The 43,868-nt window shown below is 71.6% G+C and carries 50 protein-coding genes; 28 read left to right on the forward strand and 22 right to left on the reverse strand.

The annotated features are described in order from the left end of the window. Positions 1–386: 386 nt before the first annotated feature. Positions 387–1,385 carry an anion permease gene (locus ACWCPM_RS30600; protein ID WP_450979505.1) on the reverse strand — a complete coding sequence of 333 codons (999 nt, stop codon included), beginning with the start codon at positions 1,383–1,385 and terminating at the stop codon, positions 387–389. Between the two features lie 7 nt (positions 1,386–1,392). Further along, on the reverse strand, positions 1,393–2,013 hold the full coding sequence (locus ACWCPM_RS30605) for a DUF47 domain-containing protein (RefSeq protein ID WP_450979506.1): 621 nt from the start codon (positions 2,011–2,013) through the stop codon (positions 1,393–1,395). 214 nt (positions 2,014–2,227) lie between these two features. Between ACWCPM_RS30605 and ACWCPM_RS30610 the strand changes: the two genes are divergently transcribed. Continuing rightward, positions 2,228–2,560, forward strand: coding sequence for a metal-sensitive transcriptional regulator (locus ACWCPM_RS30610; protein ID WP_450979507.1), 333 nt, complete (start codon positions 2,228–2,230; stop codon positions 2,558–2,560). A gap of 8 nt (positions 2,561–2,568) precedes the next feature. Here ACWCPM_RS30610 and ACWCPM_RS30615 read toward each other — a convergent pair whose 3' ends face one another. The 9 genes from ACWCPM_RS30615 to mshD all read right to left on the reverse strand — a co-directional run bounded on the left by ACWCPM_RS30615 (position 2,569) and on the right by mshD (position 11,883). Further along, positions 2,569–2,751, reverse strand: coding sequence for a hypothetical protein (locus ACWCPM_RS30615; protein ID WP_450979508.1), 183 nt, complete (start codon positions 2,749–2,751; stop codon positions 2,569–2,571). An 85-nt stretch (positions 2,752–2,836) separates the two neighbouring features. Next, the gene (locus tag ACWCPM_RS30620) at positions 2,837–3,673 is read right to left on the reverse strand and encodes a hypothetical protein (RefSeq protein ID WP_450979509.1); all 837 of its coding nucleotides are present in this window, start codon (positions 3,671–3,673) and stop codon (positions 2,837–2,839) included. Between the two features lie 407 nt (positions 3,674–4,080). Continuing rightward, a complete protein-coding gene (locus tag ACWCPM_RS30625) occupies positions 4,081–4,506 on the reverse strand; it encodes an NUDIX hydrolase (RefSeq protein ID WP_450979510.1) in 426 nt (141 codons plus the stop codon). A gap of 26 nt (positions 4,507–4,532) precedes the next feature. Then, complete coding sequence (locus ACWCPM_RS30630; RefSeq protein WP_450979511.1) at positions 4,533–5,630, reverse strand: CHAD domain-containing protein; 1,098 nt, start codon at positions 5,628–5,630, stop codon at positions 4,533–4,535. Continuing rightward, on the reverse strand, positions 5,611–7,965 hold the full coding sequence (locus tag ACWCPM_RS30635; RefSeq protein WP_450979512.1) for an RNA degradosome polyphosphate kinase: 2,355 nt from the start codon (positions 7,963–7,965) through the stop codon (positions 5,611–5,613). Before ACWCPM_RS30635 ends, ACWCPM_RS30630 begins: the two co-directional genes overlap by 20 nt. A gap of 625 nt (positions 7,966–8,590) precedes the next feature. After that, positions 8,591–9,559 carry an ABC transporter permease gene (locus ACWCPM_RS30640; RefSeq protein ID WP_450979513.1) on the reverse strand — a complete coding sequence of 323 codons (969 nt, stop codon included), beginning with the start codon at positions 9,557–9,559 and terminating at the stop codon, positions 8,591–8,593. Continuing rightward, the gene (locus ACWCPM_RS30645; protein WP_450979514.1) at positions 9,556–10,443 is read right to left on the reverse strand and encodes an ATP-binding cassette domain-containing protein; all 888 of its coding nucleotides are present in this window, start codon (positions 10,441–10,443) and stop codon (positions 9,556–9,558) included. Before ACWCPM_RS30645 ends, ACWCPM_RS30640 begins: the two co-directional genes overlap by 4 nt. After that, entirely contained in the window at positions 10,440–10,847 is a 408-nt protein-coding gene (locus tag ACWCPM_RS30650; protein ID WP_450979515.1) for a GntR family transcriptional regulator, read from the reverse strand. The genes ACWCPM_RS30645 and ACWCPM_RS30650 overlap by 4 nt, the downstream gene beginning before the upstream one ends. Positions 10,848–10,950: 103 nt before the next feature. After that, entirely contained in the window at positions 10,951–11,883 is a 933-nt protein-coding gene (gene mshD / locus ACWCPM_RS30655) for a mycothiol synthase (protein ID WP_450979516.1), read from the reverse strand. A gap of 176 nt (positions 11,884–12,059) precedes the next feature. Between mshD and ACWCPM_RS30660 the strand changes: the two genes are divergently transcribed. Then, the gene (locus ACWCPM_RS30660) at positions 12,060–13,859 is read left to right on the forward strand and encodes a bifunctional metallophosphatase/5'-nucleotidase (protein ID WP_450979517.1); all 1,800 of its coding nucleotides are present in this window, start codon (positions 12,060–12,062) and stop codon (positions 13,857–13,859) included. A 275-nt stretch (positions 13,860–14,134) separates the two neighbouring features. Here ACWCPM_RS30660 and ACWCPM_RS30665 read toward each other — a convergent pair whose 3' ends face one another. The 5 genes from ACWCPM_RS30665 to ACWCPM_RS30685 form a co-directional block, all read right to left on the reverse strand. Beyond that, complete coding sequence (locus ACWCPM_RS30665; protein ID WP_450979518.1) at positions 14,135–15,577, reverse strand: HAMP domain-containing sensor histidine kinase; 1,443 nt, start codon at positions 15,575–15,577, stop codon at positions 14,135–14,137. Beyond that, positions 15,574–16,308: a response regulator transcription factor gene (locus ACWCPM_RS30670; protein WP_450979519.1), complete on the reverse strand. Its 735-nt coding sequence runs from the start codon at positions 16,306–16,308 to the stop codon at positions 15,574–15,576. Before ACWCPM_RS30670 ends, ACWCPM_RS30665 begins: the two co-directional genes overlap by 4 nt. Before the next feature lie 100 nt (positions 16,309–16,408). Next, positions 16,409–17,443, reverse strand: coding sequence for a S1C family serine protease (locus tag ACWCPM_RS30675; RefSeq protein WP_450979520.1), 1,035 nt, complete (start codon positions 17,441–17,443; stop codon positions 16,409–16,411). A 105-nt stretch (positions 17,444–17,548) separates the two neighbouring features. Next, positions 17,549–18,568, reverse strand: a complete 1,020-nt coding sequence (locus ACWCPM_RS30680) for a LacI family DNA-binding transcriptional regulator (protein ID WP_450979521.1) — start codon at positions 18,566–18,568, stop codon at positions 17,549–17,551. 105 nt (positions 18,569–18,673) lie between these two features. After that, positions 18,674–19,453: a winged helix-turn-helix transcriptional regulator gene (locus tag ACWCPM_RS30685; RefSeq protein ID WP_450979522.1), complete on the reverse strand. Its 780-nt coding sequence runs from the start codon at positions 19,451–19,453 to the stop codon at positions 18,674–18,676. Positions 19,454–19,633: 180 nt separating this feature from the next. Here ACWCPM_RS30685 and ACWCPM_RS30690 point away from each other — a divergent pair, with 180 nt between their 5' ends. From ACWCPM_RS30690 to ACWCPM_RS30730, 9 genes are all read left to right on the forward strand, one after another. Continuing rightward, the gene (locus tag ACWCPM_RS30690) at positions 19,634–20,485 is read left to right on the forward strand and encodes an alpha/beta hydrolase (protein WP_450979523.1); all 852 of its coding nucleotides are present in this window, start codon (positions 19,634–19,636) and stop codon (positions 20,483–20,485) included. Positions 20,486–20,532: 47 nt separating this feature from the next. Further along, entirely contained in the window at positions 20,533–20,787 is a 255-nt protein-coding gene (locus tag ACWCPM_RS30695; RefSeq protein WP_450979524.1) for a MoaD/ThiS family protein, read from the forward strand. 8 nt (positions 20,788–20,795) lie between these two features. Beyond that, entirely contained in the window at positions 20,796–22,019 is a 1,224-nt protein-coding gene (locus ACWCPM_RS30700; RefSeq protein ID WP_450979525.1) for a hypothetical protein, read from the forward strand. A 98-nt stretch (positions 22,020–22,117) separates the two neighbouring features. Then, positions 22,118–22,849, forward strand: a complete 732-nt coding sequence (locus ACWCPM_RS30705) for an LmeA family phospholipid-binding protein (RefSeq protein WP_450979526.1) — start codon at positions 22,118–22,120, stop codon at positions 22,847–22,849. Positions 22,850–23,047: 198 nt separating this feature from the next. Further along, positions 23,048–23,128: a putative leader peptide gene (locus tag ACWCPM_RS30710; RefSeq protein ID WP_350310325.1), complete on the forward strand. Its 81-nt coding sequence runs from the start codon at positions 23,048–23,050 to the stop codon at positions 23,126–23,128. Positions 23,129–23,256: 128 nt separating this feature from the next. Beyond that, on the forward strand, positions 23,257–24,096 hold the full coding sequence (locus tag ACWCPM_RS30715; RefSeq protein WP_450979527.1) for a sulfurtransferase: 840 nt from the start codon (positions 23,257–23,259) through the stop codon (positions 24,094–24,096). Between the two features lie 44 nt (positions 24,097–24,140). After that, entirely contained in the window at positions 24,141–24,431 is a 291-nt protein-coding gene (locus ACWCPM_RS30720) for a DUF1416 domain-containing protein (protein ID WP_450979528.1), read from the forward strand. Between the two features lie 96 nt (positions 24,432–24,527). After that, on the forward strand, positions 24,528–24,788 hold the full coding sequence (locus ACWCPM_RS30725) for a DUF3099 domain-containing protein (RefSeq protein ID WP_450979529.1): 261 nt from the start codon (positions 24,528–24,530) through the stop codon (positions 24,786–24,788). 10 nt (positions 24,789–24,798) lie between these two features. After that, positions 24,799–25,194, forward strand: coding sequence for a VOC family protein (locus tag ACWCPM_RS30730; protein WP_450979530.1), 396 nt, complete (start codon positions 24,799–24,801; stop codon positions 25,192–25,194). On the opposite strand, the gene ACWCPM_RS30735 is transcribed toward ACWCPM_RS30730, so the two are convergent. Continuing rightward, positions 25,188–25,550 carry a DsrE family protein gene (locus tag ACWCPM_RS30735; protein WP_450979531.1) on the reverse strand — a complete coding sequence of 121 codons (363 nt, stop codon included), beginning with the start codon at positions 25,548–25,550 and terminating at the stop codon, positions 25,188–25,190. The two genes, ACWCPM_RS30730 and ACWCPM_RS30735, sit on opposite strands and share 7 nt — an antisense overlap. Before the next feature lie 102 nt (positions 25,551–25,652). Between ACWCPM_RS30735 and ACWCPM_RS30740 the strand changes: the two genes are divergently transcribed. The 6 genes from ACWCPM_RS30740 (at position 25,653) to ygfZ (ending at position 30,701) form a co-directional block, all read left to right on the forward strand. After that, complete coding sequence (locus ACWCPM_RS30740; RefSeq protein WP_450979532.1) at positions 25,653–26,672, forward strand: hypothetical protein; 1,020 nt, start codon at positions 25,653–25,655, stop codon at positions 26,670–26,672. Beyond that, entirely contained in the window at positions 26,669–27,508 is an 840-nt protein-coding gene (locus ACWCPM_RS30745; RefSeq protein ID WP_450979533.1) for a hypothetical protein, read from the forward strand. The genes ACWCPM_RS30740 and ACWCPM_RS30745 overlap by 4 nt, the downstream gene beginning before the upstream one ends. Continuing rightward, the gene (locus tag ACWCPM_RS30750; RefSeq protein ID WP_450979534.1) at positions 27,505–28,407 is read left to right on the forward strand and encodes a hypothetical protein; all 903 of its coding nucleotides are present in this window, start codon (positions 27,505–27,507) and stop codon (positions 28,405–28,407) included. The genes ACWCPM_RS30745 and ACWCPM_RS30750 overlap by 4 nt, the downstream gene beginning before the upstream one ends. Positions 28,408–28,632: 225 nt before the next feature. Beyond that, positions 28,633–29,208 (forward strand): FABP family protein, encoded by a 576-nt coding sequence (locus ACWCPM_RS30755; protein WP_450979535.1) that lies wholly within the window; start codon positions 28,633–28,635, stop codon positions 29,206–29,208. 16 nt (positions 29,209–29,224) lie between these two features. Then, a complete protein-coding gene (locus ACWCPM_RS30760) occupies positions 29,225–29,725 on the forward strand; it encodes a Fur family transcriptional regulator (protein ID WP_450979536.1) in 501 nt (166 codons plus the stop codon). A 10-nt stretch (positions 29,726–29,735) separates the two neighbouring features. Next, entirely contained in the window at positions 29,736–30,701 is a 966-nt protein-coding gene (gene ygfZ / locus ACWCPM_RS30765) for a CAF17-like 4Fe-4S cluster assembly/insertion protein YgfZ (protein ID WP_450979537.1), read from the forward strand. A gap of 22 nt (positions 30,702–30,723) precedes the next feature. On the opposite strand, the gene dtd is transcribed toward ygfZ, so the two are convergent. Next, the gene (gene dtd / locus ACWCPM_RS30770; protein ID WP_450979538.1) at positions 30,724–31,149 is read right to left on the reverse strand and encodes a D-aminoacyl-tRNA deacylase; all 426 of its coding nucleotides are present in this window, start codon (positions 31,147–31,149) and stop codon (positions 30,724–30,726) included. A gap of 171 nt (positions 31,150–31,320) precedes the next feature. On the opposite strand from dtd, the gene ACWCPM_RS30775 reads away from it, so the two are divergent. Next, entirely contained in the window at positions 31,321–31,944 is a 624-nt protein-coding gene (locus ACWCPM_RS30775; protein ID WP_450979539.1) for an RsiG family protein, read from the forward strand. 190 nt (positions 31,945–32,134) lie between these two features. After that, positions 32,135–33,385, forward strand: a complete 1,251-nt coding sequence (locus ACWCPM_RS30780) for a GNAT family N-acetyltransferase (RefSeq protein ID WP_450979540.1) — start codon at positions 32,135–32,137, stop codon at positions 33,383–33,385. 201 nt (positions 33,386–33,586) lie between these two features. Here ACWCPM_RS30780 and ACWCPM_RS30785 read toward each other — a convergent pair whose 3' ends face one another. Further along, positions 33,587–33,772: a hypothetical protein gene (locus ACWCPM_RS30785; protein ID WP_450979541.1), complete on the reverse strand. Its 186-nt coding sequence runs from the start codon at positions 33,770–33,772 to the stop codon at positions 33,587–33,589. A 160-nt stretch (positions 33,773–33,932) separates the two neighbouring features. On the opposite strand from ACWCPM_RS30785, the gene ACWCPM_RS30790 reads away from it, so the two are divergent. Beyond that, a complete protein-coding gene (locus ACWCPM_RS30790) occupies positions 33,933–34,847 on the forward strand; it encodes a winged helix-turn-helix domain-containing protein (RefSeq protein ID WP_450979542.1) in 915 nt (304 codons plus the stop codon). 23 nt (positions 34,848–34,870) lie between these two features. Here ACWCPM_RS30790 and ACWCPM_RS30795 read toward each other — a convergent pair whose 3' ends face one another. After that, a complete protein-coding gene (locus ACWCPM_RS30795) occupies positions 34,871–35,059 on the reverse strand; it encodes a hypothetical protein (protein ID WP_450979543.1) in 189 nt (62 codons plus the stop codon). A gap of 160 nt (positions 35,060–35,219) precedes the next feature. On the opposite strand from ACWCPM_RS30795, the gene ACWCPM_RS30800 reads away from it, so the two are divergent. The 4 genes from ACWCPM_RS30800 to ACWCPM_RS30815 all read left to right on the forward strand — a co-directional run bounded on the left by ACWCPM_RS30800 (position 35,220) and on the right by ACWCPM_RS30815 (position 39,764). Beyond that, positions 35,220–36,101: a GntR family transcriptional regulator gene (locus ACWCPM_RS30800; protein ID WP_450979544.1), complete on the forward strand. Its 882-nt coding sequence runs from the start codon at positions 35,220–35,222 to the stop codon at positions 36,099–36,101. 26 nt (positions 36,102–36,127) lie between these two features. After that, positions 36,128–36,859 (forward strand): HAD family hydrolase, encoded by a 732-nt coding sequence (locus tag ACWCPM_RS30805; RefSeq protein ID WP_450979545.1) that lies wholly within the window; start codon positions 36,128–36,130, stop codon positions 36,857–36,859. 127 nt (positions 36,860–36,986) lie between these two features. Continuing rightward, a complete protein-coding gene (locus tag ACWCPM_RS30810; RefSeq protein ID WP_450979546.1) occupies positions 36,987–37,367 on the forward strand; it encodes a hypothetical protein in 381 nt (126 codons plus the stop codon). A 294-nt stretch (positions 37,368–37,661) separates the two neighbouring features. Then, positions 37,662–39,764, forward strand: a complete 2,103-nt coding sequence (locus ACWCPM_RS30815; RefSeq protein ID WP_450979547.1) for a phosphotransferase — start codon at positions 37,662–37,664, stop codon at positions 39,762–39,764. 75 nt (positions 39,765–39,839) lie between these two features. On the opposite strand, the gene ACWCPM_RS30820 is transcribed toward ACWCPM_RS30815, so the two are convergent. Next, positions 39,840–40,037 carry a hemerythrin domain-containing protein gene (locus ACWCPM_RS30820; RefSeq protein ID WP_450979548.1) on the reverse strand — a complete coding sequence of 66 codons (198 nt, stop codon included), beginning with the start codon at positions 40,035–40,037 and terminating at the stop codon, positions 39,840–39,842. A gap of 193 nt (positions 40,038–40,230) precedes the next feature. On the opposite strand from ACWCPM_RS30820, the gene ACWCPM_RS30825 reads away from it, so the two are divergent. After that, positions 40,231–40,704: an HAD domain-containing protein gene (locus ACWCPM_RS30825; RefSeq protein ID WP_450979549.1), complete on the forward strand. Its 474-nt coding sequence runs from the start codon at positions 40,231–40,233 to the stop codon at positions 40,702–40,704. 177 nt (positions 40,705–40,881) lie between these two features. On the opposite strand, the gene ACWCPM_RS30830 is transcribed toward ACWCPM_RS30825, so the two are convergent. After that, on the reverse strand, positions 40,882–41,475 hold the full coding sequence (locus ACWCPM_RS30830; protein ID WP_450979550.1) for a DinB family protein: 594 nt from the start codon (positions 41,473–41,475) through the stop codon (positions 40,882–40,884). Positions 41,476–41,593: 118 nt separating this feature from the next. On the opposite strand from ACWCPM_RS30830, the gene ACWCPM_RS30835 reads away from it, so the two are divergent. The 3 genes from ACWCPM_RS30835 (at position 41,594) to ACWCPM_RS30845 (ending at position 43,395) form a co-directional block, all read left to right on the forward strand. Next, positions 41,594–42,181 carry a helix-turn-helix domain-containing protein gene (locus tag ACWCPM_RS30835; protein ID WP_450979551.1) on the forward strand — a complete coding sequence of 196 codons (588 nt, stop codon included), beginning with the start codon at positions 41,594–41,596 and terminating at the stop codon, positions 42,179–42,181. A gap of 61 nt (positions 42,182–42,242) precedes the next feature. Then, positions 42,243–42,848: a hypothetical protein gene (locus ACWCPM_RS30840; protein WP_450979552.1), complete on the forward strand. Its 606-nt coding sequence runs from the start codon at positions 42,243–42,245 to the stop codon at positions 42,846–42,848. 214 nt (positions 42,849–43,062) lie between these two features. Continuing rightward, the gene (locus ACWCPM_RS30845; protein WP_450979553.1) at positions 43,063–43,395 is read left to right on the forward strand and encodes a DUF2516 family protein; all 333 of its coding nucleotides are present in this window, start codon (positions 43,063–43,065) and stop codon (positions 43,393–43,395) included. The last annotated feature ends 473 nt before the right edge of the window (positions 43,396–43,868 follow it).

Raw genomic sequence — 43,868 nt, forward strand, 5'->3', positions numbered from 1 at the left:
GTCGGGTGGGGGTGGCGGTCGCGCGTGGGGGGGGGGTTGCGGGGGGGGGGGCCCGGGGGGTGTCCGTCCTCGGAACGGCGCGGAATCGGTCACTCACCGACTCACCCGGGTTGACGCGCCAACCGCTGCGGGCGGACACCCCCCGGCCCGACCCCTTCCCGCCGTGGGCGGGTGCGGGTCCCGGGGAGGGAGGGGCGGACGCCGGAGTCCCATCGCGCCGTGTGCGGGTGCGCGTTCGGGGGTGGTTGTCGTCGGCCCCGCCTCTGTCCGTGGGTGCGGGTTCGTCGTCGTGCGCGGGTGTGGGGGTTGTCGTCGGCCTGGCCTCTGTCCGCCGGTGCGGGTGCGTGGGTGGTTGGCTTCGGACCTCGTGTGCGGGCTTGCGGGGGCTAGAGGAATGCCAGGTGGACGACGCCGTAGGCGCAGGCCGCGACCGCGGCGGCCGCGGGCATGGTGATGAACCAGCCCAGGATGATGTTCTTGGCGATGCCCCAGCGGACCGCGTTCACGCGCTTCGTCGCGCCGACGCCCATGATGGCCGAGGTGATGACGTGGGTCGTGGAGATGGGGGCCTTGAACAGGAAGGCCGTGGTGAACATGATCGACGCGCCCGTCGTCTCGGCGGCGAATCCCTGCGGGGGGTCGAGTTCGATGATCTTGCGGCCGAGGGTGCGCATGATGCGCCAGCCGCCGGCGTAGGTGCCGAGCGAGAGCATGAGGGCGCAGGCGATCTTGACCCAGAGGGGAATCGGGTCGCCGTAGTCCTGTACATCGGCGATGACCAGGGCCATCACGACGATGCCCATTGTTTTCTGCGCGTCCTGGAGACCGTGGCCCAGGGCCATACCGGCCGCCGAGACGGTCTGCGCTATGCGGAAGCCGCGCTTGGTCTTGTGCGGGCTCGCCCGGCGGAAGATCCACATGATCGCCGTCATCACCAGGTAGCCGACGATCAGGCCGACGACGGGGGAGACGAACATCGGGATGATGATCTTTTCCAGCACGCCGTCCCAGTAGACCCGCGTGCCGCCGGCCAGCGCCGCGCCGACCAGGCCGCCGAAAAGGGCGTGGGAGGAGGAGGACGGAAGGCCGAAGTACCAGGTGACGAGGTTCCAGGTGATGGCGCCGAGGAGAGCGGCGAAGAGGATGCCCATGCCCGAGGAGCCATGGGGCGTTTCGATCAGGCCCTCGCTGACCGTTTCCGCGATACCGCTGCCGAGGAAGGCGCCTGCCAGGTTCATGACCGCGGCCATGACGAGCGCGGCCTTCGGTGTCAGGGCGCGCGTGGACACGGACGTGGCGATCGCGTTGGCCGAGTCGTGGAAGCCGTTGGTGTAGGTGAAGAAGAGGGCGACCAGGATGGTCACGACCAGGGCGAACGTGTCCATGTACGGGTCAGGACTCCTTGACGGCGATGGTCTCCACCGTGTTCGCCACGTGTTCGAAAGCGTCGGCGGCCTCCTCGAGGACGTCGACGATCTGCTTGAGCTTCAGCACCTCGATCGCGTCGTACTTGCCGTTGAAGAGGTGGGCCAGCAGCTTGCGGTGGATCTGGTCGGCCTGGTTCTCCAGGCGGTTGACCTCGATCCAGTACTCGGTGAGGTTGTCCAGCGTGCGCAGGTGGGGCATCGCCTCGGCCGTCAGTTCGGCGGCGCGGGCGAGGACCTCGATCTGCTGGTCGACGCCCTTGGGGAGTTCCTCGATGTTGTAGAGGACGACCAGGTCGACGGCCTCCTCCATGAAGTCCATGATGTCGTCGAGGGAGGACGCGAGGGAGTAGATGTCCTCACGGTCGAAGGGCGTGATGAAGGAGGAGTTGAGCTGGTGGAAGATCGCGTGTGTGGCGTCGTCGCCGGCGTGTTCCGCTGCCCGCATGCGCTCCGCGATCTCGGCCCGGGCGGAAGCGTCCGCCCCGAGCAGTTCCATCAGGAGTTTCGAGCCCGTGACGATGTTGTCCGCGGACGCGGCGAACATGTCGTAGAAGCTCGTCTCCCTGGGGGTCAGACGAAAGCGCACGTGGGGTCCTCGGGGTGCTTCGGTTTCGGTCAGGGTGATGCTAGGCGCATCATCCGGCCACGGCTAATGGGCCGTCCCCCAGTGTCGCCCATGAATTCCGCGCATCAGTACGGGGGCGGTTCGGTGGCCGGCTCCGGGCAGTGGCCAAGGGGCCTATACCCAGCAAAGTTCGGTACGATATACCCAGTAGGGGTATGTGGATGGAGGGCACGCGATGACGACCGCCGAGGCCGGTGAGGGCGTGGTGACCGACCATGACCGGGGCATCCACGGGTACCACAAAGAGAAGGACGAGCATCTGAAGCGGCTCAGGAGGATCGAGGGGCAGATCCGTGGGCTGCAGCGGATGGTCGACGAGGACGTCTACTGCATCGACATACTCACGCAGGTCTCCGCGTCCACCAAGGCCCTGCAGTCCTTCGCCCTCCAGTTGCTGGAGGAGCATCTGCGGCACTGCGTCGCCGACGCCGCGCTGAAGGGCGGGGACGAGATCGACGCCAAGGTCGAGGAGGCCACGAAGGCCATCGGGCGCCTGCTGCGGACGTGAGCTTTCGCTCACTTCCCCCGGGAGTCGTCCCCGCGTTCCTCGGCGACCCTCAGGACCTCGTCGATGCTCTCCAGGCTCAGCCGGTCCTCGTCCGCCGCCGAGGCCGCGATGATCAGCTCTCCGCACAGCTCGATCTCGGCGAGGGCCACGTGGTCCTGAACTGCCGTACCGCCGACCGGAGCCACGTGCATCACCTCTTCTCTGCCGTCACCGGCTTCCTAGAGTAGGGAGTGGCCCACACGACGCGCATGGCACGGACGGGCTAGTTCACGCCGGTCACTCCTCGGCGATCCGGCCCGCGTAGATGTCCTTCTCGGGCGGAAGGGCCACGTCGACCGGGGCGCCGAAGTCGTAGAGCAGGGTCGTGGACGCCACCGCCACGGTGCCCTCCTGCCGGCCGTTGACGAAGCTGAAGCGGTGTCTGATCTTGCGGATCCGGCCCTCGTCGTCGAGGTACACGTCGAACGGGACCTCGGCCGTGGCGAACCCTTTCGCCGCCGCCGCGAGTGACGCCCGGCCCCCGGGCGAGGCGGTGCCGGCCGCCTTCATGAGATCGGCGGTGCCCCGGTAGTGGTGCACCTTCGTGCCCGCGACCTCGGTGCGGCCCACGTACTTCGCCGAGCGGGTGCCGCGCAGCACCTCGGCGGCGGCGTACGGGTCCGTGGCGCCGCCGGTGACCAGGTTGCCGTCGGAGAGGGTCGCGGTGTCCACCCGCACCCACTTGTCGGCGGGGACCCCGGCGCCCCGGTTCTTCATGTAGAGGGCGCCCGGGGCGAGGAGTTCGGTGATCGGACGGTGTTCCGTCTGGCCGGACGGGTCCTGGGGGAGCAGGACCTTCAGCCGGCCGCGCTTGCGGGCGAAGTCGTAGACGCCCTCTCCGCGGATGGTGACCCGGGTGCCGCCGGTCGCCATCTCCATCGACGTACGGGCCTTGGACGTGCCCGCGTCGACCAGGGCCTCGGCCGCGCGGTGCAGCGTGCCCACGGGGTCCGCGGGGCGGGCGTCGTCGGCGGCGGCGCCACTGCTCGAGCATCCGGAGCCTAGGAGGCACGCGCAGGCCGTCAGCCCCGCCGCCACGACCGTTCCGACCGTCCTGCCGTGCTGCTCCGCCATGGCCTGCCTACCCCCAGCCGTACGCTTCGTCTCGGGCTCCCCTGTTGTCCGGTTAACGACGGGTAGGTTGAGCCGTCACGCGGGGCGGGGGTGGTGGTGCGGTGCCGGCGGCGGCGGGGCGGGTCTCCGCACCACGCCCACGCCCGGCCCGTCGACCGTTCACCTGGTCTGGGTACGGTGGACGGTGTGAGAGAGCAGGATCCGTCCGGCCCAGGTGGGGACCGTCCGGAACATCGCACCAGCACGGTCGAGCAGGGGCCCTTCTGCGTCGCGCGCTGCGTCTGCGGCTGGCGTGGGCCGGCGCGCAGGGCGCGGAGCCTGGCCCGGACGGACGCGGCGGGCCATATGGCCGGATCTTGACGGTACCGGCGTCCGGGCCGCCCGGGGCGGCGCCGGAGGCGTCCTGGCTAGGCGTGGCGCATGGCCGCCAGGAGTTCGTCCACCAGTTCGCGGTCGCGGGGCTGGGTGAGACGCAGCCGGGCCGCCGCGGGCGGCAGCCACAGGATGCGGTCGACCTCGTCGTTCGGGGTGAAGTCTCCCGAGGTGGCCTCCGCCGCCCAGTAGCGGACCTCCTTGGGGCGGCCGTTGACCAGGTAGTGCACGGTCGGCAGTTCGGCGTCCGCTGCGGCGGTGTAGCCGCTCTCCTCCCTGACCTCGCGCAGCGCGCCCGCCAGCGCGTCCTCACCGGGCTTGAGCTTGCCCTTGGGGTGGGACCAGTCGTCGTACTTCGGGCGGTGGACCAGGCAGACCTCCAGGCCCTCGGCGACGGGGGAGCGGCGCCACAGCACGCATCCGGCCGCCTGGACCGGGATGTCGTCCTTCGTGCCGGTCACCGGCCGTTCACCGCCCCCTCGCCCGCTCAGGAAGTACCTACCGTGTGCTTCTGCCAGGACTGCTGGAACTCGAAGCGGGCCGCCTCCACCTCGTGCCGCTGGTCGGCGTGCAGCACGCCGAGCGCGTACGCCGTCGCCGGCGCGATGCGAGGGGTGCGGGCCGCCGCTGCCGCCGCGGCGGCCGCCTCGGAGGCGTCGCGGTGCCGGTTGAGGGACTGTCCGGCGCTCAGCAGGCGCACGTCGACCGGGGCGTTCGCACCCTCCAGGACCTCACGGGCGTAGCGGTGCAGCCGCAGCAGGAGGCGGACCTGATGCCAGGGGGCGTCCTGCGGGTGCGGGGCGGGGTCCGGGGAGAGGCCGTGGATCAGGGCCACCGCGTTGTACGGGTGGCCCGCCGTGACCAGGGGCAGCGCGGCCACCGCGTCGGTAAGGCGCTCCTCGGCCGCCGACGCCTGGGGACGCAGGTCGGCGGCGCCGGCGGCGGGTGTCAGCGGGACCTCGCTGGCCAGTACGGCGACCTTGTCGGCGACCGCGTGGAAGCGGGAGGAGCCGAGGGCCTGCAGGGCGCCGGAGTGGGCCCGGGTCCGGGCGAGGGTGAGCTGGCGTTCGAGCAGGGCACCCGCCTTGGCCGCGCCGACCGTGAGGTTGCCGCGTTCCGGGGCCGTCGCGGGACCGGCGGTGGGCGGTGCCCCCGCCGCCACCCGCGCGCCGGCGGCACGACCGGCCGCGGCCACTCCCGCGGTCGGCTGGGCGGGGAAGGTCGCGCCCGACAGCCGGTGCAGCGCCTGGAGCAGCCGCTCCAGCCGGGCCGCGTAGGAGTGTTCCAGGGCGAGGGTGCCCGAGAGCCAGGCCAGTTCCGGGCGCATGCCCTCCGACCAGTCGGTGTCCAGCAGCGGACGGAACGTGTGCAGGCTGCCGCTGATGCGGCGGGCCGAGCGGCGCAGGGCCCGCGCGGCGTCGACGGTCTCCTCCGTGCCGTTGCTGCCGGAACCCGTGCCGGTCTCCCGGTGCTGCCGCAGCGCGCGGAGGAACTCCGTGGCCTGGGCGCGCAGGTAGACCGCGAGGGCGTCCCCTGTCACGGGCCCGGCCACCGGGTCCGTCGGGTCAAGGTGTTGCTGTGCCACGCCGGCGCCTCCGGGCGTCTATGAGCATCTCCTGGATGTTCCTCAGGGGCCCGCCGTCCGCGTCCACCGCGTGCCGGTTCCACTCGCCGTCCGGGCCCAGGTGCCAGGAGGCGGTGGAGTCGGACATACCGGTTTCGAGGAGCCGGTTGAGGGCGGCGCGGTGCGCCGGGTCGACGACCCGCACCAGGGCTTCGATACGGCGGTCGAGGTTGCGGTGCATCATGTCGGCGCTGCCGATCCACACCTCGGGCTCGCCGCCGTTGCCGAAGGCGAAGAGCCGGGAGTGCTCGAGGAAGCGGCCGAGGATCGAGCGGACCCGGATGTTCTCCGACAGGCCCGTCACGCCCGGCCGGATCGCGCAGATGCCGCGCACCCAGACGTCGACCGGGACACCCGCCATGGACGCGCGGTACAGGGCGTCGATGACGGCCTCGTCGACCATCGAGTTGACCTTGACGCGGACGTAGGCGGGACGTCCGGCACGGTGGTGCTGGATCTCCTTGTCGATCCGCGCTATCAGGCCGTCGCGCAGCGACTTGGGGGCGACCAGCAGGCGGCGGTAGGTCTCCCGCCGGGAGTAGCCGGAGAGCCGGTTGAAAAGGTCGGACAGGTCCGCGCCGACCTGCGGGTCGGCGGTGAGCAGACCGAGGTCCTCGTAGAGACGGGCCGTCTTCGGGTGGTAGTTGCCGGTGCCGACGTGGCTGTAGCGGCGCAGGGTGTCGCCCTCCTGGCGGACCACCAGCGACAGCTTGCAGTGGGTCTTCAGGCCGACGAGGCCGTAGACCACATGGCAGCCGGCCTCCTCCAGCTTGCGCGCCCACTTGATGTTGGCGTGCTCGTCGAAGCGGGCCTTGATCTCGACCAGGACGAGGACCTGCTTGCCGGACTCGGCGGCGTCTATCAGCGCGTCCACGATGGGCGAGTCGCCCGAGGTCCGGTACAGGGTCTGCTTGATGGCGAGGACGTCCGGGTCGGACGCCGCCTGCTCCAGGAAGGCCTGCACGGAGGTGGAGAAGGAGTCGTAGGGGTGGTGCAGCAGGACGTCCCTCGCGCGCAGCGCGGCGAAGATGTCCGGCGCGGACGCGGACTCGACCTCGGCGAGGTCGCGGTGGGTGCCGGCGACGAACTTCGGGTACTTCAGCTCGGGCCGGTCCAGGCGGTGGATGCGGAAGAGGCCGGTGAGGTCGAGGGGGCCGGGCAGCGGGTAGACCTCGGCCTCGCTGATCTTCAGCTCGCGCACCAGCAGGTCCAGCACCTCGCGGTCGATGGACTCCTCGACCTCCAGGCGGACCGGCGGTCCGAACCGGCGGCGCATGAGCTCCTTCTCCAGTGCCTGGAGCAGGTTCTCGGCGTCGTCCTCCTCGACCTCCAGGTCCTCGTTCCTGGTCAGCCGGAAGGCGTGGTGCTCCAGGACCTCCATGCCCGGGAAGAGCTCTTCGAGGTGCGCGGCGATGACGTCCTCCAGCGGGACGTACCGGCCGGGCGCGGCCTCCAGGAAGCGGGAGAGCAGCGGGGGCACCTTGACGCGGGCGAAGTGCCGGTGGCCGCTGACCGGGTTGCGCACGACGACGGCCAGGTTCAGGGAGAGGCCGGAGATGTACGGGAAGGGGTGCGCGGGGTCCACGGCCAGCGGGGTCAGGACCGGGAAGATCTGGTGCCGGAAGAGGGTGAACAGGCGGGCCTGTTCCTTCTCCGTCAGCTCGCTCCAGCGGACCAGGTGGATGCCCTCGTCCGCGAGCGCGGGGGCGACGTCCTCGTGGTAGCAGGCGGCGTGCCGGGCCATCAGCTCGCGGGAGCGGGCCCAGATCATCTCCAGCACCTGCATCGGCTGCAGGCCGGAGGCGGAGCGGGTGGCGACGCCGGTGGCGATACGGCGCTTCAGTCCGGCGACCCGGACCATGAAGAACTCGTCCAGGTTGCTGGCGAAGATCGCGAGGAAGTTCGCGCGCTCCAGCAGGGGCGTGTTCGGATCCTCGGCGAGTTCGAGAACCCGCTCGTTGAACGCGAGCCAGCTGCGCTCCCGGTCGAGGAAGCGGCCCTGGGGCAGATGGACGCCGTCGACCGTCGACTCCTCGTAGACGTCGAGGTCGGCGTCGAGATCGGGTTCCAGGTCGGAGACGGTGGCCGAGACCGTGTGGGGGCGGTGCGCGGCGATGGAGCCCACGGAGGGCTGCGCGTGCTGGACCTCTGCCGGGGCGTTCTGCTGGCTCATGAACCCATTCTTCCGCGCCTGGGGCGAAACGGGCGCGTCGGAGCGGGCGGGCGGGATCAAGGGGGCCCCGTCTCCCGCGCGGCCCTCGGGGGGCGGCGAAGGCTCAGGCACGGCGGGCGTCATTGGCCGAGCGTCGCAAGCTTGGCTGAATCGATGGTTACGGAGACATGACGTGCGGGATAGCGCAGGGCGGCTCCCCGGGGTCCGCGCCTGCTTCCGGGGGCCCGCGCCCGGCCCTCTCGGCGCCTTTGGCGCCTTTGCGTTCCGCCGTCCGGGTGTCCGGGCCGACGGGTGCGACGCCCGCGTTCCCTACGGCCATCATGCACCCGAGGGTCGGTGGTGCGCTGCCGGTGCCGGCCGGGGGCCGCACGGTCCGGCGCTCGGTGGTCCGGTGGACGCGTCCTTGTGCTTCGGCGGCTGTGGCTGCCCCGGCGGCCTAACGTCCGTGCCCGGTCCCGGTGGTGCGTCGGGCGTGGTGGGCGTGGTGGGCGAGGGTCGTCCTCGTTCGGCCGCCGGAACGGCCGCGTCGGCCGGGGTGTTCGCGTGGTCGTTGGGCTCGCGCGTGGTGACGTGCTTGTGCTTGGGCGGCTGGGGCTGTCCCGGCGGCCTTACGTCCGCGCTCGGCTCCGGTGGTGCGTCGGGCGTGGTGGGCGAGGGTCGTCCTCGTTCGGCCGCCGGCACGGCCGCGGGGCGGGGGTGCGTGTCCGCGGTGGCTTCGGGTGCGGTGTCGCCCCGGGAGGGCGTGTGCTCAGGACGTGCGGCGTTTCAGCAGGTGGAAGGTGGCGAGGACGGCCAGGGCCGTCGCCGCGAGGACGATCCCCGTCTCCGCCAGCTGGAGCGGCCAGAAGTGCGACGGCGGGTGGTGGTCGCGGTAGAAGCCGGTGACGTCGTGTTCGGCGAGGCATGTGACCTCGTCGAGGCAGAGGGCGTCCTTGACGCGGGCGCCCGTGGAGGTCAGGGCGCCCTCCTCGACGAGCATTCCGGAGTACCCGGGGTAGCCGTCGCGGCCGATCACCGTGCGGACCGGCCACAGGCGGGGGCGCAGGAGGGCCAGGCCGGACGAGAGGACGAGCAGGGCCAGGGCGCCCGTGGCGAGTGCCGGGAGGGCGCGGCCGAGCACCATCCCCGCGAGGGCGCCGACCGCCAGGCCCAGCAGGGCGTAGGCGGGGGCCAGCGTGCCGTTGGCGAGATAGGCGGTGCTGGAGTACAGGTCCGGCCCGCCCAGTTCACGCACCTCGGGGCCCGCCGCCGTCCAGGCCAGCCGGTGCAGCAGCGCGAGGACGCTGGTGCCGGAGACGAGCAGCGCCGCCGGGACCGCGAGTTTGGCGGCCAGCCAGCGGGCCGGCGGGACGGACTGCGTCCAGGCCAGCTGGGCCGTCCCGTTCTCCAGGTCGCGGCCGATCAGCGCGCCGCCCGCCCAGGTGGCGGTGAGCAGCGGGACCAGGGTGATCAGCCCGCCGCCGACGGAGAGCAGCGTGGTGTGACGCCGCTGGGCGGGGCCGGTGGAGTCGCAGTACACGTCGGGCCCGGAGCAGTTCAGCCGGCGGTACTCCTCGACCGCGTCGGGGGCCCCGGGGTGGTACGCCCACAGCAGGGCGCCCGCGGCGACGACCAGCAGCATCACCCAGAACCACAGCGCCGAGCGGTGCAGCCGGAACATCGCCCAGATCAGGCCGTGCGCACGCCCACCGCGCGCGGGAACGGTCACGGCGGTCATACGGCGGTCTCCTCGGGGACGTCGAGGCGGAGTTCCGGCGCCTCGGCGGAGCGCAGATGGGACAGGACCAGCTCCTCCAGGGACGGCTCGGCCGTCTCCCAGCCCGCGCCGACCGTGCCCCGGGCGCGTATCAGCGCGGTGAGCTGGCGGCCGGTCGTGCGGGACTCGACGACCGTGTGCGGGCCGAGGTCGCCGCCGGCCGGGCCGGTGACGAGGGTGTGCGCGGCGAGCAGGTCGTCCAGGGGCCCGGCGAGCCGGACGCTTCCGGCGCCGAGAAGCAGGAGGTGGTCGCAGGAGCCCTCCAGGTCGGCGACGACGTGCGAGGACATCACGACCGTGGTGCCGCGCTCGGCGGCGTCGGCCATCAGCGTGCCCATCAGCCGGTGCCGGGCGAGCGGGTCGACGTCGGCCAGCGGCTCGTCCAGCAGCAGCAGTTCGGGCCGCTTGCCGAGCGCGAGGGCGAGCGCGACCCGGCTGCGCTGGCCGCCGGAGAGCGTGCGGATCCGGTCGTCCGGGTCCAGGTCGCCGTCCGCGACGATCCGCTCGGCGACGGCCCTGTCCCAGACCCTCGGGTTGAGTTCGCGGCCCAGGCGCAGGGTCTCGCCGACGGTGAGCTGCGGCGGCAGGGGCTTGCCCTGGGCGACGTACGCCAGGCGCTCGCGGGCCTGGGCGGGGCTGCCGCCGAGCACCGTGAGCGTGCCCTCGCTGGGGGCGGTGAGCCCGGCGGCGAGGGAGAGCAGGGTGGACTTGCCGGCGCCGTTGGGTCCCATCACCGCGCAGACCGCACCGGCCGGCAGCCGGAAGGTGCAGGAGTCCAGAACCTGCCGCCCCCTGCGCCGGAACCGCTTGCCCAGCGAGGCCGCCTCGATCGCGGTGCCGGTCATCCCTGGCCCCCCTCGTGCTGCTGCCGCGGTGCCGCGAACTGCTCGTCGAGCACGGCGGCGAAGAGCGCGGCCACGTCCTCCCGCTCCAGCCCCGCACCGCGCGCCCGCTCCGCCCACGCCACCAGCTCCGCCCGCAGCGGGGAGTCCGCCGGGGCCGCGCCCAGCGACCGGCGTACGAACGTGCCGACACCGCGCCGGGCCTCGACGAGGCCGTCGCGTTCCAGCTCGCGGTAGGCCTTGAGGACGGTGTTGGGGTTGATGGCGGTGGCCTCGACGACCTCGCGGGCCGTCGGCAGTTTGTCGCCGGGCTGCAGCAGGCCGAGCCGCAGCGCCTGCTTGGTCTGCTGGACGATCTGTACGTAGGTGGCGACGCCGCTGCGCCGGTCGATGCGGTATTCGACCACTCGTACACGACCCTTTCACTAATTGAGTAGTGAAAGGGTGCTGCACGAGTGGGGGCGGCGTCAAGATCGTCGCCCCTCATGGGGGGTTATGCGGCGATATGTCTCACGTCTCGGTGCGGTACATCAGGTCCGTCTCGTACGTCGTGAAGCCCATCCGCTCGTACACGCCGACCGCCGCCTTGTTGTCGGCGTCGACATAGAGCATCGCCGTCGGCAGCGCCTGGGCCGCCAGGTGCCGCAGTCCGATCGAGGTGAGCGCCTTGCCGAGGCCGGACCCCTGCGCGCCCGGCGCGACACCGAGCACGTACACCTCGCCGAGCTGCTCCTCGGCGTGCACCTTCGTCCAGTGGAAGCCGACGAGCTCGTCGCCGCGGAAGGCGAGGAAGAAGCCCTCCGGGTCGAACCACGGCTCGGCCCTGCGGTCGTCGAGGTCCCGCTGGGCGAGCGAGCCCTGCTCGGGGTGGTGGGCGAAGGCGGCCGCGTTGACGGCCAGCCAGGCCGCGTCGTCCCGCCCGGACACGAAGGGGCGCACGGTCACGTCCCGCGGCAGGACCGGCTCGGGCAGGTCGAGGCCGGTCAACGGCCGTCGCATCTGCCGCAGTTCACGGAAGAGCGTGAGGCCGAGCACCTGGGCGAGGTGCCGGGCGGCGGCGTGGCCTCCGTGCGCCCACACCCGCAGCCGCTTGCCGGACGCGGCCAGCAGGGCGGAGCCGAGGGCCCGCCCGTGCCCGTGGCCGCGGTGCGCGGGGTGGACGACCAGCTCGGCGGCCGGTGCCTCCACCGGGTCGGTGTCCTCCAGTTGCGCGTAGCCCACGAGTTGGTCCCCGGCGGTCAGCAGCAGATGGGAGACGCCCTCCCGGGCGCCGCCGCGGACCCGGAGCCGTCCCTGCTCGGACACGGCCTGCTGGCCGTCGGTGCGCGCGGCCGCGGCGAGCAGGTCGAGGACCGCCTCCGTCTGCTCCGGGGCGAGCGCGGCGCGGGTTTCGAGGGAACGGGAGAGGGGGGCGCCGGGCCGTGCGCTGTCGTCGCTGGTCATGACTACGAGGGTACGGGGCGGGCACGGCAAAGTGGCGGTAAGGGGAGCCGAGGGGGAAAAGCACGGGAAAACGTCTGTGGTACCAGGATGTAACCCTGAACCCCCTGTGCCGCTACGCGCGTTGACCCTAGGCTGCGGCCGATCGGACAATGGCCTGAGAAGACACAGGGGAGCACATGCCGGCCACACCTCAGCCAGACCGCAGACGACGTACGACCCGCCTGCTCGCCGCAGCCGCCGGACTCACCACGGTCGGCGCGCTGGCAGCCGCCCTGCCGTCGACGGCGAGCGCCCACGGCGACCACGGAGGGCACGGACCGGGCCGCTACCAGGACGTGCAGCTGCTGTCCTTCAACGACCTGCACGGCAATCTCGAACCGCCGGCCGGATCCTCCGGCCGTGTCACCGAGCTCCAGCCCGACGGCACCACGAAGACCATCGACGCGGGCGGCGTCGAGTACCTGGCGACGCATCTGCGCGAGGCCCGTGAGGGCAACAGGTACTCGATCACCGCGGCGGGCGGCGACATGGTCGGCGCCTCCCCGCTGATCTCGGGCCTCTTCCACGACGAGCCCACCATCGAGGCCCTGAACAAGCTCGATCTCGACGTGACGAGCGTCGGCAACCACGAGTTCGACGAGGGCGCGAGGGAATTGACCCGCCTCCAGAACGGCGGCTGCCACCCCACCGAGGGCTGCTACACCGACAAGAGGTTCAAGGGCGCCGACTTCCCGTACCTGGCGGCCAACGTCCTCAAGGAGAAGACGAAGCGGCCCCTTCTCGATCCCTACTGGGTGTGGAAGAAGAACGGCGTCAAGGTCGGCTTCATCGGCGTGACCCTGGAGGCCACCCCGGACATCGTCACCGCCGAGGGCGTCAAGGGCCTCGTCTTCAAGGACGAGGTCGAGACGATCAACAAGTACGCGAAGGTCCTCGAGCGGCAGGGCGTGAAGTCCATCGTCGCGCTGATCCACGAGGGCGGCTTCCCGGCCGGTACCGCGTACAACTACGACTGCGACTCCCCGGGCGCGGGCGACGGCGTCTCCGGCCCGATCGTCGACATCGCCAAGAACGTCACCCCGCAGGTCGACGCGCTCGTCACCGGTCACACCCACGCGCCGTACGTGTGCACCATCGACGACCCGGCGGGCAAGCCCCGCATGGTGACCTCGGCGTCCTCCTTCGGCCGCCTCTACACCGACACGACGCTGACGTACGACCGGTGGACGGGTGACATCGCCCGCACGGCCGTGCGCTCGGCGAACCACGTGGTCACCCGGGACGTCCCCAAGGCGCCGGACATGACCCGTCTGATCGACCGGTGGAACACCCTGGCCGCGCCCATCGGCAACCGCGCGATCGGCCACATCTCCGCCGACATCACCAGCACCGGCACCGAGTCCCCGCTCGGCGACCTCATCGCCGACGCCCAGCTCGCCTACGGCAAGGAGCTGGATCCGGAGACGGACGTCGCGCTGATGAACCCGGGCGGCATCCGGGCGCCCCTGACCTACGCGGCCAAGGCCGCTGAGGGCGACGGCGTGGTCACCTACGCCGAGGGCTTCACCGTCCAGCCGTTCGCCAACACCGTCAACCTCCAGGACTTCACGGGCGCCCAGCTGATCCAGATCCTCAAGGAGCAGGTCAGCGGTGCCAACGCGGCCTCCCCGAAGGTGCTCCAGCCGTCCGCCGGGCTGACCTACACCCTGGACCTGACCAAGAGCGGCGCCGACCGCGTGGTCACGGACTCCGTCAGGCTGAACGGCGCGGCGATCGACCCGTCGGCGGTCTACCGCGTCGCGAGCAACAGCTTCCTCGCGGGCGGCGGCGACGGATTCCCGACACTGGGGCAGGGCACGAATGACCTGGTCGGCGAGGACGACCTGGCGGCCCTGGGGAAGTACCTGACGGCCAACTCCTCGGCGGCGAACCCGATCGCGCCGCCGGCGGCGAACCGCATCACGGTCGTGCGATAGCGGGAGGCACCGCGACCGGTTCACCGCCGTCGGGAGTCCGCGGTGAACCGGATCGCACCCCCCTGCCCCACGCCGAGCACCGGGCCGCGGACACCCTCCGGGACGGGCCGAGACCGGCCGCGGACCCCGAGGCGGAGACCGACGGCATCCGGGTCAGGCTGCCGGGCTCCGGACCGGCCGTCGGCGAGAGACGAGGGCGGGCGGTCGGCGAGAGACGAGCGCGGGCCGTCGGCGAGAACCGAGGGCGGGCGGTGCCGGGGCACGGACGTCCGTGCCTACGGCACCGCGGGTGGCGGGGTCGCGGCACCCGGCAGGTGTACCGTCACCGCCGTGCCGCCGCCCTCCGCCGGGCTCAGCGTCACCTCGCCGCCCGACTGCTGCACCGTACGGGCCACGATGGACAGGCCGAGGCCGGAGCCGGGCAGCGCACGGGCGGAGGGTGAGCGCCAGAAACGGTCGAAGACGTGCGGGAGTTCGTCGGCGGGGACACCGGGGCCGTGGTCGCGGACGGTGAGGACGCCCTCGTGCAGCGTGACCTCGATCGTCGCGCCCTCCGGGCTGAACTTCACCGCGTTGTCCAGGATGTTGACCACGGCCCGCTCCAGCGCGGACGGCTCCGCCCGCACGAACCAGGGGTCCAGGTCCGCCGTGATCGTCAGCTCGGGGCCGCGCAGGCGGGCGCGGCGCAGAGCCGACTCGACCGTGTCGTGCAGGGCGATCACCTGGGCCTTACCCGCCTGCTGGTCGGTGGCCGGGCGGGACAGCTCCTGGAGGTCGCCGATCAGCGCGGCGAGCTCGGTCATCTGGGCCTTCACCGAGGCGAGCAGCGCCTTGCGGTCGGCCTCGGGCAGGGGGCGGCCGGTCTCCTCACTGCGGGTGAGCAGTTCGATGTTGGTGCGCAGGGAGGTCAGCGGCGTGCGCAGCTCATGACCGGCGTCCGCGATGAGCTGCTGCTGCAGGTCGCGGGAGCTGGCCAGCGCGGAGGTCATGGAGTTGAAGGAACGCGAGAGCCGGGCGACCTCGTCCTCGGAGTCGTCCTCCACCGGGATACGGACGTTCAGGTCCTCGGTACGGGCGACGTGTTCGACGGCCTCGGTGAGCTTGTCGACGGGGCGCAGACCGGCGCGGGCGACCGCGAGGCCGGCGGCTCCCGCGCCGACCACGCCGATGCCGGAGACGAGGAGGAGGAGCAGAGCGAGTTCGTTCAGGGTGTTCTGAGTGCTCTTCAGGGACACGGCGACCACGAGCCCGACATGGGGTCCGCTCTGTCCGGTGGCCGTGGTGGTGGCGCCCAGCGGCCGGGTCAGTACCCGGACCTCGGTGCCGTCGCCGGCGGCGCCGTTGCGGAAGTACAGGCCGCGGGTGTTCCCCGTCCTGATCTCGTCCTTGTCGGCCTGGGTGACCTTCACCGCCGCGGGGGAGTCCTGGAGGACGCAGACGGTGCCGTCCTCCTGGACCAGCTGCGAGTAGCTGTTGCGGAAGAGACCGGTGCCGTACGGCGTCCCGGTGCAGTTGTCGAGGGCGTCCTGGAGCTGCCCGGGCAATCTGACCGACGCCTTCCTGAGGTCGTCGTCGACCTGGCCGTACAGCCTCCCCTGCACGATGAACCAGCAGCTCACCGAGACCGCCGCCACCGCGAACGCCACCGCCGCCGCCACCAGCAGCGCCAGCCGGGAGCGGATGGGCAGGGCGCGGAAGCGCCAGGGCACCGTGCTCACTCCGCCCCGCCCTGCCGCAGCGCGTAGCCCACGCCCCGCACGGTGTGCACGAGCCGCGGCTCGCCTCCCGCCTCCGTCTTGCGGCGCAGGTACATCACGTACACGTCCAGGGAGTTGGACGACGGCTCGAAGTCGAAGCCCCACACCGCCTTCAGGATCTGCTCCCGGGTGAGTACCTGCCGCGGGTGGGCCATGAACATCTCCAGCAGCGTGAACTCCGTGCGCGTCAGCTCCACCGGCCGCCCGGCCCGCGTCACCTCCCGCGTGGCGAGGTTCATGCGCAGATCGGCGAAGGCCATCGCCTCGTCCTCCGGCGCGCCGGCCTCGGCCGCCGCGGCGTAGGAGCTGCGTCGCAGCAGTGCGCGGACACGGGCGAACAGCTCGTCCAGTTCGAAGGGCTTGACCAGGTAGTCGTCCGCCCCGGCGTCCAGGCCCGTCACCCGGTCGCCGACCGTGTCGCGGGCCGTCAGCATCAGGATGGGCGTCGTGTCCCCGGTGCCCCGGATGCGGCGCGCGGCGGTCAGGCCGTCCATGCGGGGCATCTGGATGTCGAGGACGACGAGGTCCGGCCGGTACGCGGACGTCTTCTCCAGCGCGTCCGCGCCGTCGACCGCGACCTCGGTGTCGTACCCCTCGAAGGCGAGGCTGCGCTGGAGTGCCTCGCGCACCGCCGGCTCGTCGTCGACGATGAGGATGCGCTGGGGGTCACGGTCGCCTTCGGCGGGGCTCATGGCTTCTGGATTCCTCGGTACGGTGGGAGGCGGAGGCTGACGCTGCCAGCGTCGCACGTCCGCGGACGCCGGCCGGTCCGGCGGTATCGGTCCGGCGGCCTCAGGCCGCGGCCCCCGCCCGCAGCTTCGCCAGGTCGGCCTTGACGGTGTCGACCGGGATCGCGAAGCCGAGGCCCACGCTGCCCGCGTCGGACGACGAGCCCGCCGCCGAGTACACCGCGGAGTTGATCCCGATGACGTCGCCGTTCATGTCGAGCAGCGCGCCGCCGGAGTTGCCGGGGTTGAGGGACGCGTCCGTCTGCAGCGCCTTGTACGTCGTCGTGGACGACCCGGTGTCGCCGTTGAACTCCCTGCCCTCGAACGCGAACGGCCAGCCTTCTCCCGGCTGTTGCCGCTGCCCGCCCTCCCCGGTGGAGACGGTCACGTCGCGGTCCAGCGCGGAGACGATGCCGCTCGTGACCGTGCCGGTCAGGCCCTCGGGCGAGCCGATCGCCACGACCTGGTCGCCGACCCGCACGCCGTCGGAGTCACCGAGGGTCGCCGCCGACAGCCCGGAGGCGTCCTCCAGCTTGATCAGGGCGAGGTCCTTGCCGCTGTCGGTGCCGACGACCCGCGCGGTGTACTCCTTGCCGTCGCCGGTGGTCACCTCGACCCGGGAGGCTCCGGAGACCACGTGGTTGTTGGTGACGATCTCGCCGTCATCGGTGATGATCACGCCGGAGCCGGTCGACGCCCCGGCGTCCGTGGCGGCGCTGATCTCGACGATGCTCGGGCCGACCGCCTCGGCCACGCCCGCGACCGTGCCCTTCCGGCCGGTCGGCACCGCGTTCGTGCTCGTGCCGGCGGACGCCGCCGTGCCACCGCCGGTCAGCTCCTGGAAGCCGTACGCCGTGCCGCCGCCGACGGCCGCGGCGACGATCGCCACGGCGGCCAGCAGCGCGCCGGTCCCGCGGTCGCGCCTCCTCGCCCCGGACGGCGCGGCCACGGGCTCGGCGAGCGGCGCCGTCGGCGGGTGCGTGGGCGGGGGCGGCCACTCGGGGTCGACAGGAGAGGGGGTGTGCCGCCACTCGCCCCGGTACGGGTTCCCGCGGTGCTCGTACTCGCCGTCGCGGCGGAAGCTCTCGGTCATGTCCATGAGCGTGTCGCCCGACCATGAGAGCTTCCTGAGCGCTGTCTGAGAAGCCCGGCAGAACCTTGTATGCCCGATATAAGGCCGGGGCGGAGGCCGGGCGAGGGTGCCCTAGCAGCCGCAGGAGCTGCGCACCACGAGCCGTGAGGGGAACTGCTTCAGCCGCTCCCGGCGCGAGCCCGCCACCCGCAGCCCGTCGTCGAGGACGAGGTCCACCGCGGCCCGCGCCATCGCCGAGCGGTCGGACGCGACCGTGGTCAGCGGCGGGTCGGCGAGCGCCGCCTCCTTGATGTCGTCGAAGCCGGCCACCGCCAGTTCCCCGGGCACCTCGATCCGCAGTTCGCGCGCCGCGCGCAGCAGACCGAGAGCCTGGTCGTCGGTGGAGCAGAAGACGGCGGGCGGCCTCCTCGGGCCGGACAGGAGCTCCAGGGCGACGCGGTAGGCGTCGTAGCGGTTGTACGGCGCCTCGAAGAGCCGTCCCTCGGTCGGCAGCCCGGCCTCGGCCATGGCGCGCCGCCAGCCCTCGACGTGGTCGGAGACCGGGTCGCCGACGGCGGGCGTATCGGCGGTGCCGCCCATACAGGCCACGTACTCGTAGCCGTGCTCCAGCAGATGGCGTACGGCGAGCTGGGCGCCACCCAGGTCGTCCGTCACGACGGCGACGTCGTCGATGGCCTCGGGGCGCTCGTGGAGGAGGACGACACGGGCGTCCCACGCGTCGATCTCGGCGGCGGCCATGTCGTTGAGCGCGTGGCTGACCAGGATCAGCCCGGAGACCCTCATACCGAGGAACGCCCGCAGATAGTGGACCTCGCGCTCGCCGACGTAGTCGGAGTTCCCGACGAGCACCATCTTCCCGCGCTCGGCGGCCGCCCACTCCACGGCGTGGGCCATCTCCCCGAAGAAGGGCTGGCGGGCGTCCGGGACGATCAGGCCTATGAGGTCGGTGCGCCGGGAGGCCATCGCCTGGGCCACCCGGTCGGGACGGTAGCCCAGCTCCTTGATGGCGGCGAGGACACGCTCGCGCGTGGCCGGGGCGACCGGCCGGGGTCCGTTGTTGATGACGTAACTGACCACGGCGGTGGAGGTACCCGCCAGCCGCGCCACATCGTCCCGAGTCACCTTGGCCACGCGCGGAGTCTACGCGGATGGACCCGCTCCGGGCAGGGCGTACGGGGCGTTGTCCACGGCCCCGCGGGGGCGGACGCATTCCCATGAGGTGCGCCCGCGCGCCCGCTAGACGTCGGCCGGTACCTCGGCGCGGCCCAACTGGGCCGTCTCGCCCGCATCCTCCGGTTTTGGCCGGGCCGCCCGGGCCTTGGCCTCGTCCGCGGCGCGGTCCACCTTCTCCGGCGTAACGAATCGATAACCGACGTTCCGGACGGTCCCGATCAGCGACTCGTGCTCGGGGCCGAGCTTGGCGCGCAGCCGCCGGACATGGACGTCGACCGTGCGGGTGCCGCCGAAGTAGTCGTAGCCCCAGACCTCCTGGAGCAGCTGGGCGCGGGTGAAGACGCGGCCCGGGTGCTGCGCGAGGTACTTCAGGAGCTCGAACTCCTTGAAGGTGAGGTCGAGGACGCGCCCCTTGAGCTTGGCGCTGTACGTGGCCTCGTCCACCGACAGGTCGCCGTTGCGGATCTCCATCGGGGAGTCGTCGCCGGCCATCTGCTGCCGGCCCATGGCCAGCCGCAGGCGGGCCTCGACCTCGGCGGGTCCGGCGGTGTCGAGCAGCACGTCGTCGATGCCCCAGTCGGCGGTGACGGCCGCCAGTCCGCCCTCGGTCACCACGAGGACGAGGGGACAGCCGGGGCCGGTGGAGCGCAGCAGCTGGCAGAGGCTGCGGACCTGGGGGAGGTCACGCCGGCCGTCGATGAGGATGACGTCGGCACCGGGGGTGTCGACGAGGGCGGGGCCCTCGGCCGGAGCCACGCGCACGTTGTGCAGCAGCAGCCCGAGCGCGGGCAGAACCTCCGTCGACGGCTGGAGAGCGTTGGTCAGGAGCAGCAGAGAACTCATATGTCTGGTTCCTCCTCGGTCCCTGCGAGGACGTGGTGCGATGCGGCACTGCTCTGCGATCCCGGGGCCCGTACACCGGCGGCCACCTGCTGTTCTCCGCCTTGTATACAACGCTTCCGAAAGCACAAAAGGACCCGGGGGCAACGCTGCCCGAGTCCTCTACCCAGCAGAATAGCCCACATGAGCAACGCTCCGGCAGGCCAAGCGGCACGTTCCACCCCTGTTCGTCCGGCATGTGAGACGCCGCCGGTGAGCGGAACCGCGCCGTCGCGGACGTTTCTGCACACCACGGACGGTGTGCGGATCGACGCCCGGTACGCACCGGGCCCGGCCGTATACGAAACCCTGACGCCCTCCACTGATCACCCGGCGTTCGTCGTGGCGCACGGGTTCACCGGTGATCTGGACAAGCCGCATGTGCGCCGGGTCGCCGCCGCTCTCGCGCGCCACGGCGCCGTGGTCACGTTCTCCTTCCGGGGCCACGGGGCGTCCGGCGGGCACTCGACGGTCGGCGACCGCGAGATCCTCGATCTCTCGGCGGCGGTGGCGTGGGCGCGGGAACAGGGGCACGCGCGCGTGGTGACCGTCGGCTTCTCCATGGGCGGCTCGGTGGTGCTGCGGCACGCGGCACTCCATGCCGGGGAGGCCGACGCGGTGGTGTCGGTGAGCGCCCCGGCCCGCTGGTACTACCGGGGCACGGTCCCGATGCGCCGTGTGCACTGGCTGATCACCCGCCCCGAGGGCCGCCTCCTCGGCCGCTACGGACTGCGCACCCGCATCCACCACCGGGGCTGGGACCCCGTCCCGCTGTCGCCGGTCGAGGCGGTGCCCCGGATCGCGCCGACGCCGCTGCTCATCGTGCACGGCGACCGCGACGGCTACTTTCCCCTCGACCACCCCCGCATGCTGGCCGAGGCCGCCGGTGGCCACGGCGAACTGTGGCTGGAGCCCGGCATGGGCCACGCCGAGCACGCGGCGGGCGACGCCCTCCTGACCCGTATCGGGGACTGGGCCGTCCGCGCGGCGGGCTAGCCTGACCGTAGTCAGAGCCAGGTTCTGCCGATCGACTCGAGGACGGGATGGCAAAGGTCACGGTGCGCTACTGGGCGGCCGCGAAGGCGGCGGCGGGCATCGCCGAGGAGCACTTCGACGCGTCGACGCTCGCGGAGGCGCTCGACGGCGTGCGCGAGCGACACCCCGGTGAACTGGTGCGCGTGCTGCAGCGATGCTCGTTCCTCGTCGACGGTGACCCCGTGGGCACCCGCGGGCATGAGACGGTACGGCTGGCCGAGGGCGGCACGGTCGAGGTGCTCCCGCCGTTCGCAGGAGGGTGACCACACCGATGAGCAACCAGCCGCCCTACGAGGGCGCGTACGACGCCGGGTACGACCCGTACCGGCAGGGGCAGCCGCAGTACGGGCAGCAGCAGCCCCCGTACCAGCAGGGACAGCCCGACCACCGGCAGGGCCGACCCGAGTACCAGGAGGGGCAGCCGCAGTACCAGGAGGGGCAGCCGCAGTACCAGCAGGGCGGCGGGTCTCCGCACCAGCAGGGACACACCTCGTACCCGCAGGACCGGCCCCACCCCCGGCAGGCGCCGCAGTACCAGCAGGCCCCGTACCCGGAGCAGCCCTACGGCGGCGCGCACACCCAGCAGTGGGAGGGCAGGACCTGGGACACCCAGGCCCACCAGACCCCCGCGTACGTCCCGCAGCAGCCGCCGGAGAGCGGGCAGTGGGCGCAGCAGTCGCAGTCCTACGAGCCGCTCCGGCCGGCCCCCGAGGCCCACGCCGCTCCGGAGGCGCCGCTCACGGCGGCTCAGCGGGCCCGGCTCGAAGGGCGGTCGCCGATCATCGAGCCCGGACTGCAGCCCGCCGCGCTCACCGCGGTGCTCGGACTGCTGATGGCCGGTGGCGCCGCGCTCGGCACGTACGCCCTGCTCGTCCCGCTGGTCCTGCTCCAGGCCGTCACGGCCGCGGGCTGGTTCCGGCTGAACGGCATGTGGCCCGCCCGGCAGGGCATCGCGCTGGCGTTCGCGGGCGCGCTGACCGCCGACGTGGCGCTGCTGGTCGCGGGCCGCGAACAGGCGCCGGCCGCGATCCTCGGCACGCTCGGGGTGTGGGTGCTGCTGACCCTCGTGCTGCAACTGCGCTCGCACGCCGACCCGGACACCCGGATGTACGGCCTGATGGCGACCGTCGTCTCGGCCGCGCTCGCGGTCATCGCCACCGGCCACCTGGCCGCCGAGCCGGACGCGGTCGTCGTCGGCGCCGTCGCGGTGGCCGTGGCCGTCCTGGCCCGCGCGCTGCCGCTGCCGACGCCGGCCTCCGTAGCCGTCGCGCTGCTCGCGGCGGCGGGCGCGGGCATCGCGGTCGCCGGCATGACCGGTGTCGGCAGCGGCGCGGGTGCGCTGCTCGGCGCGGCGGCCGGCGCGTGCGCGCTGATCGGTCACCGGGCGGCGAGCTACGACTACCCCTCCCGGTTCGTCCACTTCACCGCCGGTGTGGCGCTGCCGCTGAGCGCCGCGGCGCCGGTGCTGTGGGTACTGGGGCGGGCGCTGGTCTGACCTGCCGCCTGTCACAGGTGATCGACAAAATCCCGGCAGGTGTTCGGTTCCGCGTTACGGTGACCGTCGTCCGTGACTGACCGCCGGGGTGGGGATACATGCGCGCGCTGCGAGTACTTCTGATCGTCGTCGTGATCCTCGGCGGCCTGTTCGTGGCCGCCGACCGGCTCGCCGTCGGCTTCGCCGAGGACGAGGTCGCGGACCGGCTGCGGACCTCCGAGGGCCTCGCCGGCACCCCCGAGGTGGCCATCAACGGCTTCCCGTTCCTCACCCAGGTCGCCGGCGGCGGGCTGGACGACGTCGAGATAGGCATCCAGAACTACGAGGCGGCCGCCGGCGACGGCGAGCGGATCCGTATCGACGACCTGCGGGCCGCCATGTCGGGCGTCGAGTTCTCCGGCGACTTCGGCTCCGCCACGGCCGCCTCCGCGACCGGCACCGCGACGATCGCGTACGACGAACTGCTGAAGGCCGCGAAGTCCGAGCCCACCGAGGTGGCCCCCGGTGTCACCGCCCGGGTGGTGAGCCTCTCCGACGGCGGGGGCGGCAAGATCGAGGTCGGTCTGGAGATCGACGCCCCGGTGATCGGGACCAAGCAGCTCGCGGTGCTCAGCACGGTCGGCGTCGAGGGCGACAAGGTCGAGGTGCGCACCGACTCGCTGCCGGACCTGGCGGGCCTCGACCTCGCCGAGAACGCGGTCCGTGAGATCACCGACTTCCAGCAGGCCATCGACGACCTGCCGGGCGGCGTACGGCTCGACAAGGTCGAGGCGGGGCCGAAGGGCCTGGAGATCTCGGTGCGGGGTTCGGACGTGCGGCTGGCCGGGTAGTACCGGTCCGGGACGCCGAACGGCCGTCCGACAGGCGAGACGCCCCCGTCCGCACCGCAGTTGCGTGGCGGGGAGAAGGCGCCCGGGAGCCGTGCCACGGCTCGCCGGGCGCTTCTTTATCCCGTATTCCGGACGATCGTGTCTCACGATGCGACATGGCGGTGACACGCCCGCCGCTCCGTCCCTAAGCTCGACAGCATGAAGCGACAGGCGGATCTGACGAAGCGGCGGGCAGTGGACCTGTGCCGTGTCGCCGCCATGCTCTGTCGCACCTTCTGAGCGGAAGCTCCGACTTCCGCGTTTCCCCTGCCCAGCTCAGGGCTATTCGTGCGCCATGCCGGGCTTCGGCCTCGCGCACCCCTTCGCACTCGCACGCCCCGCCGCAACTGCCCCGGAGGAGAAAGAGCATGAGCCGTAGCGACGTCCTGGTCGACGCCGACTGGCTGCAGGAGCACCTGGACGATTCGAACCTCGCCATCGTCGAGGTCGACGAGGACACCTCCGCCTACGAGAAGAACCACATCAGGAACGCCGTCCGGATCGACTGGACCAAGGACCTCCAGGACCCGGTCCGCCGTGACTTCGTCGACCAGGAGGGCTTCGAGAAGCTCCTGTCGGCGAAGGGCATCGCCAACGACACGCTGGTGGTCCTCTACGGCGGCAACAACAACTGGTTCGCCTCGTACGCCTACTGGTACTTCAAGCTCTACGGCCACGACAACGTCAAGCTGCTCGACGGTGGCCGCAAGAAGTGGGAGCTGGACGCCCGCGAGCTGGTCGAGGAGGTCCCCGAGCGGGCCGCCACCGACTACAGCGCCAAGCCGCAGGACCTCTCGATCCGCGCCTTCCGCGACGACGTGGTCGCCGCGATCGGTTCGCAGAACCTGGTCGACGTCCGCTCGCCCGACGAGTTCTCCGGCAAGCTGCTCGCCCCCGCCCACCTGCCGCAGGAGCAGTCGCAGCGGCCGGGCCACATCCCGACCGCCCGCAACATCCCGTGGTCGAAGAACGCCAACGACGACGGCACCTTCAAGTCGGACGAGGAGCTCAAGGAGCTCTACACCGACGAGCAGGTCGACCTCGCCACGGACACCATCGCCTACTGCCGCATCGGTGAGCGCTCCGCGCTGACCTGGTTCGTCCTGCACGAGCTGCTCGGCGTGGAGAACGTCAAGAACTACGACGGCTCCTGGACCGAGTACGGCTCCCTCGTCGGCGTGCCGATCGAGCTCGGCGCCAACAAGTGACCTCCCACGACCGGCCCTCCGGTCAGACCCTTCTGGAGACATAGATGTGCGGAGCGAAAGCCGGCGGCCCCGACGCCTCGACGATCAAGCCCGGTGAGACCACCATCCAGGGTCACGTGACCCGCGACGGCGAGCCCGTGACGGGCTACGTCCGTCTGCTGGACTCGACGGGCGAGTTCACGGCGGAGGTGCCGACGTCCGCGACGGGTCAGTTCCGCTTCTACGCCGCCGAGGGCACCTGGACGCTGCGCGCCCTCGTCCCCGGCGGTGCCACCGCCGACCGCACGGTCGTCGCCCAGCAGGGTGGCCTGGCGGAGGTCGCGATCGCGGTCTGACGACCCGGCGCCGATCGCGGGGCCGCGTCCCGGGTGGCACACCCGGGACGCGGCCCTTTCGCGTGCGCTTCGCGGCCGCGGACCTACGCTGGAGGTATGTACGCGCGCCGACGGCACGTCTACTTCGCGATGATGGGCGTCTGCATCGGGCTGTTCGTCCTGGCCTGGGGAGTCGTGCGCCTGTGGTCGACCCCGGCGGCGGTGGGCATGTGCGTGGTGGCCATGGTGATCCCGCCCGTGGCGGCGATGGTCGCCAACCGCAGGGGGCCCGACGACCGCTGGTGGGACGATCCCTCCGGTGATCCGCAGTCCGACGAGTGGTGGGACGAGCTGGACGGCAAGAAGAAGCCGCGGTAGGAAGACGGGCATGTCGCCCGCAAGACTGTCCACCGTGGTGCTGGACGCGCACGACGCGCACGAACTGGCCGGCTTCTACCTGCGTCTGCTGGGGTACGAGGTGCGCCGCGAGGAGCCCCACTGGGTGCTCATCGGCCCGCCGCCGGGCACGGCGGGCATCGCCCTCGCGTTCGAGACGGAGCCCGGGTACGTACGCCCGGTCTGGCCGACCCGCGACCCCGGCGACCAGCAGATGATGCTCCACCTCGATGTCGAGGTCGACGACCTGGAGGCGGAGACCGCGCGGGCGCTCGCCGAGGGCGCGACCCTCGCGGCGTACCAGCCGCAGCCCGACGTACGGGTCCTCTACGACCCGTCGGGCCACCCGTTCTGCCTCTGGACGGAAACCCCTCCGCCCGCTCAGTAGACGAGGGCTTGCGTGTCCTCCGCGAGCGCCTCCTGCACGAACACCTGGGCGCCCGCGATCCGCACGCCCTCGATGACGTCCTTCTCCGTGATGTCCCGGCGGGCCGCGCACTGCGTGCACAGCGTGAGGCGCCCGGCGGCCAGCACCGAGTCGAGCAGGTCCGGCAGCGGTGCGGCGTGCGGCAGTTCGAACTCGGCGGCCCGCCCCGGCAGCGCGAACCAGGCGGACTCACCGGTCAGCCAGAGAGACACGTCCACACCGCTCGCCACCGCCACCGCGGCCACGGTGAACGCCTGCGAACACCGCTCGGGGGCGTCGGCGCCCGCCGTCACCTTGATCACTAGCTTCTTCGCCATGGTCGAATCGTAATCAAGATCGCCGCAACCCCGGGTGCGGACCATGAGTCACCTGTGGGGCGCGGGAAGGGAATCCGCGCCTCATGTCCTGTGGGGGGCGTCTTGGAAGACTCTGGAAGACCGGGCACGACACGGACGGCCGAGGCCGACGAGGGCGCGGGTACGGCCGCCGCCTCCGGCACGGCCGCCGAGGGAACCGGCGCCGGACCCGCCACCCCGGCCGCCGACACCGCGCCGGTGACGGAGGCGGCTACAGGCACCGCGCCCGTGACGGAGACGGCTTCCGGTGCTGCGGTGGTCACCGACACCGCGCCGGTGACGGAGACGGCCCCCGGTACCGACAGCGCGGCGGTCACCGAGACGGCCACCGGCGCTGTCGCCGCCGGGGTCGCCGACACCGCCGGTGCTGCTCCGCCACGCCGGCGGGGCCGTACCGCGCTGCTGATCGCCGGTGCGGCCGTCCTCGGTGTCGTCGCCGGTACGTGCGTCGGATACCAGGTGCAGGCCGGCAGGGAGCCGACACCGTTGCCGCCGCTGTCGCAGCCGGTGGTGCCACGGGCGACGGGTCCCGCCCCCGAGCCGTTGTCGGCCGCGCAGGACCGCAAGGTGCGTGTCGACGGCGACCTGCGCAAGCTGCTGCTGAAGAGGCCCGCCGGGACGAAGGACGCCGACTGGCAGATGGGGGCCGACGGCTGGCTGGACATCACGGACTACGCCGGCGACTTCACCGATCCCACCTTGAAGTTCAACTCCCTCGTCACGGACGAGTTCCGCCGGGCCGCCGTCGTCGGCTGGGAGACGCACGACTCGTACGACGTGGAGATCCGGCTGGTGCAGTTCCGCCAGGAGGAGAGCCTGGTGGCCGCCGATTCGGCCGACAACCACAAAGGGTGGGCCGAGAAGGACGACGGCGTGCAGAGCCGGCCCATCCCGGGGACGGGCGAGGGCATGGCGTACGTCGACACCCGGCCGGAGGGCCGGCCCGGGTACGTGCCCGTCTACCAGGCCCAGGCGCACGCCTCGCGCGGGGACATCGCGATGGAGATCTGGATCTACGGCGAACGGCCGGTCGCCATGAAGACGATCATGAGCTTGGCCGAGCGGCAGATGGAGCGGCTGTGAGTGGAACCGAGGCAGAGACGGAGCGGTCACCCGAGCGGGAGCCGCAGTCGCGGCAGGAGGCGGCGGACACCCCGGTGCGCCGGTCCGTACGGCGTGGCCGCCTGGCGGCCGTCGCGGGCTGCCTGCTGCTCGCCGGATCGATGGTCGCCGGGGTGTGCGCGACCGTCGTGACCGTACGGGGGGCGGACCGCGACGCGGGCGACCCGCGCTGGAAGTTCCCGAAGGACCAGGCCGCGGCCCGCGAGGCCCACGAGGCGCCGGAGTCCGACGGGCTCGCCGCGGTGCTGGTGCCGTACGGGACCGACGGCTGGGTCCGCGGACCCGACCTCGCGGAGTTCGGCTCCGACGCCGAGCTGAGCGGCGCCCAGGCCACGGCGCTGAGCAAGGAGTCACTGCGGGGCGTGCCCCGCTCCCTGCGCAAGGAACTGGAGAAGCGCATCGACCGGCAGCGTGCGGCCGGAATGGCGATGCGCAGCTACGTCAGCGGGGAGTCGATCACGTATCTCCGCAACGAGGAGATCTTCTCGGCGACCATCGTGCTGACCCGGATGGAGAACCGGGCCGCGGTCCGTGATCTCGACGAGTCGCATCAGAGGCTGTACGACGCACTGGGCGCCCGCAAGGGGCCGAAGATCAAGGGCCACAAGGACGCCGGGTGCTTCCGTTCCCCGCAGGCGGACGAGGACGAACTACGCGCGATGCTCTGCTCCGCCCATGTCGGCCAGGTGCTGGTCACCGTCGCCGCGGCCGGTACCGAGACGCTCGACAGCGGCGCGGTCGCCGCCCTCGTACGCACCCAACTCGACCGGATCGCCGAGCCGGGGAAGGCGATATGACCGACCGGACCACACAGGCGGAGCCAGTCGCTCCGACACAGACCGAGCCGCTCACTGAACCGCAGACCGAGCCGCTCACCGAGCCGCCGCAGTCCACCGACGCGCCGAAGCCCCCCGTGGCCGCCGTCGCCGCGCCCAGAGATCGCCGCGTCCTGCGGGCCGTGGCGCGCTGGACCGCGGCCGTGGCCGTGTTCGCGGCCGTCGGCACGGCCACCGCCTACGGGATCACGGGCATGACGCGCACGGACGTCCCCGGCCTGGCCACGGAGTCGGACGGGCGCTGGGACTACCCCGAGCTGACCGTGCCGCCGCTGCCGTCCGGCAGCCCGGGGCCGCTGGCCGAGACCAACACGGCCGGCGCCCACCACGCCGATCTGCGCGCCCTCGTGCTGCCCGCCCCCGCCGGGGCGAAGGAGGACAAGGCGCTGCGCGGCGCGGACGGCTGGCTGCCGACCGAGGACTACCTCGCGGAGTACGCGGAGGAGGGCCGCGAGGAACTGGGGCAGAAACTGGTCGACACCGGTCTGCGGCACATCGCCGCCCGCGGCTGGACCGCCCCGGACGGGACCCGGACCCGGGTCTATCTGCTCCAGTTCGACACCGCCCAGGTCGTCGACGTGGAGATCGCCATGGACAACGTCGCGTTCGCCTCACCGGTGCATCCGCTGCGCGGCGCCCACGAGGCCGTCCAGGACGAGGACTTCCCGGAGTCGGCCGCGGTCACCGGGGTCGCCCGGGTCGCCTACACGGAGCCCGAGCCCTACGGCGGCGAGCAGGTCCGCCAGGCGTATCTGTCCGCGGGTGACGTGTACGCGGTGATCGTGCAGTCCCGCAAGGGCGGGGCGCCCGCCGTCCCGTTCCAGCAGACGGTCGTCCTGCAGAGTCAGCTGCTGCGCTGAGGGCACCTCACAGAGAGGGCCGGGCCCCATCCGCGTAAGCTGGGGCCCGGCCTTGTGCACCACGCACCCCGCTCACCTAGGAGCATCCCGTGATCCTCTTCTTCGAAATCCTCCTGGTCCTGGTCTGCGTCGGCGTCCTCGCCTTCACCGGTCTGGCCGTGAAGAAGCTGTATCAGGGCCAGCGCTGACCCACCCCCCTGTCCGTACGAGAAGTCTGAGCTGCTCATGATCGAGATCCCGTCCGACCTCCACAAGGACCTCGTCCCCCTCGTCTTCCTGCTCGGCGACTGGGCCGGCGCCGGCGTGCACGACTTCCCCGGTGACGAGAAGTGCAACTTCGGGCAGGAGGTCTCCTTCACGCACGACGGCCGGGACTTCCTGGAGTACCGGTCCCACAGCTGGGTCCTCGACCAGGACGGCAACAAGGTCCGGCCGCTGGAGTCCGAGCACGGTTTCTGGCGCATCGACGCCGCCCGCAAGGTCGAGGTCACGATGACCCGCGACGACGGCGTCATCGAGATCTGGTACGGCGAGCTGGCCGACCAGAAGCCGCAGATCGACCTGGTCACCGACGCCGTCGCGCGCACCGCGGCCTCCCGCCCGTACAGCGGGGGCAAGCGGCTGTACGGCTACGTCAAGAGCGACCTGATGTGGGTCGGCGAGAAGCAGACCCCCGAGGTCGAACTGCGGCCCTACATGTCCGCGCAGCTGAAGAAGGTCGTCACGCCGGAGGACGTCGAGCGCTGGGCCAAGGCCCTGCCGGGCGACCTGCCGGACGACGGGATCGCTTTCTTCAAGTAGCCATAGACTCGGGGGTGTGGTGAGCACCGACTGGAAGAGCGACCTCAGGCAGCGCGGCTACCGGCTGACGCCGCAGCGGCAACTCGTGCTCGAAGCCGTGGACACCCTGGAGCACGCGACCCCCGACGAGATCCTCGCCGAAGTGCGCAGGACGGCGTCGGGGGTCAACATCTCCACCGTCTACCGGACCCTGGAGCTCCTGGAGGAGCTCGGGCTGGTCAGCCATGCCCATCTCGGGCACGGGGCGCCGACCTACCACCTGGCCGACCGGCACCACCACCTCCACCTCGTCTGCCGCGACTGCACCGACGTCATCGAGGCGGATGTCTCCGTGGCCGCCGAGTTCACGGCCAAGCTGCGGGAGACGTTCGGCTTCGACACCGACATGAAGCACTTCGCGATCTTCGGCCGGTGCGCGGGCTGCACGGCGGCGGCCTCCGCGGGAGGTTCTGCCCAGGGCTCCGTGCCGGGCTCCGCTCCGGCTTCGACCGGCAAGAGTGCGCCTACCGGGTCGTAGGCTTGTGCGTATGAAGAGCCCCCTGCTGTCCCTGCCCGGCGCCGTCCCCGCCGAAGGGGTGGACGAAGGTGTCGCCGCCCACTACGGCGACCTGTTCCGCGAGCAGCGCGCCCTCGCCGACGGCACCGGTTTCGTCGACCTCTCGCACCGCGGGGTCATCACCGTCACCGGCGACGACCGGCTGAGCTGGCTGCATCTGCTGCTCACCCAGCACGTCAGCGACCTGCCCGTCGGCGAGGCCACCGAGGCGCTGGTCCTGTCCGCGAACGGCCACATCGAGCACGCGCTCTATCTCGTGGACGACGGCACCACCGTCTGGGCCCATGTCGAACCCGGCACCCAGGACGCGCTGATCGCGTACCTGGAGTCGATGAAGTTCTTCTACCGGGTGGAGGTCGCCGACCGCACGGCCGATGTCGCCGTGGTCCATCTGCCGGCCGGTTCCATCGCCGAGGTGCCGGACGGGGCGGCCGTACGGGAGACGGCCCACGGGCGTGATGTCTTCCTGCCGCGCGCCGACCTGGAGCCGTACACCGCGAAGAGCGGACCCGCGGCCGGGATCCTGGCGTACGAGGCGCTGCGCGTCGAGCAGCACCGGCCCCGGCTCGGCTTCGAGACCGACCACCGCACCATCCCGCACGAACTGGGCCTGATCGGCACGGCCGTCCATCTGCAGAAGGGCTGCTACCGCGGCCAGGAGACGGTCGCCCGGGTGCAGAACCTGGGCAAGCCGCCGCGCCGGCTCGTCTTCCTCCACCTCGACGGCAGCGAGGTGCATCTGCCGCCGGCCGGCACCGAGCTGCGGCTCGCGGACGACGGCCCCGACGGCCGCAAGATCGGTTTCGTGACGACCTCCGCACGCCACCACGAGCTGGGGCCCGTGGCGCTGGCACTGGTGAAGCGGAACGTACCCGTGGACGCGCGCCTGGTGGCCGACACGACGGCCGCCGCCCAGGAAGTCGTCGTCGAGCCGTAGGAGGCCCTGTCCGGGCGGCCGGTCAGATCTCCAGCAGGACCGTGAACGGGCCGTCGTTGGTCAGACCGACCCGCATCCGCGCGCCGAACCGGCCCGTGCGCACCGTCGCGCCCAGCGCGCGCAGCTGCGCGACCACCTCGTCGACCAGCGGCTCGGCCACCTCGCCGGGGGCGGCCGCGTTCCAGGTGGGGCGCCGGCCCTTGCGGGCGTCGCCGTACAGGGTGAACTGGCTGATCACCAGGAGAGGGGCGTCGATGTCGCTGCACGACTTCTCGTCGTGCAGCATCCGCAGCGTCCACAGCTTCCGGGCCAGTTGCGCCGCCTTCTCCTCGCTGTCCTCGTGTGTCACGCCGACCAGGACACACAGCCCCTCGCCGGTGATCTCCCCGACGGTCTCGCCGTCGACGTCGACGCTCGCGCCGTCCACCCTCTGCACCACTGCACGCATGCGCCCCATCATGCCCGGCCGCGTCACAGAGCTTCGCGGATGGTCCGTACCAGCGCTCTTTCTGATCCCTGAGCCCCCATCTGGGGCCGTTCGGGGGCACTCGGTCACATAGCGGCTACTCGGAGTGGCACGATGCTTGGCACACGCCGGTCGAGGGGACGGTTGAGGCACATGAGAACACCGAGTACCGGGCAGCCGCCTGGGGCTGTCTCGTTGACCGAAGCGGAAGCCGGGGAGCCACTGCGGCCACCCGTGCAACGCACGGACAGTCCGCAGTTGCCGCCCGATCCGCCCGCGCACGATCTGACCACGCTGAGCCTGGCCGAACTGCGCACCCTGCGCCGGGACGCCCAGCGCGACGAGGCGGATCTCAGCTACGTACGACGACTGCTGCAGGGGCGTATCGACATCCTGCGCGCGGAGCTCGCCCGCAGGGGACCGGCCTCGCTGGTGGACACGGGCACGGCGGAGGCGTCCGTCGTCCAGCGGCTGCCGGAGATCCTCACGGACGCCCCGGCCCGGCACCGCTCCTCCGCACGTCACGTCACGCTGGGCACACCGCACAACGAGGCGTACCGGCGGCTGGCCGCGGAGATGCTGGCCGAGGTCGAGCTGTCCGCCCTGGACGCCCGCACGGACGGGGAACTGACCGCCGCGATGGGGCGCCTCGTGCGGTACGAGCAGCAGGTGTCGCGGCGCCGGCAGCGGCTGCAGCGGATGGCGGACGAGTGCAGCGCGGAGATCGCGCGGCGCTACCGGGAGGGGGAGGCGCAGGTCGACGACCTGCTGATGTGAGGCGGGGTGGCGCGGCTCCGTCAGGTTCCGCCCGGTGCGGCTCGCACGAGCCCGTCGGGCGGCCCTCGGCCCCGGACGGCCCCGGACGCGGGGTCGGGGCTCAGGACGCGGACCCGTCCCACGGGGACGGCGCGGCCCCGCGGGGGAAAACCCCGCGACACCCGAGCCCGGGTATGCCTACCGTGCATTCATGACGCGCCGCGACGAGCTCCCCGTACGCCCGATCACCGAAGCCGAGTTCGCGGCGTGGCAGCGCGCCATGAGCGTCGGCTTCCTGCAGAGGCCCACCCTGACCGAGGAGCAACTGCAGGCGCGGCGGGCACAGTTCGTGCCGGGGCGGCTGCTCGGGGCGTTCGACGGGGACCGGTGCGTGGCGACGTTCCGTTCGTTCGCGCAGGAGATCACCGCTGTGGGCGGCGCCTCCGTGCCCGCCGACGCCGTCTCGAACGTCACCGTCAGTCCCACGCACCGCCGCCGCGGTCTGCTCAGCCGCATGATGAGCCAGGACCTGAAGGCGGCGAAGGAGCGCGGGGACGTCGTCGCGACGCTGGTCGCCGCGGAGTACCCGATCTACGGCCGCTACGGCTTCGGCCCCGCCACCACGGCCGCCGAGTGGACCGTCGACGTACCGCGCACCGGTCTGGACCGCCGCTGGTCGGGGCCCCAGGACGGCGGCCGGATCGACCTGGTCGAGGCCGAGGAGGTCCGCAAGCTCGGCCCCGAACTGCACGCACGCCTGCGGCGGACGCAGCCGGGCGCGGTCAGCCGCGGCGAGCTGTGGTGGCGGCTCAACACCGGCGCCGTCCGCTTCGGCAGCTCCTGGACCGAGCCGTACTACGCCGCCTACCGCTCGGCCGCCGGTGAGATCGAGGGCCTGGTCTCCTACGAGTCGGACGACGCGTGGCACGGCAAGCAGCCGCAGAACACGGCCGACGTGAACTGGCTGATCGCCGTGACACCGGCCGCCGAGCGTGCCCTGTGGCACTTCCTGTGCTCGATCGACTGGGTCACGCACGTGAAGTCGGGCTGGCGGGCCCCGGACGACCTGCTCCCGATGTTTCTGCCGGACCCGCGCGCCGCCCGCCTGACCGGGCAGGCGGACTGGCTGTGGGTGCGGGTGCTGGACGTCGTACGGGCGCTGGAGGCGCGGACGTACGAGGGCTCGGGGGCGCTGGTGCTGGAGGTCGTGGACGCCGGCGGGTTCACGGGCGGGCGGTACCGGCTGGAGGCGTCGGAGCAGGGCGCGTCCTGCGCGCCGAGCGACCGGAGCCCCGATCTCACGCTGGACGTCGCCGACCTGGCGGCGCTGTGGCTGGGCGACGAGTCGGCGGTACGGCTGGCCGCGCTGGGGCGGGTCCGGGAAGAACGAGCGGGCGCCGCCCGTTCGGCCGACGCCCTGCTCCGCACGTCCAGGCGGCCTTGGTGCCCGGACCTGTTCTAGTGCTCCCCTCTGCCGGCGACGGTGGACGGTTTCGCTATCCGTAGCGTGCTCTTCAGTTGTGGCTGTGCTTGTTCGGTTGTGGCTGTGCACGTAGCGCTGTTCAGTTGTGGCTGTTCGTTTCGTCCCTGTGCAGTTGTCGCTGTGCAGTTGTGGCTGTACCGACCGACCCAGCTCCCGGCTCCCCTCCGGAAGGGAGCTTGGTCAGCCCGTCTGGGCGAGCAGCATCACCAGGAGCACTGCTCCGATGCCGCCGATCATGGTGTTCTTGGCCTTGATCCCGATGGTGAGCGCGACCAGGGCGACGATGCCCATCGGTCCGAACTTCCACTGGATGAACTGTTCGACCCCGATGGCCAGGGTGGCGATGACGATGGCGATGAGCGGCATTCGGTCCCCCTTCGCAAGTCCCGCTCTGGTGGCCAACCCTCGTGACTTTTGACCATGTTGCAGAAGTTGGCTACCAACTTCACTTCAGTTATCTCCACTTGGAAGCGTCTCATAACCACCTACATCTGAACTGACGTAAGATGGCGAGAAGTTGTAGTGTTTGGTCGTGGAGCCGGAACACGTCTCCGTCAATGGACGGAAGCGGCCACAGTCGCCACACATGTCACACCGTGAGGTGGCCGACGAGCTGCGCGCGCGGATCAAGGACCGGGACCTGCGGCCGGGCCAGCGCATGCCCACCCAGGCGGCGCTGGCGGAGGAGTTCGGCGTGGACCGGGGGACGGTGCGGCAGGCCCTGCGCATCCTGCAGGACGAGCGCCTGCTCACCAACGTGTCCAAGGGGAGCCCGGCGACGGTGGCGGTCGACCCGGGCCGGATGCCCGCCGGTCCCGAAGCCCCGCCGCAGCCCACCACCGTCGCCCTCGCTCCCCGCGTGGCGGACGCCTTCGCCGCGTCGCACGTCGAGATCGACGCCCTGTGTCTGACCTCGATATCGCTCACCCTCTCGATCGGCGAGCCACTGCGCCGGATCCACGCGGGAGAGCTGAAACCGGCCAAGGTCGACGTACGGGTCCTGCTGCCCAGCCGGAAGATCGATCTCGCCTTTCCGACGCCGGTGGACCTCGACGCGGCGGACACGGGCCGGCTGCACCGGCGGTGGCTGGCGATGCGCAACGCCCAGGGGCGGGTCCTCCAGCACAATCTGCTGGCGCTGCGCTCGTCGCACGGGATCGACGTGCGGGTCTCCTATCGCGCTCTGCCGTTCACCCCTCCGGTGAAGCTCTACCTGCTCAACGGCGCGGAAGCGCTGTTCGCGTACTACACGCTCGGGCGCCGCGAGGCGGAGATCGACGACGAACAGCTGGAGCTGTACGACGCCGAAGGCACCCGGTCGATGCTGTTCGCCTTCGACCGGGCGGGCGGGCTGCGCGACGCGACGTTCGTGGAGCAGTCCCGGCTGTGGTTCGACGCGCTGTGGGAGACGATCAGTTCGGAACTGGTGCTCACGAACTGACGCCCCCCGGGAGTGCGGCTGGTTCACATGGCGGGCCCGGTCACAAGGACCGCGAGCACGACGGCTCCTATGGAGCTGACGGTCGGGCTCTTCGCCTTGATGCCTATGGCGAGCAGGAGCAGGCCGACGACGCCCGTCGCGCCGTACTGCCAGGCGACGATCTGCTCGAAGCCGATGACGAAGACCGCGGAGAGGAGTGCGAGGACCGGCACGGTGGTTCCCCCTTCTGGCAGCCGGTGAGGCAAAGCTTCCGCCAACTCGGTTGAGGTGGCGCAAAGTTGGTGACCAACTCTGACTAAGTTGTCCCCACTTGGCGGATGTCCATAAACAACTTGCAGGCAACTGCCCTTAGATGGTCCTGAGTTGTAACGTTTGGTCGTGACCCAGGAGAACGTGGAAGTGAACGGCAGCAGAAGGCTCTCGCCCCAGGAGATCGCCGACTCCCTGCGGGACCGCATCCGCAGCGGTGACCTGAAGGCGGGCGACCGCCTGCCCACCCAGGCCGAACTCGCCGAGGAGTTCGGCGTGGAGCGCGGCGCCGTCCGCCAGGCCCTGCGCGCTCTCCAGGAGGACGGTCTCCTCAGCAACGTCAGCAAGGGCAGCCCGCCGCGGATCGCGGAACCGGCGGCGGCCAGCGGCGAGCCCCAGCCCACGATGGTCGGCCTCGCCCCCCGGCTGACGGCGGCCTTCCACGAACCGCACGTCCGCATCGACGCGGCCTGCCTGACCGCCGAGTCCCTGATGCTGGCGATGAGCGAGCCGGTCCGCGCGATCTACGAGGGCCGTGTGCGTCCCACGTCGATCGACGCCCGCATCCTGCTGCCCTCCCAGGACATCAACCTCGCCTTCCCGATCTCGGTCGAGAAGGGCGGTGACGAGGACCCGGTGCACCAGCGCTGGCTGACGCAGCGCAACGCGCAGGGCCAGGTCCTCCAGCACAACCTGCGTGCCCTGCGCTCCTCGCACGGCATCGATGTGCGGGTCACGTTCCGCGCGCTGCCGTTCACCCCGCCGGTGAAGCTGTACCTCCTCAACGAGCGGGAGGCGCTGATCGCGTACTACATGGTCACCCGCCGCGCCGAGGACGACGGCAGCGGGCCGCTGGACATGTACGACGTCCTCGGTCGTGAGTCCCTCCTCTTCTCGTTCGAACAGCACTCCGGCCGCCGGGACGCGGCCTTTGTGGAGCAATCGCAGAGGTGGTTCAACGCCCTCTGGGAAACCATCACGACGGACCTGACACTCTTTGAGTGACTTCTGATGTGACGCAGACTGATGCGGTGACAGCTGAGACCGGCACCGAGAGCCGCGACGAGTACGAAAGGGTGCGGGCCCTCACCGCGTCCGCGCGCGCGGTCCTCTGGGACTTCGACGGCCCGATCTGCCGGCTGTTCGCCGGCCACTCGGCGGAGAACGTGGCGAGGGGCCTCGTCGAGTGGCTGGAGGGGAGGGGCTTGCGGGGGCTGCTGACGGAGCGGGAGCGGCTGTCCCTGGACCCGCACGCCGTCCTGCGCGCCGTCGACCGGCGGCAGCGCGGCAGTGACCTGGTGGTCGAACTGGAGGCGCGTCTCACCGGAGAGGAGCGGAAGGCCGCCCCTCTGGCGATGCCCACGGGGTACGCCGATCCGCTGATACGCACCTGGGCCGCGTCGGGATCGCGGTTGGCGGTCACGACCAACAATTCCCCCGACGTGGTCCGCGAGTACCTGGCGGGCCGCGGACTCCTCGGCTGCTTCGCGCCTCACGTCTACGGCCGCACCCAGGACCTCCACCACCTCAAGCCCCACCCGAACTGTCTCGACCGGGCCCTGCGGGCCCTCGGCGAGGCTCCCTCGGCCGCGCTGATGATCGGCGACACGCCCTCCGACCTGGAGGCCGCACGGAAGGCCGGTGTCCCCTTTCTCGGCTACGCGCGCAACGGCGTCAAGGAGAAACTGCTGCGCGACGCCGGTGCCACGGAAGTCGTCGGCTCGTTGGAGACGGTCCTGAAGGCGGTCCGGGGTCAGGCCTGAGTCATCAGGAGTGCCAGCACCACCCCGGCCCCCACGGCCAGCCCACTGTGGCGTGCGCGTATCCCCACACCGATCAGGAAGAGCCGCTTCCCTACCCCGGGTCAAGGACGACAAGGACGACCCGCGGATGCGGGCGCGTCTGAACGCCATCACGGACCAACACACGGTCTCCCTCCAGGGCGTGCCGGCGGAGCTGGTGACAGAGGGCCTGGTGCCCTCTGTCGACGTCCAGATCCACCACGTACCGCTGACACCGGCGTTCAAGCTGTATCTCTTCAACGGCGTCGAGGCGCTCCATGGCCCGTACGAGGTGCAGGAGCGCAAGCTGGACCTGGGCGACGGCGAGAAGGTGACCGCCCTGGATGTCCTCGGCCTCGGCGCCACGCTCACCCAGCATGTGAGGGACGCGAATCCGGAATCGCCGGGATCGGTCTTCGTGGACAGCATGCAAGCGTGGTTCGGTTCGGTCTGGCGCTTTCTCAGTGAGGAGAACCGTCCTGTGCGCTAGCATGCCCGCACCGCAAGAGCAATGGCTTCAGCGCATCCCTATGGCAGGACGAACCGGCCCGCCGCCATGGTCCTCTGCGGACGACCGGCACACCACCCGATGTGCCCACTCGCCCGTGGCTCAAGTCGTGCGGACGTCCCCGGACATCTAGCGTTCGGCTTGTCCATCCATCCTGTGAACGATCCCCCGGAGTGGCCAGTGGGCGCACCTCCTCGTCCTCGTACCGCCCTCGGGGAGCGCCCACCCGACGCCGCCGTCGTGGAGTTCGTGGCATACGCCGAGACACACGGGCAGATGATCAGTGGCCATCACAACCGGAACTACCTGGTGCCGCTGACGAGGAAGGTGGCGTCCCTGCTGGGCCGCGAGGCCGGTACACCGGTCACCGTCCGGGTCAGGCGCCGCGACGCGCTGCCTGTGGTGATCAGGACCTGGGAGGACGAGGCGCGGATCCTGGGGGCCATCCGAGGGGTCCTGCCGCATGTTCCGGAGTGTCTGGCCCAGGGGAACGGCTACGCGATCCACAGCTTCGTGGAGGGTGTGCCGCTCTCCAGCGTCTGCGGAAACGACAAGCCTGTCGACGCGCTGCTGATAGGAGAACTGGCCCGGCTGCTCGCGCGGACTGCCCAGGTGCGGCGCGGGGCACTGCCGCCGCTGCCGGCGCACTGGCCCGGCAACGACACGGACAGCCAGGCCTTTCTCCAGCGCCTCGTCCACCTCGCGGACCGGCAGATCCGGCAGCCCAATTGGACTGCCTTCGGTGGTCTGTTCAAGGCCCTCGGTATCCCGGAGGACGCCCTGATCCGGCTGGGGGAGCGGGTGCCGGCCATGGCGCGGCGACCCTACGGCCTGCTCCATGGGGACCTCCACCGCGACAACCTGATCGTGTCGTACGCCGGGGATCCGCCTCTTATCTGCGTCGACTGGGAACTGGCCACCTACGGCGACCCCCTGCACGACCTCGCGACCCATCTCGTACGCATGCGGTACCCGACCTTCCAGCTGCCCGAGGTGATCGAGGCGTGGGCCGGGGCCATGGGGGCGGTCCGCCCGGCGGCCGTGCACGGCCTGGCCAAGGACCTGCGCCACTACGTTGACTTCGAACGCGCTCAATCCGTCTACCCGGACGTGATGCGAGCCGTGAGCGGGCTGGAAGGAACGTTCGACCAGAAGAGCCTGGACGATGCGACAGCGGCGGTGCACCAGGCTCTGACGGCGGCGGCTCAGCCACTGGGGCTCGTCAATCCGCCGGGCGTCTCCGAGATCGAATCGGTCCTCTCCCGGTGGCGAGCCTCCCGCCGGGGGCGTGGGCGTCCGCCGACAGCCTTCCGCTGGGAGCCGGACGAGCGGGTGCCGGAGCGGCCCGACTTTCCTCGCGAGGCCGCGGCCGAGGCCCTGCGGCAGGAGGGCGCGGCCCCGGCCGTCCGGGTGTTCAAGGGCACCGCGCACCTCAACTCCGTCGTCCTGGTGGACGGTGTCGACTTCCCCGTGGTGGTGCGTCGCAAGGTGGCGAACGTGTGCCCGCGGGAGCCCCGGTACCTCAGCGAGCACGCCGTGCTGGCGGCCATCGAGGAGTCCGGGGTCCGGATGGCGGCCCCGAAGGCCCTCGTGCTCGGCCGGGACCACCAAGGGGATCCCTTCACCATCCACACCTATGTCGGATCGCACGACATCGACGAACCGCCCCGGCACCCCGTGGACGGCCTCCTGCCGCACGAGGGGGACGGGCTCGTCGACCAACTCTGCGAGCTGACCAAGGTGGACTACAAGCGGGTCGACCCGCTGGCCGGCGAGGGAGGATTCCACGCCTGGCTGTGCGAATCGCTCGTCATGCTGGTCCGAGACCTGCCGAAGGAACTGCAGCGGCTCGCCAGGGAACTGGGGCTGCCCGAGGCCTCCCGCCTCCGCGAGATTCTCGCCCGCAACCAGGTGACCCCACGGAGTCCCGCGCTGCTGCACGGTGACCTGAACCCGTGGAACCTCGTACGCCGCCGTGACGAACTGGCACTGACGATCATCGACTGGGAGATGGCGCTGGTCGGTGATCCCCTGTACGACCTGGTCCGGCACATGCATCTCACCCGGACCCGACCGGAGATCCGGGACCGCATGTTCCGCCGCTGGGAGAAGCGACTGCCGGCCCAGTACACCTGTGACTGGCGCAAGGACTGGCGGGTCTACCGGTGGATCGAGATCGCGCGGTCGGCGTACGTGGATCTGGACCGCCTGGTGACCGGCGACGGCCTTCACGCCCCGAACGTTCGCCGTGCGGTCGACTCCTATGCCATGACCCTGAAGGCGGCAACTGGTTCGCTCGGTCTGCCGCAGGCCAACCCCCTTCTCGTGAGCGCACTGACCGGACCGGGACGACGCGGATCTCCAGGTGCCGGCCCGTAGGGTCGCGGCGCGGGCCGCACCGGATGGGGCGGGCGCCTCCCGGGGCTTCCCGGAGACGCCCGCCGCAGGCTTTCGTCAGGCGTCGAGCAGCGGGATCAGGTGCTCCTCCTCGTAGGTCAGATGCGCCTCCAGTTCCCTCGTGAGGCGCTCCACCTCCGAGCGGGCGATGGCCGGGTCCCCCGTCCCGATCGCCGTGCGCAGGTCCTCCACCAGGGCGGCGATGCGTTCGTGTTCCTCGCGCAGGCGGGCGACGGTGGCGGTGTCGTCGGACATGCTTCTCGGTGCTCTCTTCTCTCTCGGTCGTGCTCGTCACTGGTGATCGGTGGACGAACGCGCGTGAACGCGCGGAGAGAGAGCGGCGGACTCCTGGTCCGCCTCAGCCTCATTCAGAGGCCGGGCACCAGACGCGAACGCGGCACTCGGCCGCAAACCCGGCAGTCATGAGGCTCACAGTAGCCTGGGGGCGATGCTTCTCTTCCTGGACATCGACGGGACTCTCCTCCCCTTCGGGGCCGCGCATCCGTATCCGGCGTACGGGACATCGCTCGGACGGGACGCCGGGAACCCGCTGCTGAGCAGGGTCGATCCGGCGCTCGGCCCCCGATTGCGGGCCCTGGGCTGTGAGTTGGTGTGGGCCACCACCTGGCTGGACGACGCGAACGGACTCATGGCGCCGTGGCTCGGCCTGCCCTCGCTGCCGGCCGTCGACTGGCCGGAGGAGGCCGGGAGACCAGGCCCGCTGCACTGGAAGACCCGGACGCTCGTGGCCTGGGCGGCGGGCCGCCCCTTCGTGTGGCTCGACGACGAGATCAGGGGGTACGACCGCGTCTGGGTGAGCGCCCATCACCCTGGGCGGGCCCTCCTGCATCGCGTGAACCACCGGGTGGGGCTCACGGACGCGGACTTCGCCGTGGTGGAGGGGTGGGTGGGCGCGGGGTGAGGTACTCGGGGGCATGAGGTGCGCTCAGCTCCGGCCCGGCAGCTCCGTGACCCGCGTGAACGCGTCCGTCCCGATGCCGATGCCGATGCCGATGGCGTGGCGGCCGGGCCCTCCGCCGCGTGCATCACGCTCGCCAGGTGGACCGGCGTCGGCTCCCCGCCTGCGCCCCCTGCGATGTCACGTGCCCTTGTCCGCGTCCCGGGCCGCCCGCTCCAGCCGGCCGCGGTACTCCTCCCACCGCGCCGCGTCGTCCGTCGGGATGCTGGTGTTGCCCTTCTGCATCCCGACCGCCCCGTCGACGAGCTCGCGGATGATGTCGGCGTGCCCGGCGTGCCGCTGCGTGTCGGCGATCACGCGGACGACCGCGTGATGCAACGTCACCTCGTCCTCGCCGTCGGGCCACCAGGGCACCCTGCCGACGGTCTCCAGCGCCAGCGCGTCGATCGTCGCGTCCGCGTGTGCCCACGCCCGGCGGTAGAGGTCCACCACGAACGCGCGGGACTCCTCGGCCGTGGCCCACATGTCGGCGTTGAACCCGGCTCCCTCGTCGAGCCAGGGCAGCGGCTCGCCGGAGGGCCGCCCGAAGGTCTCGCCGAGATAGCCCAACTCGACGCTCGCCACGTGTTTCACGAGCCCCAGGAGGTTGGTACCCGTCGGCGTGAGCGGACGGCGGACGTCGTACTCGGAGAGCCCCTCCAGCTTCCACAGCAGGGCGTCGCGGGCGGACTGCAGAGAGAAGTGGAGATCGGTTTTCGCATCGGTCGCGGTCATGGCGGCCAGTCTGCCGCGTGGGGCGCCCGGGGCGCCCGGTGCTGCCGTACGAGTGGCATGGCGCACTATTGCAAGCGGGATGCTTGCAATAGTTAGCGCGGCGCGGCATGGTGAAGGCATGGCATCGCTCAACGTCGGCAATCTCGGTGAGTATCTGCGCGAACAGCGGCGCAACGCGCAGCTGTCGCTCAGGCAGCTCGCCGACGCCGCCGGGGTGTCCAATCCGTATCTGAGCCAGATCGAGCGCGGGCTGCGCAAGCCGAGCGCGGAGGTCCTTCAGCAGGTCGCCAAGGCGCTGCGGATCTCCGCCGAGACGCTGTACGTGCGGGCCGGCATCCTCGACGCCGAGCGGGACCGGGACGAGGTGGAGACGCGCGCCGTCATCCTCGCCGATCCCACGCTGAACGAGGGGCAGAAGCAGGTGCTGCTCCAGGTCTACGAGTCGTTCCGCAAGGAGAACGGCTTCGAGGCCGGCAAGGCGGGCGCGGCACAGCACGGTGACCTGACCGACGACGGTGACGGCGGCCGCGGCAGCGGGAGCGGCGGTGGTCGCGACACCCACGACGACAGCGGTCCCAGCGGTCCCCGTGATCGCAGCGGCACAGGACACGGCGACGGCAGCAGCGGCAGTGGCGACAGCGCCGTACGCGACACCCGTGCCGCCGACGGCACCGACGCCGACCCGCAGGGGCGATCCGCCGGCTGAGCCGGGCGGACGCCGCGGAGCCCCCGAACCCTCACAGAAAGCCACCGGGAGGACCAGCACCATGGCCATCAGCGAAGACCTGCGTAAGACCCTCACCGACCCGCGGCCGCTGTACTTCGCCGCAGGCACCGCCGACCTCGCCCTCCAGCAGGCCAAGAAGGTGCCCAGCCTGGTCGACCAGCTGCGCAGCGAGGCGCCGGCCCGTATCGAGGCCGTACGCAACACCGACCCCAAGGCCGTCCAGGAGAAGGCCACCGCCCGCGTCAAGGAGACGCAGGAGAACGTCCAGATCCGGGTCAACGAACTTCTCGGTTCCCTCGACTCCGACCTCAAGAAGCTGGGCGAGTCCGCCCAGGACCTCGCGCTCCGCGGTGTCGGCATGGCCGCGGAGTACGCCGTGAAGGCCCGTGAGACCTACGAGAAGGTCGCCGAGCACGGTGAGCAGGCCGTGCGGACCTGGCGGGGCGAGGCCGCCGAGGAGATCGAGGAGCTGGCGATCGCCGTCGAGCCGGAGAGCAAGCCGGCCGAGGCCAAGCCCGCCACGGGTACGGCCAAGCCGGCCGCGGCTCCGGCCGAGGCCACCGCCGCTAAGAAGCCCGTCGCGAAGAAGGCGCCGGCCGCTCGCAAGGCCACCCCGGCGAAGAAGACGACGCCGTCGGGCAAGTGACACGGCGCGCACGGCGTCCGCCGGTCACTCCGGGTGCGGTCACTCCCGGTGCGATCGTTCCGGCTGAGGTGACTCCGTGTGACACGGACGGGTGAGAGATGACGGGTCGGGCACTCTTGGGGTGCCCGGCCCGTTCTTTCGGGTAGCGGCCGGACGGTTGCGGGTACGGTGGCCGCGTAGGGACTGGCCGATACGGGTGGTGGACGTTGTGCTGATGCAGGGATTCTCCGGGTTCATGTGGCTGCTGAGCATGGCCCTGATCCTTTTCAGCGGTTTCGCGATGATCGATGCCGCCATCCGTCGCGAGGACGCCTACCGCGCTGCCGACAAGCAGACCAAGCCCTTCTGGCTGATCATCCTCGGGCTCGCCTTCGTGGTGAACCTGATCTTCAACATCCTGTCGTTCCTGCCGATCATCGGCCTCATCGCGACGATCGTGTACATGGTCGACGTCCGCCCGGCCCTGCGCGGCCTCCCGGGTGGTGGCCGCGCCCGCCGCGGTTCGAGCAGCGACGGCCCGTACGGCCCGTACAACGGCGGTCGCTGACCGGGGCCTGCGGACACGCGGCCGCGGGGACCACTGGAACACGGCCCCGCGTGACACGGGCCGGGGGACGGGCGGACGTGCGCCGGGCGACCCGGGCCGTGGACGGCCGAAGCCCGTACCTCGCACGTCGGTGTGGTCCTGCCCGCACGGAGCGGGACCTCGCCCGCGCGTGGACGCGGGTGGCAGGGTCGGACGCGGGCCCCGGGGGTGACGTGGCCGTACCCGCACCGCGTGGCCCGAGGAGCGTGGCGCGGGCTGTCGACGGCCGAAGCCCGTGCCTCGCACGTCGGCGTGGTCCTGCCCGCACGGAGCGGGGCCTCGCCCGCGCGTGACGCGGGTCGCAGGGTCGGACGCGGGCCCCGGGGGCGACGTGGCCGTACCCGCACCGCGTGGCCCGAGGAGCGTGGCGCGGGCTGTCGACGGCCGAAGCGTCCGGGCTTCGGACCAGGCTTCGGACCAGGCTTCGGACCAGG

The organism is Streptomyces sp. NPDC002309 (genome assembly GCF_053593375.1).

Coding starts and splice junctions, on each gene's coding strand:
- ACWCPM_RS30840 (WP_450979552.1), top strand. CDS start 42,243: ATGGCCATCAGCGAAGACCTGCGTAAGACCCTCACCGACCCGCGGCCG.
- ACWCPM_RS30620 (WP_450979509.1), bottom strand. CDS start 3,673: ATGGCGGAGCAGCACGGCAGGACGGTCGGAACGGTCGTGGCGGCGGGG.
- ACWCPM_RS30615 (WP_450979508.1), bottom strand. CDS start 2,751: ATGCACGTGGCTCCGGTCGGCGGTACGGCAGTTCAGGACCACGTGGCC.
- ACWCPM_RS30735 (WP_450979531.1), bottom strand. CDS start 25,550: ATGGCGAAGAAGCTAGTGATCAAGGTGACGGCGGGCGCCGACGCCCCC.
- ACWCPM_RS30750 (WP_450979534.1), top strand. CDS start 27,505: ATGACCGACCGGACCACACAGGCGGAGCCAGTCGCTCCGACACAGACC.
- ACWCPM_RS30670 (WP_450979519.1), bottom strand. CDS start 16,308: ATGAGCCCCGCCGAAGGCGACCGTGACCCCCAGCGCATCCTCATCGTC.
- ACWCPM_RS30690 (WP_450979523.1), top strand. CDS start 19,634: ATGAGCAACGCTCCGGCAGGCCAAGCGGCACGTTCCACCCCTGTTCGT.
- ACWCPM_RS30725 (WP_450979529.1), top strand. CDS start 24,528: ATGTACGCGCGCCGACGGCACGTCTACTTCGCGATGATGGGCGTCTGC.
- ACWCPM_RS30700 (WP_450979525.1), top strand. CDS start 20,796: ATGAGCAACCAGCCGCCCTACGAGGGCGCGTACGACGCCGGGTACGAC.
- ACWCPM_RS30710 (WP_350310325.1), top strand. CDS start 23,048: ATGAAGCGACAGGCGGATCTGACGAAGCGGCGGGCAGTGGACCTGTGC.
- ACWCPM_RS30845 (WP_450979553.1), top strand. CDS start 43,063: ATGCAGGGATTCTCCGGGTTCATGTGGCTGCTGAGCATGGCCCTGATC.
- ACWCPM_RS30640 (WP_450979513.1), bottom strand. CDS start 9,559: ATGACCGCCGTGACCGTTCCCGCGCGCGGTGGGCGTGCGCACGGCCTG.
- ygfZ (WP_450979537.1), top strand. CDS start 29,736: ATGAAGAGCCCCCTGCTGTCCCTGCCCGGCGCCGTCCCCGCCGAAGGG.
- ACWCPM_RS30660 (WP_450979517.1), top strand. CDS start 12,060: ATGCCGGCCACACCTCAGCCAGACCGCAGACGACGTACGACCCGCCTG.
- ACWCPM_RS30705 (WP_450979526.1), top strand. CDS start 22,118: ATGCGCGCGCTGCGAGTACTTCTGATCGTCGTCGTGATCCTCGGCGGC.
- ACWCPM_RS30785 (WP_450979541.1), bottom strand. CDS start 33,772: ATGCCGCTCATCGCCATCGTCATCGCCACCCTGGCCATCGGGGTCGAA.
- ACWCPM_RS30675 (WP_450979520.1), bottom strand. CDS start 17,443: ATGGACATGACCGAGAGCTTCCGCCGCGACGGCGAGTACGAGCACCGC.
- ACWCPM_RS30610 (WP_450979507.1), top strand. CDS start 2,228: ATGACGACCGCCGAGGCCGGTGAGGGCGTGGTGACCGACCATGACCGG.
- ACWCPM_RS30635 (WP_450979512.1), bottom strand. CDS start 7,965: ATGACGCCCGCCGTGCCTGAGCCTTCGCCGCCCCCCGAGGGCCGCGCG.
- ACWCPM_RS30645 (WP_450979514.1), bottom strand. CDS start 10,443: ATGACCGGCACCGCGATCGAGGCGGCCTCGCTGGGCAAGCGGTTCCGG.
- ACWCPM_RS30715 (WP_450979527.1), top strand. CDS start 23,257: ATGAGCCGTAGCGACGTCCTGGTCGACGCCGACTGGCTGCAGGAGCAC.
- dtd (WP_450979538.1), bottom strand. CDS start 31,149: ATGCGTGCAGTGGTGCAGAGGGTGGACGGCGCGAGCGTCGACGTCGAC.
- ACWCPM_RS30815 (WP_450979547.1), top strand. CDS start 37,662: ATGATCAGTGGCCATCACAACCGGAACTACCTGGTGCCGCTGACGAGG.
- ACWCPM_RS30820 (WP_450979548.1), bottom strand. CDS start 40,037: ATGTCCGACGACACCGCCACCGTCGCCCGCCTGCGCGAGGAACACGAA.
- ACWCPM_RS30775 (WP_450979539.1), top strand. CDS start 31,321: ATGAGAACACCGAGTACCGGGCAGCCGCCTGGGGCTGTCTCGTTGACC.
- ACWCPM_RS30835 (WP_450979551.1), top strand. CDS start 41,594: ATGGCATCGCTCAACGTCGGCAATCTCGGTGAGTATCTGCGCGAACAG.
- ACWCPM_RS30685 (WP_450979522.1), bottom strand. CDS start 19,453: ATGAGTTCTCTGCTGCTCCTGACCAACGCTCTCCAGCCGTCGACGGAG.
- ACWCPM_RS30730 (WP_450979530.1), top strand. CDS start 24,799: ATGTCGCCCGCAAGACTGTCCACCGTGGTGCTGGACGCGCACGACGCG.
- ACWCPM_RS30780 (WP_450979540.1), top strand. CDS start 32,135: ATGACGCGCCGCGACGAGCTCCCCGTACGCCCGATCACCGAAGCCGAG.
- ACWCPM_RS30825 (WP_450979549.1), top strand. CDS start 40,231: ATGCTTCTCTTCCTGGACATCGACGGGACTCTCCTCCCCTTCGGGGCC.
- ACWCPM_RS30830 (WP_450979550.1), bottom strand. CDS start 41,475: ATGACCGCGACCGATGCGAAAACCGATCTCCACTTCTCTCTGCAGTCC.
- ACWCPM_RS30695 (WP_450979524.1), top strand. CDS start 20,533: ATGGCAAAGGTCACGGTGCGCTACTGGGCGGCCGCGAAGGCGGCGGCG.
- ACWCPM_RS30600 (WP_450979505.1), bottom strand. CDS start 1,385: ATGGACACGTTCGCCCTGGTCGTGACCATCCTGGTCGCCCTCTTCTTC.
- ACWCPM_RS30755 (WP_450979535.1), top strand. CDS start 28,633: ATGATCGAGATCCCGTCCGACCTCCACAAGGACCTCGTCCCCCTCGTC.
- ACWCPM_RS30810 (WP_450979546.1), top strand. CDS start 36,987: ATGCGGGCGCGTCTGAACGCCATCACGGACCAACACACGGTCTCCCTC.
- mshD (WP_450979516.1), bottom strand. CDS start 11,883: ATGACCAGCGACGACAGCGCACGGCCCGGCGCCCCCCTCTCCCGTTCC.
- ACWCPM_RS30720 (WP_450979528.1), top strand. CDS start 24,141: ATGTGCGGAGCGAAAGCCGGCGGCCCCGACGCCTCGACGATCAAGCCC.